Annotated in this window: 44 protein-coding genes (2 of these 44 only partly in view); 17 read left to right on the top strand and 27 right to left on the bottom strand. The window is 70.9% G+C overall.

Going from position 1 to position 57671, the window contains the following annotated elements; translation table 11 throughout:
- The 3 genes in view from OHB41_RS31265 to OHB41_RS31275 are tightly spaced (at most 1 nt apart) and all read right to left on the bottom strand, a layout consistent with a single transcriptional unit that may run on beyond the window.
- A protein-coding gene (locus OHB41_RS31265; RefSeq protein ID WP_266701427.1) for an AIM24 family protein crosses the window boundary here: on the bottom strand, positions 1 to 684 show its 5' portion. The gene continues 126 nt to the left of window position 1, outside the view; the window shows 684 of its 810 coding nt (coding positions 1-684); the start codon lies at positions 682 to 684; its stop codon lies off the left edge, out of view.
- On the bottom strand, positions 681 to 1331 hold the full coding sequence (locus OHB41_RS31270) for an AIM24 family protein (protein ID WP_168530290.1): 651 nt from the start codon (positions 1329 to 1331) through the stop codon (positions 681 to 683). Before OHB41_RS31270 ends, OHB41_RS31265 begins: the two co-directional genes overlap by 4 nt.
- 1 nt (position 1332) lies before the next feature.
- Positions 1333 to 1965 (bottom strand): AIM24 family protein, encoded by a 633-nt coding sequence (locus OHB41_RS31275; RefSeq protein WP_266701428.1) that lies wholly within the window; start codon positions 1963 to 1965, stop codon positions 1333 to 1335.
- A 307-nt stretch (positions 1966 to 2272) separates the two neighbouring features.
- On the opposite strand from OHB41_RS31275, the gene OHB41_RS31280 reads away from it, so the two are divergent.
- From OHB41_RS31280 to icmA, 5 genes are all read left to right on the top strand, one after another.
- Positions 2273 to 2620, top strand: a complete 348-nt coding sequence (locus OHB41_RS31280; protein WP_168530291.1) for a DUF3817 domain-containing protein — start codon at positions 2273 to 2275, stop codon at positions 2618 to 2620.
- Positions 2617 to 2910, top strand: coding sequence for an MTH1187 family thiamine-binding protein (locus tag OHB41_RS31285; protein ID WP_168530292.1), 294 nt, complete (start codon positions 2617 to 2619; stop codon positions 2908 to 2910). Before OHB41_RS31280 ends, OHB41_RS31285 begins: the two co-directional genes overlap by 4 nt.
- A 175-nt stretch (positions 2911 to 3085) precedes the next feature.
- Complete coding sequence (locus OHB41_RS31290; RefSeq protein ID WP_266701429.1) at positions 3086 to 3595, top strand: MarR family winged helix-turn-helix transcriptional regulator; 510 nt, start codon at positions 3086 to 3088, stop codon at positions 3593 to 3595.
- A 52-nt stretch (positions 3596 to 3647) separates the two neighbouring features.
- Positions 3648 to 3986 (top strand): DUF3817 domain-containing protein, encoded by a 339-nt coding sequence (locus OHB41_RS31295; protein WP_266701430.1) that lies wholly within the window; start codon positions 3648 to 3650, stop codon positions 3984 to 3986.
- Between the two features lie 129 nt (positions 3987 to 4115).
- Positions 4116 to 5816: a coenzyme B12-dependent isobutyryl-CoA mutase large subunit gene (icmA, locus tag OHB41_RS31300; protein WP_266701431.1), complete on the top strand. Its 1701-nt coding sequence runs from the start codon at positions 4116 to 4118 to the stop codon at positions 5814 to 5816.
- A 251-nt stretch (positions 5817 to 6067) separates the two neighbouring features.
- Here the strand turns inward: icmA and OHB41_RS31305 are convergent, their stop codons facing one another.
- On the bottom strand, positions 6068 to 6694 hold the full coding sequence (locus OHB41_RS31305; RefSeq protein WP_168530296.1) for a TetR/AcrR family transcriptional regulator: 627 nt from the start codon (positions 6692 to 6694) through the stop codon (positions 6068 to 6070).
- 300 nt (positions 6695 to 6994) lie between these two features.
- Here OHB41_RS31305 and OHB41_RS31310 point away from each other — a divergent pair, with 300 nt between their 5' ends.
- The 4 genes from OHB41_RS31310 to OHB41_RS31325 all read left to right on the top strand — a co-directional run bounded on the left by OHB41_RS31310 (position 6995) and on the right by OHB41_RS31325 (position 11290).
- On the top strand, positions 6995 to 7972 hold the full coding sequence (locus tag OHB41_RS31310; RefSeq protein ID WP_266701432.1) for a tetratricopeptide repeat protein: 978 nt from the start codon (positions 6995 to 6997) through the stop codon (positions 7970 to 7972).
- Between the two features lie 623 nt (positions 7973 to 8595).
- Complete coding sequence (locus OHB41_RS31315; RefSeq protein ID WP_266701433.1) at positions 8596 to 9249, top strand: DUF6230 family protein; 654 nt, start codon at positions 8596 to 8598, stop codon at positions 9247 to 9249.
- Between the two features lie 105 nt (positions 9250 to 9354).
- The gene (locus OHB41_RS31320; protein WP_266701434.1) at positions 9355 to 9978 is read left to right on the top strand and encodes a DUF6114 domain-containing protein; all 624 of its coding nucleotides are present in this window, start codon (positions 9355 to 9357) and stop codon (positions 9976 to 9978) included.
- Complete coding sequence (locus OHB41_RS31325; protein ID WP_266701435.1) at positions 9968 to 11290, top strand: hypothetical protein; 1323 nt, start codon at positions 9968 to 9970, stop codon at positions 11288 to 11290. Before OHB41_RS31320 ends, OHB41_RS31325 begins: the two co-directional genes overlap by 11 nt.
- A gap of 115 nt (positions 11291 to 11405) precedes the next feature.
- Here the strand turns inward: OHB41_RS31325 and pyk are convergent, their stop codons facing one another.
- The 3 genes from pyk to pta all read right to left on the bottom strand — a co-directional run bounded on the left by pyk (position 11406) and on the right by pta (position 16304).
- Positions 11406 to 12839 carry a pyruvate kinase gene (gene pyk / locus OHB41_RS31330; RefSeq protein WP_266701436.1) on the bottom strand — a complete coding sequence of 478 codons (1434 nt, stop codon included), beginning with the start codon at positions 12837 to 12839 and terminating at the stop codon, positions 11406 to 11408.
- 73 nt (positions 12840 to 12912) lie between these two features.
- Positions 12913 to 14130, bottom strand: coding sequence for an acetate kinase (locus tag OHB41_RS31335; RefSeq protein ID WP_266701437.1), 1218 nt, complete (start codon positions 14128 to 14130; stop codon positions 12913 to 12915).
- Positions 14131 to 14225: 95 nt separating this feature from the next.
- Positions 14226 to 16304 carry a phosphate acetyltransferase gene (gene pta, locus OHB41_RS31340; protein ID WP_266701438.1) on the bottom strand — a complete coding sequence of 693 codons (2079 nt, stop codon included), beginning with the start codon at positions 16302 to 16304 and terminating at the stop codon, positions 14226 to 14228.
- Positions 16305 to 16669: 365 nt separating this feature from the next.
- Between pta and OHB41_RS31345 the strand changes: the two genes are divergently transcribed.
- Positions 16670 to 17695, top strand: coding sequence for an ATP-dependent 6-phosphofructokinase (locus tag OHB41_RS31345; protein ID WP_168530304.1), 1026 nt, complete (start codon positions 16670 to 16672; stop codon positions 17693 to 17695).
- A gap of 384 nt (positions 17696 to 18079) precedes the next feature.
- Here OHB41_RS31345 and OHB41_RS31350 read toward each other — a convergent pair whose 3' ends face one another.
- The 6 genes from OHB41_RS31350 to OHB41_RS31375 form a co-directional block, all read right to left on the bottom strand.
- Positions 18080 to 18793 carry a helix-turn-helix domain-containing protein gene (locus tag OHB41_RS31350; protein ID WP_526024983.1) on the bottom strand — a complete coding sequence of 238 codons (714 nt, stop codon included), beginning with the start codon at positions 18791 to 18793 and terminating at the stop codon, positions 18080 to 18082.
- Positions 18794 to 18919: 126 nt separating this feature from the next.
- Entirely contained in the window at positions 18920 to 19771 is an 852-nt protein-coding gene (locus tag OHB41_RS31355; protein ID WP_153288532.1) for a carbohydrate ABC transporter permease, read from the bottom strand.
- 1 nt (position 19772) lies between these two features.
- Positions 19773 to 20651, bottom strand: a complete 879-nt coding sequence (locus OHB41_RS31360) for a carbohydrate ABC transporter permease (RefSeq protein WP_266706272.1) — start codon at positions 20649 to 20651, stop codon at positions 19773 to 19775.
- Between the two features lie 47 nt (positions 20652 to 20698).
- Positions 20699 to 22063: an extracellular solute-binding protein gene (locus OHB41_RS31365; RefSeq protein ID WP_451289721.1), complete on the bottom strand. Its 1365-nt coding sequence runs from the start codon at positions 22061 to 22063 to the stop codon at positions 20699 to 20701.
- A 150-nt stretch (positions 22064 to 22213) separates the two neighbouring features.
- Positions 22214 to 22897 carry a response regulator gene (locus OHB41_RS31370; protein ID WP_266701440.1) on the bottom strand — a complete coding sequence of 228 codons (684 nt, stop codon included), beginning with the start codon at positions 22895 to 22897 and terminating at the stop codon, positions 22214 to 22216.
- Complete coding sequence (locus tag OHB41_RS31375) at positions 22894 to 24591, bottom strand: ATP-binding protein (protein WP_266701441.1); 1698 nt, start codon at positions 24589 to 24591, stop codon at positions 22894 to 22896. Before OHB41_RS31375 ends, OHB41_RS31370 begins: the two co-directional genes overlap by 4 nt.
- A gap of 156 nt (positions 24592 to 24747) precedes the next feature.
- On the opposite strand from OHB41_RS31375, the gene OHB41_RS31380 reads away from it, so the two are divergent.
- Complete coding sequence (locus tag OHB41_RS31380) at positions 24748 to 26163, top strand: cation:dicarboxylate symporter family transporter (RefSeq protein WP_266701442.1); 1416 nt, start codon at positions 24748 to 24750, stop codon at positions 26161 to 26163.
- Positions 26164 to 26356: 193 nt separating this feature from the next.
- Here the strand turns inward: OHB41_RS31380 and OHB41_RS31385 are convergent, their stop codons facing one another.
- Positions 26357 to 26971 carry a TetR/AcrR family transcriptional regulator gene (locus OHB41_RS31385; protein WP_266701443.1) on the bottom strand — a complete coding sequence of 205 codons (615 nt, stop codon included), beginning with the start codon at positions 26969 to 26971 and terminating at the stop codon, positions 26357 to 26359.
- Positions 26972 to 27129: 158 nt separating this feature from the next.
- On the opposite strand from OHB41_RS31385, the gene OHB41_RS31390 reads away from it, so the two are divergent.
- The 5 genes from OHB41_RS31390 to OHB41_RS31410 all read left to right on the top strand — a co-directional run bounded on the left by OHB41_RS31390 (position 27130) and on the right by OHB41_RS31410 (position 33053).
- A complete protein-coding gene (locus OHB41_RS31390) occupies positions 27130 to 28920 on the top strand; it encodes an MFS transporter (RefSeq protein WP_266701444.1) in 1791 nt (596 codons plus the stop codon).
- 133 nt (positions 28921 to 29053) lie between these two features.
- Positions 29054 to 29824: a DUF2127 domain-containing protein gene (locus OHB41_RS31395; protein ID WP_266701445.1), complete on the top strand. Its 771-nt coding sequence runs from the start codon at positions 29054 to 29056 to the stop codon at positions 29822 to 29824.
- Positions 29825 to 29878: 54 nt separating this feature from the next.
- Complete coding sequence (locus OHB41_RS31400) at positions 29879 to 30307, top strand: MerR family transcriptional regulator (protein WP_266701446.1); 429 nt, start codon at positions 29879 to 29881, stop codon at positions 30305 to 30307.
- Positions 30304 to 30636 (top strand): thioredoxin family protein, encoded by a 333-nt coding sequence (locus OHB41_RS31405; protein WP_323138413.1) that lies wholly within the window; start codon positions 30304 to 30306, stop codon positions 30634 to 30636. The genes OHB41_RS31400 and OHB41_RS31405 overlap by 4 nt, the downstream gene beginning before the upstream one ends.
- 194 nt (positions 30637 to 30830) lie before the next feature.
- Complete coding sequence (locus OHB41_RS31410) at positions 30831 to 33053, top strand: HelD family protein (protein WP_266701447.1); 2223 nt, start codon at positions 30831 to 30833, stop codon at positions 33051 to 33053.
- Positions 33054 to 33227: 174 nt separating this feature from the next.
- On the opposite strand, the gene glgB is transcribed toward OHB41_RS31410, so the two are convergent.
- From glgB to OHB41_RS31435, 5 genes are all read right to left on the bottom strand, one after another.
- Positions 33228 to 35870 carry a 1,4-alpha-glucan branching enzyme gene (glgB, locus tag OHB41_RS31415; protein ID WP_526025069.1) on the bottom strand — a complete coding sequence of 881 codons (2643 nt, stop codon included), beginning with the start codon at positions 35868 to 35870 and terminating at the stop codon, positions 33228 to 33230.
- On the bottom strand, positions 35819 to 37267 hold the full coding sequence (locus tag OHB41_RS31420) for a maltokinase N-terminal cap-like domain-containing protein (RefSeq protein ID WP_266701449.1): 1449 nt from the start codon (positions 37265 to 37267) through the stop codon (positions 35819 to 35821). The genes glgB and OHB41_RS31420 overlap by 52 nt, the downstream gene beginning before the upstream one ends.
- A 131-nt stretch (positions 37268 to 37398) precedes the next feature.
- Positions 37399 to 39117, bottom strand: coding sequence for a maltose alpha-D-glucosyltransferase (gene treS / locus OHB41_RS31425; RefSeq protein ID WP_266701450.1), 1719 nt, complete (start codon positions 39115 to 39117; stop codon positions 37399 to 37401).
- Positions 39114 to 41228 carry an alpha-1,4-glucan--maltose-1-phosphate maltosyltransferase gene (locus OHB41_RS31430; RefSeq protein WP_266701451.1) on the bottom strand — a complete coding sequence of 705 codons (2115 nt, stop codon included), beginning with the start codon at positions 41226 to 41228 and terminating at the stop codon, positions 39114 to 39116. The genes treS and OHB41_RS31430 overlap by 4 nt, the downstream gene beginning before the upstream one ends.
- A 199-nt stretch (positions 41229 to 41427) precedes the next feature.
- Positions 41428 to 42630 carry a S8 family peptidase gene (locus OHB41_RS31435; protein WP_266701452.1) on the bottom strand — a complete coding sequence of 401 codons (1203 nt, stop codon included), beginning with the start codon at positions 42628 to 42630 and terminating at the stop codon, positions 41428 to 41430.
- 385 nt (positions 42631 to 43015) lie between these two features.
- On the opposite strand from OHB41_RS31435, the gene glgP reads away from it, so the two are divergent.
- Positions 43016 to 45634 carry an alpha-glucan family phosphorylase gene (glgP, locus tag OHB41_RS31440; protein ID WP_266706276.1) on the top strand — a complete coding sequence of 873 codons (2619 nt, stop codon included), beginning with the start codon at positions 43016 to 43018 and terminating at the stop codon, positions 45632 to 45634.
- A 37-nt stretch (positions 45635 to 45671) separates the two neighbouring features.
- Here glgP and OHB41_RS31445 read toward each other — a convergent pair whose 3' ends face one another.
- The 8 genes from OHB41_RS31445 to OHB41_RS31480 all read right to left on the bottom strand — a co-directional run.
- Positions 45672 to 46190, bottom strand: a complete 519-nt coding sequence (locus OHB41_RS31445; protein WP_266701453.1) for a DUF1990 domain-containing protein — start codon at positions 46188 to 46190, stop codon at positions 45672 to 45674.
- Positions 46191 to 46259: 69 nt separating this feature from the next.
- Positions 46260 to 47921: a M4 family metallopeptidase gene (locus tag OHB41_RS31450; RefSeq protein WP_266701454.1), complete on the bottom strand. Its 1662-nt coding sequence runs from the start codon at positions 47919 to 47921 to the stop codon at positions 46260 to 46262.
- A 298-nt stretch (positions 47922 to 48219) separates the two neighbouring features.
- Positions 48220 to 50253 (bottom strand): M4 family metallopeptidase, encoded by a 2034-nt coding sequence (locus OHB41_RS31455; RefSeq protein ID WP_266706278.1) that lies wholly within the window; start codon positions 50251 to 50253, stop codon positions 48220 to 48222.
- A 564-nt stretch (positions 50254 to 50817) separates the two neighbouring features.
- Positions 50818 to 51795: an NAD(P)-dependent alcohol dehydrogenase gene (locus tag OHB41_RS31460; RefSeq protein WP_266701455.1), complete on the bottom strand. Its 978-nt coding sequence runs from the start codon at positions 51793 to 51795 to the stop codon at positions 50818 to 50820.
- Positions 51796 to 51935: 140 nt separating this feature from the next.
- Entirely contained in the window at positions 51936 to 53198 is a 1263-nt protein-coding gene (locus OHB41_RS31465) for a hypothetical protein (RefSeq protein ID WP_266701456.1), read from the bottom strand.
- Between the two features lie 25 nt (positions 53199 to 53223).
- Positions 53224 to 55062 carry an ABC transporter ATP-binding protein gene (locus OHB41_RS31470; RefSeq protein WP_266701457.1) on the bottom strand — a complete coding sequence of 613 codons (1839 nt, stop codon included), beginning with the start codon at positions 55060 to 55062 and terminating at the stop codon, positions 53224 to 53226.
- Entirely contained in the window at positions 55059 to 56810 is a 1752-nt protein-coding gene (locus OHB41_RS31475) for an ABC transporter transmembrane domain-containing protein (protein ID WP_266701458.1), read from the bottom strand. The genes OHB41_RS31470 and OHB41_RS31475 overlap by 4 nt, the downstream gene beginning before the upstream one ends.
- Positions 56811 to 56867: 57 nt before the next feature.
- Positions 56868 to 57671, bottom strand: partial view of an ABC transporter ATP-binding protein gene (locus OHB41_RS31480; RefSeq protein WP_266701459.1) — the 3' portion only. 1110 nt of this gene lie beyond the right edge of the window; 804 of the gene's 1914 nt are visible here — the last part of the coding sequence; its start codon lies off the right edge, out of view — the gene reads right to left on this strand; it ends in the stop codon at positions 56868 to 56870.

Below are 57671 nucleotides of genomic sequence, written 5' to 3' on the forward strand. Positions count from 1 at the left end.
AACGGCCCCGGTGGCCTGCTCGGCCATCAGGATCTCCGTGGACTGGAGCAGCACGGTGCCGGCTCCGACGAACTCGAACTGATGCTCCTCTCCGGAGGCCCCGCCAAGGCCTGTCAGTGCACGTAGGCCGCCCATGACGCCCGTCATGTACCCGTGGTCGTAGTGATGACACGGGGACGGGCAGTCGGCCCAGCCCACCAGTGCCTGAGGGTCCACCCGGATCGGGGGTTCCATGAACACCACCGGACCGTTCGATGCCGCCACGAACTTGCCGGTTCCGATGAGTGTCAGAAAGCCCGGCACGATCGACTGCTTGAGCGCGAGACTTGGCTGAAAAGCGAGCAGGTTGCCCGAGCGAATGGTCAGGTTGCCGTCGTCCAGGTCGTACGAATTCACGTCGAAGGCCCGGTCGGCGAGGAGCATCTTGCCCGAACCGTCGGCCACCACCCAGTCGCTCGCGTGCAGAGGCGAATGGAACGACGAACGGACAAGTCGGTCGAGTCGGCCGTGTCCGACGCCGTTGAACTCCATCGACCCGTAGTAGGCGATCATCTTGCCCTTCTGCAGGAACCACTGGCTCCCCTTGAGCTCCACGCAGAAGGTGTACTTGTTGACGTTGTCGTCGGCGGGCAACGTCATGGGGTCGTGGACCGTGGGGCCACCGGGAGTCCCGTACGCGCTCACAGCTTCTCCTCCGAGGCCTGGACGTACACCGCACCACTGCCGCTCAGCTCCAGCTGGAACGCCTCGCCCGAGCCGCGGCCCACCATGTCGCGCCAGCCGAGCGCCGTGGACAGCTTGTTGCGTACGTCGCCGTGGTGCGCGACGTACGCCTGCGGGTCGACGTGGACCGGGCGCTGCGGGGTGATCGGCACCTCGATGACCCCGCCGTGCGCCATCACTGCGACCGCGCCGTGTCCCTTGAGGGTTGTGGTGAACAGGCCCTGGCCCGTCACCTGGCCGCGGACCATGCCCATGACCCCGCCCTGCGAGCCCAGGAACATCGTGCCCTGCTGGAGCGTGCCGTCGAAGGCCAGCAGCCGGTCCGCCTCGACGTAGAGCGTGTCGCCCGTGAGGCTGATCACCTGGATGTGATGGCCGCCGTGCCCGAACAGGACCGTGCCGCTGCCCTCGACGGTCATCAGCGGGGTGGCCTCGCCCGCGACCCGGCGGCCGAGCATCGACATGACCCCGCCCTGGCCGCCCTGGATGTTGGGCGTGAAGGACACCTCGCCCTTGTAGGCGAGCATCGCGCCGCGCTGACTGAACAGGCGCTGGCCCGGCAGGACCGTCGCCTCGATCATCTTGGAGTTCACTTCGCGGAACGGCATGTCACAGATCCCCCGCGATCGTGTTGCGCTCACTGGGCTGTACGTAGACCAGGCCGTCGCCCTCGAAGCGGATCTGGAAGGCCTCGCCGCCGCCCTCGCCCATGAATGTGCGGAACGTCACACCGGCCTGGAAGGACTGCCTGACGTTGCCCTGGTGCGCGATGTACGCGCCCGGGTCCACCGTCAGCGGGTACTGGGAGCTGACGCGCAGCACCACCGCCGGCCCGTCGGACATGATCGCCGCCTGGCCGTGGCCCTCGACGGTGGTCGTGAACAGACCGTTGCCCTGGGAGGCGCCGCGCAGCCCCGTGAAGGTCGTGCCCGTGCGCAGCCCGGCGTCGGTCGCGAGGAGATTGCTGGACTCGACGTACAGCTTGTCGCCCCGCAGGCTCACCAGGTTGATCTCGCTCGCCCGGTCCGCGAACCAGCAGGTCCCGTGCCCCTTCACCTCCATCACCGTCATCTGCTCGCCGGTCAGGCGCCGCGTCACCATCCCGCGGATCCCCTCACCGCCGCCGCTCAGCTTCTTGAAGGCCATCTGACCGTCGTACGCGACCATCGAGCCGTTCTTCGCCTTCACGGCGTCCCCGGTCATGTCGACGGCCAGCACCTTGCTGCCTTGAAGTCGGAACATCGCCACAGTTGTGACGGTAGCCGCCGGTTGCGGAGGGGGACAGGGGCCACGGGTGGATCTCATCCCTGAGCGGACCCCTAGGTCGTGTTGCGAAAGTCCCGCCTGCCTCGCGGCGCCTGGCACGCCCTCTCGCCGCACCGGGCGAAAACCCGAGTACGTCCGAGCCGCGCGGGGCGCGCCGTCCGCCACCCCCGGGCCGGGGTGCCGCGTCCCGGGTGCCACAATGGCCGGGGCCTTGTGCTTGCGTTCACAAAGCTCAGAGCCTGGACGACCACGACTCTCCCCCCGAACCCACCGAAGGTGACCCGTGGACATAAAGACCGCCACCGCCCTCCGCCGCCTCCGCCTGGTCTCGGCCCCCGAGGCCGTCTCCTTCCTGCTGCTGCTCGTCTGCTCGGTACTGAAGCGGACCACGGACTTCAACGCGGTGCCCGTCATGGGCGCGATCCACGGTGTGCTCTTCATCCTCTACGTGATCTTCTGGGCGGACGCCTGGAACCGCGCGCGGTGGAGCGCCGGGACCGGGATCCTCTACTTCGTCCTCTCCGTGCTGCCCACCGGCGGGTTCTTCGCCGAGCGCAAGCTGCGGCGCGAGACCGAGGACGCGGTCATCGCCTCCCGCGCCCGCCGCGAGGGAGTCGTGGGGTCGTCGTGATCGTCGCCTTCTCCGTGACGCCGCTCGGTGTCGGCGAGGACGTGGGGGAGTACGTCGCCGACGCCGTCCGGGTCGTCCGGGCGTCGGGGCTGCCGAACCGCACCGACGCCATGTTCACCTCCGTCGAGGGGGAGTGGGACGAGGTGATGGACGTGGTCAAGCGTGCCGTCGCCGCCGTCGAGGCCCGGGCGCCGCGCGTCTCCGTCGTCCTCAAGGCGGACATCCGCCCCGGCGTCACGGACGGTCTGACCTCGAAGGTGGAGACGGTCGAGCGGCATCTGTCCGCCTAGTCCCCGCCCGAACACCGCCGGCACCCGGAACCCCGGTCCACAGTGGGCCGGGGTTCCGCGCGCCCGGCGGCTCGAGCGGCCGCCGGCCGCCGTCCACGCGTTACGGGAACGTATGCGCGACCGATAGGCGAGACGGGGCAGACCACGATATGACCGGCGGGTAAGGTCTCATGCCGTGCCGAAGCCGCTCAGCCTTGCCTTCGATCCCATCGCCCGCGCCGACGAACTCTGGCAACAGCGCTGGGGATCCGTGCCGTCCATGGCCGCGATCACCTCGATCATGCGCGCACACCAGATCCTGCTCGCCGAGGTCGACGCGGTCGTCAAGCCGTACGGACTGACCTTCGCGCGCTACGAGGCCCTGGTGCTGCTCACCTTCTCCAAGGCCGGCGAACTGCCGATGTCCAAGATCGGCGAGCGGCTGATGGTGCACCCCACCTCCGTCACGAACACCGTGGACCGCCTGGTGCGGTCCGGGCTCGTCGACAAGCGGCCCAACCCCAACGACGGGCGGGGCACGCTCGCCTCCATCACCGAGAAGGGCCGCGAGGTCTGCGACGCGGCGACCCGCGACCTGATGGAGATGGACTTCGGGCTCGGGGTGTACGACTCCGAGGAGTGCGGGGAGATCTTCGCGATGCTGCGGCCGCTGCGGGTCTCGGCGCACGACTTCGACGACGAGTAGACGGGCAGGGGCGCGCGAAGATCGCGCAAAAGGGGCCGTTACGCTCGTACGCATGAAGAAGAGCGTGCTGACCCGCTACCGCGTGATGGCCTACGTCACCGGTGTGCTGCTGGTCCTGCTGACCCTCGGTGTGATCGCCAAGTACGTGCTCGACATGAACGGTGCCGTGGACTTCACCCGCGTCGTCGCCATCGCGCACGGCTGGCTCTACGTCGTCTACCTCGTGTTCGCCTTCGACCTGGGCGCCAAGGCGAAGTGGCCGGTCGGCAAGCAGCTGTGGGTGCTGCTGGCCGGGACGATCCCGACGGCGGCGTTCTTCGTGGAGCGCAAGGTCAGCCGCGAGCTGGAGTCGAAGATCACGGACGATTCCCCCGTGGTCGCCAAGGCCTAGTCCGGGCCGCCGTACCAGCCGCAACGCCCCGGGACGCCTGCCGCCACCGGACCCTCCGTACCGCCGTCGGTGTGGTCCGTGGCGGTTTCCCATCGACATTTACTAGGACGTCCTAGTAAATTTGAAGGCATGGACGCTGACGCCATCGAAGAGGGCCGCCGACGCTGGCAGGCCCGGTACGACGCATCGCGCAAGCGCGACGCGGACTTCACCACGCTCTCCGGCGACCCCGTGGAGCCGGTGTACGGGCCTCGGCCCGGGGACACGTACGACGGCTTCGAGCGGATCGGATGGCCCGGCGAGTACCCCTTCACCCGCGGGCTCCACCCGACCGGCTACCGAGGGCGCACGTGGACGATCCGGCAGTTCGCCGGATTCGGTAACGCCGAGCAGACCAACGAGCGGTACAAGATGATCCTCGCCGCGGGCGGCGGCGGTCTCTCGGTCGCCTTCGACATGCCGACCCTCATGGGGCGCGACTCCGACGACCCCCGCGCGCTCGGCGAGGTCGGGCACTGCGGGGTCGCGATCGACTCCGCCGCCGACATGGAGGTCCTGTTCAAGGACATCCCGCTCGGTGACGTCACCACGTCGATGACGATCAGCGGCCCGGCCGTGCCCGTCTTCTGCATGTACCTGGTCGCCGCGGAGCGCCAGGGCGTGGACCCCGCCGTCCTGAACGGCACGCTCCAGACCGACATCTTCAAGGAGTACATCGCCCAGAAGGAGTGGCTCTTCGAACCCGAGCCCCACCTGCGCCTCATCGGTGACCTGATGGAGCACTGCGCCTCGAAGATCCCCGCCTACAAGCCGCTGTCCGTCTCCGGGTACCACATCCGGGAGGCGGGCTCCACGGCCGCGCAGGAACTGGCGTACACGCTGGCGGACGGTTTCGGGTACGTGGAACTGGGCCTCTCCCGTGGCCTGGACGTGGACGTCTTCGCCTCCGGCCTCTCCTTCTTCTTCGACGCGCACCTCGACTTCTTCGAGGAGATCGCCAAGTTCCGGGCGGCCCGGCGGATCTGGGCACGGTGGATGCGGGACGTGTACGGCGCGAAGTCCGACAAGGCGCAGTGGCTGCGCTTCCACACCCAGACGGCCGGAGTCTCACTGACGGCCCAGCAGCCGTACAACAACGTCGTCCGTACGGCGGTGGAGGCACTCGCCGCGGTGCTGGGCGGCACGAACTCGCTCCACACCAACGCCCTGGACGAGACGCTCGCGCTGCCGTCCGAGCAGGCCGCCGAGATCGCCCTGCGGACGCAGCAGGTGCTGATGGAGGAGACCGGCGTCGCCAACGTCGCGGACCCGCTGGGCGGTTCCTGGTACGTCGAGCAGCTCACCGACCGGATCGAGGCCGACGCGGAGAAGATCTTCGAACAGATCAGGGAGCGGGGGCTGCGGGCCCACCCCGACGGGCAGCACCCGATCGGGCCGATCACCTCCGGCATCCTGCGGGGGATCGAGGACGGCTGGTTCACCGGGGAGATCGCCGAATCCGCGTTCCAGTACCAGCGGGCGCTGGAGAAGGGCGACAAGCGGGTGGTCGGGGTGAACGTCCACCACGGGTCGGTCACCGGCGACCTGGAGATCCTGAGGGTCAGCCACGAGGTCGAGCGGGAACAGGTACGGGAGTTGGGGACGCGCCGGGGCGCGCGGGACGACGCGCGGGTGCGTGCCGCGCTGGGCTCGATGCTCGACGCCGCGCGGGACGGGTCCAACATGATCGTGCCGATGCTGGAGGCGGTGCGGGCGGAGGCCACGCTGGGCGAGATCTGCGACGCCCTCCGGGAGGAGTGGGGGGTGTACACGGAGCCGGCGGGCTTCTGAACCCCCGGTTCCCTCGCCCCCGCCAGGGGGCTGCCGCCCCCTGGACCCCCGCCGTCGCCCGAAGGGCTCGTCCTCAAACGCCGGACGGACTGAAACGCGTTACCCGGGCGTCAGCCTTTGAGCGCGGGCTCGCATCTCCAGCCCGTCCGGGGTTTGAGGACGAGGCCGTTCAGGCCGAACGGGGGTCTGGGGGCGGAGTCCCCAGGTACGGAGGGGGCGGGCAGGGGCGGCGGGGGCGAGAGAACGTCCGATCAGGGGGCGTCGGTGGCGCCCGCCAGGCCGAGCAGGAGAACACGGGTGAACGCCCGCACCCACTCCTCGTCCGCAGCCTCCGCACTGACGAGCGTGCGATGCACCACCGCCCCCGCGACCACGTCGAAGATGAGATCCGCGGTACGCGCGGACGCCTCGGGATCGGACTCCGGCGGCAGCTCACCCCGGGCGGTGGCCCGCGCCCTCCCCTCCACCACGAGCCGCTTCTGCCGGTCGACGATGGACGTGCGGATCCGCTCCCGCAGGGGCTCGTCACGGGTGGACTCCGCCACCACCGCCATCAGGGCGGTCTTCGTCTCGGGCCGGTCCAGGATCGCCGCGAACTGCAGCACCACGCCCTCGATGTCCGCCGCCAGACTGCCGCGGTCGGGCAGCTCCAGTTCGTCGAAGAGCACGGCGACCGCGTCGACCACGAGCTCGTTCTTGCCGGCCCAGCGGCGGTAGAGGGTCGTCTTGGCGACCCCGGCCCGGGTCGCCACATCTCCCAATGTCAGCTTGGACCAGCCCAGTTCGACCAGCGCCGCCCGCGTCGCCTCCAGGATCGCGGCGTCCGCGGCAGCGCTGCGCGGGCGCCCCGTACGCGGGACGGAAGAGCGACTCTGCATGGCAGGACCATATCCGCCGTTGTGGGCGGGCAAATCCGGCGGTTCTGTGAAGCCGTGAGGGAGATCACCGGGGGAAGGCGGGCGAAGGCGCTCCCGGACAGTTACGCTACGACCCGTAGCGAAAGCTGCGGACGACGCTCGTACACCATGACCCGTGCGCGAGCGGCAACCACAGGCGCCAGGTGGGGACCCGGCGCGAGCAGCACACTTCAGGACGCCGGGCGCCACGGATCAGGACGTTGCGGGCCCGGCTTTCACAGCGTTTTTCACACGTGCGCGAGGAAGGGGGAGGATGTACTCATGCAGCCACGGAACATGTCCATGAGCGGAGTCGTCGACCTCGCCGCGGTGAAGGCGGCCCAGGAGGCCAAGGCGAAGGCGGAGCAGGCGCGCGCCGAAGCGGCCAGGCAGGGCGGCGGAGGCGGGGCCGTGTCTCCCGCCAGTCTCGTCATCGATGTCGACGAGGCCGGATTCGAGCGTGATGTCCTGCAGCGGTCCACCGAGGTCCCGGTCGTCATCGACTTCTGGGCCGAGTGGTGCGAGCCCTGCAAGCAGTTGAGCCCGGTGCTCGAGCGGCTGGCCGCCGAGTACGCCGGCCGGTTCGTCCTCGCCAAGATCGACGTCGACGCCAACCAGATGCTGATGCAGCAGTTCGGGATCCAGGGGATCCCGGCCGTCTTCGCCGTGGTCGCGGGACAGGCGCTGCCGCTGTTCCAGGGAGCCGCCGCCGAGACGCAGATCCGGGAGACCCTGGACCAGCTCGTGCAGGTCGCCGAGGAGCGTTTCGGTCTCACGGGTCTGGTCGTCGACCAGGACGCCGAGCCCGGCGCCGCCCCGGTGGAGCACGAGATGCCGGCCGGACCGTACGACGCGCTCCTCGAAGCGGCCGTACAGGCCCTGGACGCGGGTGACTTCGGCGGCGCGGTGCAGGCGTACCGGAACGTGCTGAGCGACGACCCGGGCAACACGGAGGCCAAGCTGGGCCTCGCGCAGGCCGAGCTGCTCCAGCGCGTGCAGGGCGCCGATCCGCTCAAGGTGCGCGAGGAGGCGGCGGAGAAGCCCAAGGACGCGCAGGCGCAGATCGCCGCCGCCGACCTGGACCTCGTGGGCGGCCACGTCGAGGACGCGTTCGGGCGGCTCATCGACACCGTGCAGCGCACGGCGGGCGACGACCGCGACGCCGTACGGGTGCGGTTGCTGGAGCTCTTCGAGGTGGTGGGCGCCGACGACCCGCGAGTGATCGCGGCGCGCCGGGCGCTGGCCAGGGCCCTGTTCTGACCTGTTCCTAAACGCCGGGCCTTGTGACGCCCAGGTGAAAGATTCGCTGAGAGAGCGGCAAGTGGCCGCGTTTTACCAAAACTTGGTAAACGCGGCCACTGTTACTGGGAGTAAGTCGGAGGCGTTGATCTGTCGGATTCCGTCCGGGGATCAACCTTTTTGTCATCCGCCTCAGCGCCACCCTGAGTCGCCGACCGATACCGCCGGGTCGTTGTTCGGTTATCCGGCCGTTACTAGCGAGTAACGAACCCCCTTGTGCGGGCGGCCAGAATGCACCACGATCGGCGACGCTCGGTCCATTACCCCTCCTCCGACACCCAATCGGGTCAAGGGGTTTTCTGGGTCCCCACCGGGTAGGGGCGGCGGCAGTGGCGCCGCCTCTTGGGCAGGGGGGTCTTCGCCGTTCGGCGGAGCCTGTCCAGCAGGTTGTGCGTGATGTGTGTCAGGCGCGACCAGTGGTTGTCGCTCGGGGGTGATCGCCGGTGTGTTCGGGCGTAGTTCGCGTCCGAGGAGTACGGGCGCTCTCCTTCCCGAGGACGTAGCACTTCTCCCATCCCTGCCCGGCTGAGCCGCCGACAAGTGGCAGTCAGGGCCAGGAGATGTACGTCCGAGAAGGAGGAAATATGCAGTCCCAGGTGCGTGGCGGGACCAGATGGAAGCGGTTCGCCGTCGTGATGGTGCCCAGCGTGGCCGCCACGGCAGCGATAGGTGTGGCCCTCGCGCAGGGCGCTCTCGCCGCGTCGTTCAGTGTCTCCGGCCAGTCGTTCAAGGTGACGGCCGACTCGCTCAACGGCAAGGGTTTCTCGCAGTACGGTGCCATCGACGCGGGTTACACCCTCGATGGCAAGAAGACGGCTCACCCCGTCGCGGTGTCGGCGTTCAAGTCCGCGTCGATCACGAACATGTGTCAGTCCGTGGTCACCCCGAACATCCCGTTGCTCGGGTCGGTCAGCCTGATCCTCAGGGCCGGCGGACCGGGTCACGACGCGGTGCAGGCCGAGAACCTGTACATCGACGTCGAGGACCTCCAGGCCGATGCCACGTTCCACGGCATCGACATCGGCGTGGCCGCCGGTGACACGGGTGCCGACAAGGGCGGCAAGGGCCCGGGCATGAAGGGCGGCGGCGAGCAGGCCAACCCCTACGGCTTCGCCCAGCAGGCGGAGTCCGCGGAGCTCACCGGCGTGAAGCAGACGGCGTGGGCGACCACCGCCGGCACGTTCAAGCTCAGTGGCCTGAAGATGTCGGTGTCTACGGGTACCAAGGAGTGCTACTAGGCACTCAGGGGGCGGGCGGGGGAGCCGGCAGCTGCCCCGCCCGCCCCACCTCTTTCCGCAGTATGTGAATTTCTCACAGCAAGCCGTTCCAGGGAGCCGTTTTCCATGAGCGCCGAGTCACCCGGGCAGAGCGAGCACTATCTCCAAGTCTTCCGGCGGAACTTCCGGTCCTGGAGGGGCGAACGCCCGTTCTGGGCCGGCCTGTTCGTCCTGCTCGGCGGTTTCCCCATCGCCTACTTCCCGTACGCGCATCTCCAAGTCGGTCATCTGACGCTGGCGATGTCCACCACGGCCGGCGCCGGATCCCTGATCATCGGCGTGCTGCTCGGCGTCCTGGGCATCAGTCTCTGGTTCCAGCGGCACGTACGGACCTTCGCCGGAGTCGCGGCGATCCTGCTGGCCCTGGTGTCCATCCCGGTGGCCAACCTCGGCGGCTTCCTCATCGGCTTCCTGTTCGCACTGGTCGGCGGGTCGATGGCGGTCTCCTGGGCTCCGGGCGACTCCGGCGAGGAGAAGCGCAGGTCGACGTACAAGAGCCAGGGTGGCGCCCCGAGCGCCTCCGACACCCCGAACACCCCGCACGCGCCGCAGGCCCCGGAATTCACCGGCACCCCGGACGGCGCGGACAGCGTGGGCCCCACGGACGCCGGCGAGACGCGCCGCGAGCCGGGGGACCTGTCAGGAATGAGCTCCGCCAACGGGGCGAACGGGAGGCACAGTGCCGGCTGACGAGGCGACCCGCGGGACGGAAGCCGACGAGTCCCGGGTGAGAACCGGACCGCGCCACGCGGCCCCCAGGAAGCCCCTGTTCACCAGATTCCATGTTCCCGCGGGCAAAGCCGTGGCCATAGCGGCGATGCCGACGGCCGTCCTCATGGGCATGGGCTTCACCCCCACGCTCGCGCAGGCGGACGACCACTCGTCGTCCAAGAGCCTGACGGCGGACGAATACAAGAAGTGCGTCGAGGCCATGACCGGCTCCACGGACGGCAAGGACGCCTCGGCCGAGCCGACGCCCTCCGCCTCCTCCTCGGCGAGCTCCACCGCGTCTCCCGGCACGACGAAGCCGACCCCCTCGGCCAGCGCGTCCCCGGACAAGACCTCTTCGTCGGATTCAGGTTCCGACGACAAGGCCGGGTCCGACCCGACGCCGTCCGCGAGCAAGCCGGCCCAGAGCAGCAGTGGCAGCGGAACCAGTGGTGACGGCAAGACCGCGACGACCCCGTCGGCCTCCGCGAACGGCGGCGGCCTGCTGGGCACCATCGGCGACGCGATCACGGGCGTCCTCACCGGCGGCAGTGACTCCACCGGGGATTCCACCCCCGCGCCGTCCGCCACCCCCTCCGCGTCCGCCTCGGCGAGCGCGACCGGGAGCACCACGGACAAGGGCGCGTCCGGCACGCTCAAGGACACCACCGACAAGGTCACCGGCACGGTCGAGAAGGCCGTGAAGGACACGACCGACACGGCGACCAAGGCGGCCGAGGACACCACGAAGGCGGTCAAGGACGCCGCCGACGCGGCCACCTCGTCCCCCAGCCCGTCCGCGAGTTCCACCACGGACCCGTCGGACTGCCCGGTCGCCACGGACGCGGAGGGCGGGGTCGACAACTCCGTGCTGCTGCCCGACGACCCGTGGTACCTCAACGCCAGCTCGCTGCTGCTCAAGGGCGCCGACTACCAGGGCGTGGTGAAGGTGAAGACCGCGGGCGGCAAGATCAAGAGGGTCCTGAAGTACGTGATCTCCGACGGCACGGACATCGGTGACCTGCACCAGACGGTCAACGACGAGCAGGCCGGCAAGACGTACCACGTACAGGCGGGCAAGGGGACGACGTCCACCATCCGCGACGGCAAGACGGTCATGTACACGGAGAGCATCTCCGGGAACCTGCTCGGCCTGATACCGATCACGTTCGACCCGGACAATCCGCCGCCGCTGAACATCCCGCTGATCTACTTCACCAAGGTGAAGGTGGTGCAGGCCGGGCAGTTCGGCGGGACGCTGACCGTACCCGGGCTGCACCAGTACACCAGCTGAACCGACCCCGGCCCGCGGGTCCTCGGACCCGCCCGCGAACCCTTCCGGGAGCCGCACACACCGAGGGCGCCCCCTGTCACAGGAGGCGCCCTCAGTGGTGTGCGGGGACCGCGGGTCAGGCGGTGCGGCCGCTCTCGCCGAGGTGGTGCACCCGGACCATGTTGGTGGTGCCGGGGACGCCGGGGGGCGAGCCGGCGGTCATGACGACGACGTCGCCGTCGTTGAACCGCTTGAGCTTCTGCAGCTCCTGGTCGACCAGGTCGACCATCTCGTCCGTGCTGTTGACGAACGGCACCACGTGGGACTCGACGCCCCAGCTCAGCGTCAGCTGGTTGCGGGTGCCCTCGTCCGTGGTGAAGGCCAGGATCGGCTGGGACGCGCGGTAGCGCGACAGCCGGCGCGCGGTGTCACCGGACTTGGTGAAGGCGACCAGGCCCTTGCCGCCGAGGAAGTCGGCGATCTCGCAGGCGGCGCGGGCGACCGACCCGCCCTGCGTGCGCGGCTTCTTGCCGGGGACCAGGGGCTGCAGTCCCTTGGAGAGCAGCTCCTCCTCCGCCGCCACGACGATCTTCGACATCGTCTTGACCGTCTCGATCGGGTACGCGCCCACGGACGACTCGGCGGACAGCATGACCGCGTCGGCGCCGTCGAGGATCGCGTTGGCCACGTCCGACGCCTCGGCGCGGGTCGGGCGCGAGTTGGTGATCATCGACTCCATCATCTGGGTCGCGACGATCACCGGCTTGGCGTTGCGGCGGCAGAGCTCCACGAGGCGCTTCTGCACCATCGGGACCTTCTCCAGCGGGTACTCGACGGCCAGGTCGCCACGGGCCACCATGACGGCGTCGAACGCCGCGACGACGGCGTCCATGTTGGCGACCGCCTGCGGCTTCTCCACCTTGGCGATGACGGGGACGCGGCGGCCCTCCTCGTCCATCACCTTGTGGACGTCGTTCACGTCGTCGGCGTCACGCACGAAGGAGAGCGCGACCATGTCGCAGCCCATCCGCAGGGCGAAGCGCAGGTCCTCGACGTCCTTCTCGGACAGCGCCGGTACGTTCACGGCGGTGCCGGGCAGGTTGATGCCCTTGTGGTCCGAGATCACGCCGCCCTCGATGACGACCGTCTTGACCTGGGGGCCCGCCACCTCGACGACCTTCAGCTCGACGTTGCCGTCGTTGATGAGGATCTGGTCGCCCTTGGAGACGTCGCCCGGCAGGCCCTTGTAGGTCGTGCCGCAGATCTGCTTGTCGCCGGGCACGTCCTCGGTGGTGATGGTGAACTCGTCACCGCGCACCAGCTCGACGGGTCCCTCGGCGAAGGTCTCCAGGCGGATCTTCGGGCCCTGCAGGTCGGCGAGGACACCGATCGCCCTGCCGGTCTCGGCCGAGGCGGCCCGGACGCGGTCGTAGCGGCCCTGGTGCTCGGCGTGCGAGCCGTGGCTGAAGTTGAAGCGGGCCACGTTCATGCCGGCTTCGATCAGCGCGACGAGCTGCTCGTGGGAGTCGACCGCGGGGCCGAGAGTACAGACGATTTTCGAACGGCGCATGGGGCGATCCTATCGGTTTGTTTCGCTACGGAATATTCCGTCTGGCGGAAGATACAAAGGGGCGCGATGCCGCTCAGGTGAGGTCGTGGGACGCGCCCACGAGTGCGTAGGTCTGCGTGGCGATCTCCAGTTCCTCGTCGGTCGGCACCACGGCGACCGCGACCCGTGCGCCCTCGGGGGAGACGATTCTGGCCCCGTCCCCTCGAGCCGCGTTCAGGCCGGCGTCGACCGCCAGGCCGAGCCCCTCCAGACCGGCGACCGCGGCCTCGCGCACCGCGGCGGCGTTCTCGCCGACCCCCGCGGTGAAGGCGATCGCGTCCACCCGGCCCAGTACCGCGTAATAGGCGCCGATGTACTTCTTCAGGCGGTGGATGTAGATGTCGAAGGCGAGCCGCGCCTGCTCGTCACCCTCGTCGACACGGCGTCGGATCTCCCGCATGTCGTTGTCGCCGCACAGACCGATCAGGCCGCTCTTCTTGTTGAGCAAAGTGTCGATCTCGTCCGTGGACATCCCGCCAACGCGCGCCAAATGGAAGATGACCGCGGGATCCACGTCACCGGACCGCGTCCCCATGACGAGCCCCTCCAGCGGCGTGAGCCCCATGGAGGTGTCCACGCAACGGCCCTCGCGCACGGCGGAGGCGGAGGCCCCGTTGCCGAGGTGCAGCACGATGACGTTCACGTCCCCCGGCGCCTTGCCGAGGAGCTTCGCGGTCTCCCGGGACACGTAGGCGTGCGAGGTGCCGTGGAAGCCGTAGCGCCGGATGCGGTACTCGTCGGCGGTGCTCACGTCGATCGCGTAGCGCGCGGCCGACTCCGGCATGGTGGTGTGGAAGGCGGTGTCGAACACGGCGACCTGGGGAAGGTCGGGGCGCAGCGACCGGGCCGTACGGATACCCGTCAGGTTCGCCGGGTTGTGCAGCGGGGCGACCGGGATCAGCCGCTCGATCTCCGCGATCACGGCGTCGTCGACGATCACCGGTTCGGTGAAGGAACTCCCGCCGTGCACGACCCGGTGGCCGATCGCGGCCAGATCGGGGGAGTCCAGGCCGAGCCCGTCCCGGCCGAGCTCCTCGGAGACGGCCTTGAGGGCGGCGGCGTGGTCGGCGACGGGGCCGGTCGTCTCCCGGGTCTCGCCCGTGGTGAGCGCCGTGTGCTTCAGCCGGGACGTCCGCTCGCCGATGCGTTCGACGAAGCCCGTGGCGAGGCGGCTGCTGTCGCGCATGTCGAGGAGCTGGTACTTCAGCGACGAGGAGCCGGAGTTGAGGACGAGGACACGGGTGGCGGTCACTGCGGGGATGCCTTCTGGGTCGGGTTCGCGGTCGTCGTGGGGGCCGGACGCCGGGCCGGTGCTCGCGGGCCGGCCCGACCCGCCCGGTGCGGCGGTCATCCGGCGGCCGGGGTCTGGGCCTGGATCGCCGTGATGGCGACCGTGTTGACGATGTCCTGCACGAGCGCGCCGCGGGAGAGGTCGTTGACGGGCTTGCGCAGGCCCTGCAGGACCGGGCCGACCGCGATCGCGCCCGCCGAGCGCTGCACGGCCTTGTAGGTGTTGTTGCCGGTGTTGAGGTCCGGGAAGATCAGCACGGACGCCTGTCCCGCGACGTCGGAGTCGGGCAGCTTGGTCGCCGCGACGGAGGGTTCGACGGCGGCGTCGTACTGGATCGGTCCCTCGATCTTCAGGTCGTCGCGCCGCAGCCGTACCAGATCCGTGGCCTCGCGCACCTTGTCGACGTCGGCGCCCGATCCGGACGTGCCCGTCGAGTACGACAGCATCGCGATCCTCGGCTCCACCCCGAACTGCTCGGCGGTGGCCGCCGACTGGATGGCGATGTCGCACAGCTGCTCGGCGTTCGGGTCGGGGTTCACGGCGCAGTCGCCGTAGACGAGGACCTTCTCGGCGAGGCACATGAAGAAGACCGACGACACGATCTTCGTGTCCGCCTTGGTCTTGATGATCTCGAAGGCGGGCCGGATCGTGGCGGCGGTGGAGTGCACGGAGCCGGACACCATGCCGTCGGCCAGCCCCTCCTCCACCATCAGCGTCCCGAAGTAGTTCACGTCCGCGACGACGTCGTACGCGAGCTCGACCGTGACGCCCCGGTGGGCGCGGAGGGCGGCGTACCTCTCGGCGAAGCGGCCGCGCAGCTCGGAGGTCACCGGGTCGACGAGCCGGCAGCCGGCCAGGTCGATGCCGAGATCGGCGGCCTTCTTCCGGATCTGGTCCACCGGCCCGAGCAGCGTCAGGTCGCACACGCGGCGGCGCAGCAGTACCTCGGCCGCGTGCAGGACGCGTGTCTCGGTCCCCTCGGGAAGCACCACCCGCCGCCGGTCGGAGCGGGCCTGTTCGAGGAGCTTGTGCTCGAACATCATGGGGGTCACGCGGTCGCTGCTCGGCGCGGAGACGCGCCTGAGCAGATCGGCGGTGTCCACGTACCGCTCGAAGAGACCGAGCGCGGTCTCCGCCTTGCGGGGCGTGGCGGCGTTCAGCTTCCCCTCCAGGGAGAAGAGTTCGGCCGCGGTGGGGAAGGAGGTCCCGGCGACCGAGATCACCGGGGTGCCGGGGGCGAGGCGGGCGGCGAGCGTGAGGACCTCGTCATTGGGCCGCTCGTTCAGGGTGAGCAGGATTCCGGCTATGGGCGGGGTGCCCGCGCTGTGCGCGGCGAGCGCGCCGACGACCAGGTCGGCGCGGTCCCCGGGGGTGACCACCAGGCAGCCCGGGGTGAGGGCGTTGAGGAAGTTCGGCAGCATGGCGCCGCCGAAGACGAAGTCGAGCGCGTCACGGGCGAGTCCCGCGTCGTCGCCGAGGAGCACCTTGCCGTCGAGGGCGTGGGTGATCTGGGCGACGGTGGGCGCGGAGAGCGCGGGCTCGTCCGGGAGGACGTAACACGGAACGGGGAGACGGGAGTCGAGCCGCTCGCCGAGCCCGGCGCGGTCGGCCGGGGCCACCCGGTTCACGACCATGGCGAGCACGTCGCAGCCGAGGCCGTCGTAGGCGCGGTACGCGTTGCGTGTCTCGGCGCGCACGGACTCGGCGGTCTGCCCGCGGCCGCCGACGACGGGGATCACGGAGGCGCCGAACTCGTTCGCCAGCCGCGCGTTCAGCGACAGCTCGTCCGGGAACTGGGTGTCGGCGTAGTCGGTGCCCAGGACCAGGACGACGTCGTAGTCGCGCGCGACCAGGTGGAAGCGGTCGACGAGGGTGGAGACCAGTTCGTCCGTGCCCTGCTCGGCCTGGAGCGCGGACGCCTCGTGGTAGTCCATGCCGTAGACGGTCGCCGGGTCCTGGGTGAGCCGGTAGCGGGCGCGCAGCAGTTCGAAGAGCCGGTCGGGGCCGTCGTGGACGAGTGGGCGGAAGACGCCCACCCGGTCGACCTGGCGGGTCAGGAGCTCCATGACGCCCAGCTCGACCACCTGGCGGCCGTCGCCGCGATCGATCCCGGTCACGTAGACACTGCGGGTCACGCGTGCTCTCCATCCATGGCGTGGGGTGTTCGGTGACGTGAGGTGTTCTGTCGGGTCTCGTGGCTCGTGTGCCGTTTTCGGGCTCGGGAAAGGGCCCACCGGGGTGGGCGGAACCCTCTTGACAATACCCCCGCGGGTGGATAAGGCGCCCGTCAGGTCGGACTTCCCGGCGAGGTCCGACGGAGGTCCGGAGAAGGTCTGACAGAGGCCTGACCGAGCCTGACCGGGCCCTGACCGGGAACGGGTCGAGAATGTCACCCGGGGTGCCGCGGCGGAGGGCTTCGGGCGAATCGGCGACGGTCCTGGGGTCATGAAACAATCGGATCGGCTCACACGAACCAGCAGCGAGCAGGAGACACAGCACGATGCGTATCGGAGTTCTCACCGCAGGCGGCGACTGTCCGGGCCTGAACGCAGTGATCCGGTCGGTCGTGCACCGAGCGGTCACCACCTTCGGAGACGAGGTCATCGGATTCGAGGACGGGTACGCGGGGCTGCTCGACGGCCGCTACCGCACCCTCGACCTGAACGACGTCGGCGGCATCCTCGCCCTCGGCGGCACCATCCTCGGCTCCTCGCGGCTGCAGCGCGACCGGCTCCGTGAGGCCTGCGAGAACGCGCAGGACATGGCGCGCGAGTTCGGTATCGACGTGCTGATCCCGATCGGCGGCGAGGGCACGCTGACGGCGGCGCGGATGCTGTCGGACGCGGGCCTGCCGGTGGTCGGCGTCCCGAAGACGATCGACAACGACATCTCCTCGACGGACCGCACCTTCGGCTTCGACACCGCGGTGGGCGTGGCCACGGAGGCCATGGACCGCCTGAAGACGACCGCGGAGTCGCACCAGCGTGTGATGGTCGTCGAGGTCATGGGCCGGCACGCGGGCTGGATCGCCCTGGAGTCCGGCATGGCCGCCGGTGCGCACGGCATCTGCCTGCCCGAGCGCCCCTTCGACCCGGCCGACGTCGTCGCGATGGTCGAGGAGCGTTTCGCGCGCGGCAAGAAGTTCGCGGTCATCTGTGTCGCCGAGGGCGCCCACCCCGTCGAGGGCAGCATGGACTACGGCCATGGCGCGATCGACCAGTTCGGCCACGAGCGCTTCCAGGGCATCGGCACGGCGCTGGCGTACGAGCTGGAGCGGCGCCTCGGCAAGGAGGCCAAGCCGGTGATCCTCGGTCATGTGCAGCGGGGCGGCACCCCGACCGCCTACGACCGGGTCCTGGCGACGCGGTTCGGATGGCACGCGGTGGAGGCCGCCCACCGTGGTGACTTCGGCCGGATGACGGCGCTGCGCGGCACCGATGTGCTCATGGTGCCGCTCGCGGAGGCCGTGACGGAGCTGAAGACGGTCCCGAAGGACCGGATGGACGAGGCGGAGTCGGTCTTCTAGGGGCGGCACCCGGCGGGGAAGCCGATGTCCTTCGGGCCCGGCGTCCTCGGGCCCGAATGTCCCGGCGCGTCCCGGTACGCCGGGGCCCTGGCCGGGCGGCGGACCGGCGGTCCCGCCTCGGGTAGGGGCCCCGGCCGTCGGTCTGTGGCCCGGCCGTGGAACCCGTGGAGCCGGCCGTGGGTCCGGGCTCGGCGGTCCCCGGCGGTCCGGGCTTGAAAGCGTGGAGCCGGCGGTCCTGCCGTGAGGCCGGGGGGCCTATGGTCCTGCCGTGGAGCCGGCGGTCCTGCCGTGAGGCCAGCCGGCAGACCGGCGGTCGAGCCGGAAGCGCGCCGAACGGTTGTCGACGCGACGATCCGGGCGGGGGTGCTTCCGGGTGGTCGGTCCTCAGTACGCGGCTCTCTGGACCGTCGACCAGAAGTGGTCGACGATCCGGTCGAGGAAGTCCTGGCCCGAGTCGTCGGCCCCGGCGGCGGCCGGCCCGGCCGCCCAGCTCAGCGTGGCGACCATCTGGCCCTGGTACTCCTGGTACAGCTCCTGGAGGACGTCCTCCAGGAGGCGCCGGTCCAGCGGGATCATCTTCCCCACCGGGCGGGAGTACGCCTGCCAGCGTGTCGTCACCGCGCTCCGCAGCAGCTCGGCGAGCCTGCCGTCGCGCCCGGTGACGGTGATGAAGTCCCGCAGGGACAGTTCGAGCACGTCGGCGAGGGCGGTGGACTGCCGCTCGCTGCCGCGCCACTCGCCTGTCTCCTCCATCCTCTGGTAGGCGGGAAGTTCGAGTCCGACGGTGCGGGCTATGTCCTCCTGCGCGAGTCCGCGCGCGACGCGGTGTTCGCGCAGGGTCCGCGGCGCGCCGATGATCTCTCCCGGCGAGCACCACAACACCCCCGCGAGCGCGGTGAGTTCGGGTCCGCTCGGGGAGGTGGTCCCGCGCTCCCAGGCGGTGACGAGATCGGGCGTGACGTACGGCATCCCGTACGAGGCCCTCATTCCGTAGGCGACGTGCTCGGGCCTCATACCGAGTGCCGTCCTCAGTCTGCGGGCGGCCTGAGCGTTGAAGGGTGGTGTGGGCTGTTGGGCCTGCGGTCGCTGCACGCGCACAAAATATGGGGTCGGGGCAGCGCTGACTACATTCCGTTCAGCCACAATTACAGATTGTAGGAACATACGGTTTCGTTTGGCATATCCCGCAGGGGCTTGACGCGGAACGTTCCCCGAGTGTCCCGCTCAGCCCTTGACCGCCCCGCCCAGCGCGAACCCTCCTCCCAGCCGCCGCGCCACCAGCACGTAGAGCAGGATCACCGGCGTCGAGTAGATGACCGAGAACGCCGCCAGCTGCCCGTAGACCACCGTCCCCCGGTTCCCGAAGAAGTCGTTGATGCTCACCGACGCGGGCATCTGGTCCGGCGTCAGCAGCAGCATGAACGGGACGAAGAAGTTCCCCCACATCATCACGAACGAGAAGACCGTCACCACCGCGACCCCGGGGCCCATCAGCGGCAGCACGATCCGCACCAGGGACTGCAGCGACGACGCGCCGTCCGTCCACGCCGCCTCCTCCAGCTCCCTCGGCACCCCGTCCATGAAGTTCTTCATCAGCCAGATGGCGAAGGGGAGTTGGGAGGCGGCGAAGAAGAAGATGGTGCCCTGCACGGTGTCGATGAGGTTCACCCGCACGAACAGCGCGTACACCGGAACCATGATCGCCGTGATCGGCAGGCAGGTCGCGAACAGGATGGTCAGCAGGAAGGGGCGGTTGAGACGCGAGCGGAACCGGGAGAGCGGATACGCCGCCAGAGCCGCGCACACCACCGTCAGCGCGGTCCCCCCGCCGCACAGGACCAGGCTGTTCAGCAGCGGTGTGAAGGTGATGTCCGGCTTCAGCACCGCGTCGAAGTTGTCCAGCGTGAGGCCGTCCGGTACCCGCACCCGCAGATCGGCGTGCGCGTCCAGCGACGACAGCACCACCCAGGCCAGCGGCAGCACGAACGCCGCGGCCACGAAGAGGAGTCCCGCGTCCGCCGCCAGACGCCTTCCCACCCGGCGGGACCTGAGCGTGGCCCCCGTCAGCAGAGCCATCTCAGACCTCCGTCCGCAGGAGCCGCATGTAGACCACGGAGAACAGCGCCCCGACCACCAGCAGCAACAACGCGACCGCCGTCCCGTATCCGATCATGCTCTTCTGGAACGCCTGCTCGTACATGAACAGGGGAAGCGTCTGGCTCCTGTTGCCCGGGCCGCCCCGCGTCATCACCCAGATCAGCCCGAACACCGAGAGCGTCTGCAGGGTGTTGAGCATCAGGTTCGTGGCGATCGACCGGCGGATCATCGGGAGCGTGATGTGCCACATCCGGCGCCAGCCGCCCGCCCCGTCCACCTCCGCCGCCTCGGTGATCTCCTTCGGGATCTCGTTCAGCGCCGCCGAGTAGACCAGCATCGAGAAGGCCGTGCCCCGCCACACGTTGGCGAACGACACCGCCAGGATCGGGAGGGTGAACAGCCAGTTCTGGGTGGGGAGATGGAGCCAGTCCAGGATCGCGTTCAGAGTGCCCTCCCGCCGGAAGAACGCGTACAGCAGGAAGCCCGCCACCACCTCCGGCAGCACCCACGCCGTGATCACGATCCCGCCGACCAGCGTCCGCACCGGCTTGGACGCCCGCTGCATCAGCGCGGCCAGCGCCAGCCCGAGCGTGTTCTGGCCGACGAGCGACGACAGCACCGTGAACACCAGCGTCAGCCACACCGCGTTCAGGAACGCCTCGTCCTTGAACGCCGCCCGGAAGTTGTCGAAACCGACGAAGGAGGAGTGCGCCTGTCCCGTCAACTGGAGGTCGGTGAAGGCGATGTACGCGCAGTAGGCGATCGGCCCCGCGAGGAAGAGGAGCAGCAGGATCACGGCCGGCGTGAGGGGCAGCGCACGGGCCAGGATCCGGGGGCGGCCCGGCCGGCGCGGCGACACGTTCTTCGCGGCGACCGGGGCGGCGGGCGCCGCCCTCGTGCCCACACTCACTTGCGCACCACCTGGCCGTCGGTGGCCGTCTTCAGCTCCTCGTCGTAGCCGCTCGCCGCCTTGTCCACCGAGCTGTCCCCGGTCGTCACGCCCTCCATGGCCTCCTGGACGGCCGTCGAGACCTTGGGGTAGGCGGGGTACGCGGGGCGGTAGTGCGTGCTCGCGACCAGGTCCGTGAAGAACTTGATGCCGGGCTGTGCCTGTACGTACGCCGGGTCGGACGCCACGTCCTTGCGCACCGCGATACCGGAGTTGGCGATGTACCACTTCTGCGCGTTCGCCTTCGTCTGCATCGTCTCGACGAACTTGAAGGCGAGGTCGGGGTTGCCGGCCTTGGACGGGATCGCCCAGGTCCAGCCGCCGGACATGCTCACCTTGCCGGGTGCCTGGCCGTGCTGGGTCGGCATGTACGCGAGGCCGAGCTTCTGGGACCACTCGGGCCACTCGTGCCCCGCGCCCTTCTGCCAGTCCTGCGGGAGCCAGCTGCCGTCCAGGTCGATGCCCAGCTTGCCCTTGGGCAGCAGCTCACCGCGGACGGTGGTGCCGAAGTTCGGGTCCAGGGCGTCCGAGACGTCGGGGCCCAGCTTCTCCTTGTAGACCGTCTCCACGAAGGTGAGCGCGTCCTTGAAGGCCTGGCTGCCCGCGACCCACTTCTTGGCGGCCGTGTCGTACAGGGGGTCGGTCTTCCCGTCGCCGGTGCCGTAGAGCAGCATCTCGAAGCCCTGCATGGTGGCGGCCTCACCGGCCGGCTTGCCCGTGTAGACGTTGAGCGGGGTGACGCCCGGGACCTTCTGTTTGATCGTGCGGGCGGCGCTCAGCACGTCGTCCCAGTTCTTCGGCTGCCAGTCGGCCGGCAGCCCCGCCTTCTGGAAGACGCCCTTGTCGAACCAGAGTCCGCGGGTGTCCGTGCCGTCCGGAACGCCGTACGTCTTCCCGTCCTGTGCCTTGGCCGCGGACTTCGCCGTGTCGATGAACTGGTTCCAGTCGGGCCACTTGTCGAGATAGGTGTCCAGAGGCTTCAAGTACCCGCTGGTGATGTCGGAGTTGATGAGGAAGGTGTCCTCGTAGACCAGGTCGGGGGCCGTCTTGGGCGATCTCAGCATCTGCTGGAGCTTGGTGTAGTACTCGGAGTCCGGTGCCTTGATCGGGACGAGTTCCACCTTCTTGCCGGGGTTCGCCTTCTCGAACTCCTTCTTCATCTGGCCCAGATAGGTGTCCATGACGCGGATCGAGTTGTCCGTGGACTGCTTGAAGGAGATCTTCACGGTGTCCGGACTGCTGCCGGAGCCCGATCCGCAGGCGCTGAGCGCGGTCGCGGTGAGCAGAGTCGCGAGGAGAAGCGGGGTGGCGGTAGGGCGCACGGGCACGACCTCCTACTGGCCGACATCGTCGGTGGCCGGGTTGTCTGCCCGGTGAACCTAAGAGCGTGGACTAGTCCAGGTCAATGACCTTGCACCGCCTTGCGACCGAACACCGCCCGGAGAAGTCCCTGTTGGGGACCCCATCCGGAACTAACCCTTCACCCAGCGGTACTGCAGCTCGGGCCGTCCGACCTGCCCGTACTGCGGAGCGCGAGCCGCGCGCCCCGCGTCCACCAGGTGCTCCAGATACCGCCGGGCCGTGATCCGAGAGATGCCCACCACCTCGGCGACCCCGGCCGCCGTGAGGCCGTCCGCGCAGTCCCGCAGGGCGCGGGTGACGCGCTCCAGGGTCGGGGCGCTCAGCCCCTTGGGCAGCGCCGCGGGGCCCGGGGCGCGCAGGGTGGCCAGGGCGCGGTCCACCTCGTCCTGGCCGCTCGCCTCGCCCGCCGCCGCGCGGAACTCGGCGTACCGGACGAGGCGGTCGCGCAGAGTGGCGAAGGTGAAGGGCTTCAGGACGTACTGGACGACCCCGAGCGAGACGCCTTCCCTGACGACCGTGAGGTCCCGCGCGGAGGTCACCGCGATCACGTCCGCGTGGTGGCCGGCGGCGCGCAGCGAGCGGGCGAGCTGCAGACCGTGCACGTCGGGCAGGTGCAGATCGAGGAGCAGCAGGTCCACCGGGGTGCGGTCCAGGGCGCGGCGCGCCTGGGCGCCGGTGTGGGCCTTGCCCACGGCCGTGAAGCCGGGGACCCGCCCGACGTACATGACGTGCGCGTCGGCGGCCACCGGGTCGTCCTCGACGACGAGGACACGGATGGGCTGGGGGTCGGTCATACGTCGCCTCCGGGCAGGGCGTGCTGGACGGGGTCGGGGACGATGTCCGCCGGGGCGGCGGCCCCGGACCCGGCCGCCCCGTCACCGGCGGCCGCGGCCGTCGTGGGCAACGGCAGCCGCACCTCGAACTCGGCCCCGCCCCCCGCCGCTTCGGCCACCGTCAGGGTGCCGTCGTGACGGTTCACCGCCTGGCGTACGAGGGCCAGGCCCAGCCCGCGGCCGGCGGGCCCCGCCGGTTTCGTCGACCAGCCGCGCCGGAAGACCGCCTCCGCGTGGGCCGGATCCACCCCGGCACCCGTGTCGGCGACCCGCAGCACCAGGCCGGAACCGTCCGTGAAGGCCGTGACGGTCACCCGCGCCCGTACCGTGCCCTGTGCCGCGTCCATCGCGTTGTCGATCAGGTTGCCGAGGACCGTCACCAGGTCCCGGGCCGGCAGGCCGGCGGGCAGCAGACCGTCGTCGATGCCGCTCTGCTCCGAGATCACCAGCTCCACGCCCCGCTCGTTGGCCTGGGCCGCCTTGCCCAGCAGCAGGGCGGCGAGGACCGGTTCGCTGACCGCCGAGATCACCTCGTCGGTGAGCGTCTGGGCCAGCTCCAGTTCGGCCGTGGCGAAGTCGACGGCCTCCTCGGCGCGGCCCAGCTCGATCAGCGAGACCACGGTGTGGAGACGGTTCGCGGCCTCGTGGGCCTGCGAACGCAGGGCCTGGGTGAAGCCGCGCTCGGAGTCGAGTTCGCCCGTCAGCGCCTGGAGCTCGGTGACATCGCGCAGGGTGACGACCGTGCCGCGGCGCTCACCGCCGGTGACCGGGGAGGTGTTGACGACCAGCACCCGGGACGCCGTGAGGTGCACCTCGTCCACCCGGGGCTCCGCCGACAGCAGCGCGCCGGTCAGGGGTGCGGGCAGGCCGAGTTCGGCCACGGAACGGCCGACCGCCTCGTCGCCCACGCCCAGCAGCTCGCGCCCGCCGTCGTTCATCAGCGCCACCCGGAACTGCCCGTCCAGCATCAGCAGCCCCTCGCGCACGGCGTGCAGCGCGGCCTGGTGGTAGTCGTGCATGCGGCTCAGCTCGGCCGCGTTCAGGCCGTGCGTGGAACGGCGCAGTCGGGCGTTGATGACGTAGGTGCCGATGCCGCCGAGGACGAGGGCGCCGCCGGCGACGCCGATCAGGGCGGTCACCTGGTCCTGGACGCGTTTGGTGATCGCCTCCACCTTGATGCCGGCGCTGACCAGGCCGACGATGCGGCCGTCGTCCAGGACCGGGGTGACGGCGCGCACGGACGGGCCGAGGGTGCCCGTGTAGGTCTCGGTGAACGACTTGCCGCGCAGGGCGGGGCCGATGTGCCCGAGGAAGTGCTGCCCTATCAGCGTCTCGTCGGGGTGGGTCCAGCGGATGCCCCGCGGGTTCATGATCGTCACGAAGTCCACGCCGGTGTCCCGCTGCACCTGGAGGGCGTACGGCTGCAGGGGCTTCGTCGGGTCCGTGGAGCGGATCGCGTCGCGGACGGAGGGGGCGTCGGCGACCGAGCGGGCCACGGCCATCGCCTGGCGGCCCGCAGCCTCCTCGGCCTGGCTGCGGTCACTGACGTACGTGAACAGCGCGTATCCCGCGACGAGCACCGCGATGAGCACGGCCTGCATGGCGAAGAGCTGGCCGGCCAGGCTGCGGGGTCTCGGGACGCGGGGGAGGCGCATGGCGCCAGTCTGCCTCGCCCTGTAAGCGTGAACTAAATGAACGGAAGGGTGACCGCCCTCACACGCCAGGAGATAGTCACCGCATCCCCGGGCGCACGCCCCCCGGTTCTCCCGGCAGGCGTGTCTCCCGAATCCCGGACGTGAGCCGCACGCCGGATGATGCCGACGACGTCGTCAAGGAGGGCAGCCGTGACCACCCCAACGGCACCTGCCGCACCCGCCGCCAAGCGGGACCGCACCCACTATCTCTACATCGCGGTGATCATCGCGGTCGCCCTCGGTATCGGTGTCGGGTTCGCCGCGCCGGACTTCGCCAAGGAGCTCAAGCCGATCGGTACGGGCTTCGTCGCCCTGATCAAGATGATGATCTCGCCGATCATCTTCTGCACGATCGTGCTCGGGGTCGGCTCGGTGCGGAAGGCGGCCAAGGTCGGCAAGGTCGGCGGTCTCGCGCTCGGCTACTTCATCTGCATGTCGTTCGTGGCCCTGGCCATCGGCCTGGTGGTCGGCAACATCATCCACCCGGGCAGCGGAATGCACCTGACCGAGGCCGTGAAGGGCGTCGGGCACACGCAGGCCGAGGCCGCCGCCGAGGGGCCGGTCGACTTCATCCTCGGGATCATCCCGACCACCTTCGTCTCGGCCTTCACCGAGGGCCAGGTCCTCCAGACCCTGCTGATCGCGCTGCTCACGGGCTTCGCGCTGCAGGCCATGGGTCGGGCCGGCCAGCCCGTGCTGCGCGGCGTCGAGCACATCCAGAAACTGGTCTTCCGCGTCCTCGGCATGATCATGTGGGCCGCGCCCGTCGGGGCCTTCGGCGCCATGGCGGCCGTCGTCGGCGAGACCGGCATGGACGCGCTGAAGGCGCTGGGCACGATCATGCTCGGCTTCTACATCACCTGCGCCCTGTTCGTCGTGATCGTGCTCGGCACGCTGACCAAGCTGGTGGCGAAGATCAACGTCTTCCAGCTGCTCAAGTACCTGGGCCGGGAGTTCCTGCTGATCGTCTCCACCTCGTCCTCCGAGTCCGCGCTGCCGCGGCTGATCGCGAAGATGGAGCATCTGGGCGTCAGCCGTCCGGTCGTCGGCATCACCGTGCCGACCGGCTACTCCTTCAACCTCGACGGCACGATGATCTACCTGACCATGGCCTCGCTGTTCATCGCCGACGCGATGGACCAGCCGATGAGCATCGGTCAGCAGATCGGGCTGCTGCTCTTCATGATGGTCGCCTCGAAGGGCGCGGCGGGTGTCTCCGGCTCCGGCATCGCCGTACTGGCCAGCGGTCTGCAGTCGCACAAGCCGGCGCTGGTGGACGGCGTCGGTCTGATCATCGGCATCGACCGCTTCATGAGCGAGGCGCGCGCCGTCACCAACTTCGCCGGCAACGCGGTGGCCACCCTGCTCATCGGCACCTGGACCGGCGAGGTCGACAAGGAGCGGGTGAACCGGGTACTCGCCGGTGAGCTGCCGTTCGACGAGCGGACGCTGCTGGACGACGCCGGAGAGGACGCGGACGTCTCCGCCGAACTGCCCGAGCAGGGCGGCGACAAGGAGCTGGCCAAGGCCTGACACCACCCCCGCTTCACCACGCGCCGGCGCCCGCTTCCCCCGGACGGGGCGCCCCCCGACGGGACGCTCCTCCTGACAGGGCGTCCCTGAACGGGGCCGTCGCCCTCCGGCCGCCGAGCGGCCGGGTCCACCCCCCGTGGACCCGGCCGCTCGGCGCGTCAGCGAGGCAGCCCGCCGGCTGCCTCGTCCTCGTTCACTCTCCCTCGCTCAGCTTCGCCACCAGAGCGGCGGCGCGGGAGGCGGATACGCCCGCCGTGGTCAGCATGGTGACCGCGGCGGACGGGCCCGCCTCCTCCGCCGCGAGCAGGCCGTCGTTCACCGCCTCCATCAGCGCGAACAGCATCTGCTCGTGCACGTACGCCAGGGCCGGGGCCGGCAGCGGGGACTCGAACACGCCCTGTTCCAGGCCGCGTCGGAGCACCTCCGCGCAGGCCTCGCGCACCGGGGTGAGCCGCTCGCGGATGCCCTGCACCGTGACGCTGCGCTGGGCCAGCGCGACCAGCAGCCGGTAGCGGTCGGCGATCTCCCAGACCGCGAGCGTCGAGCGGATCAGCGATTCCGCCGGGTCCTCGACGCCCTCCCGGCCCGCCGCGTGCGCGGCGGCCACCGCCTCCACGGCGCCGTCGGTCAGGGTGCCGACCAGCACCTCGCGGCTCGGGAAGTGTCCGTAGACGGTGCGCCGTACGACGCCCGCGGCCCGTGCGATCTGGTCCATGGAGGCGTCGGGGTCGCGCAGCAGCTCGGCGAGCGCGACGTCGAGGATGCGGCGGCGGTTCGCGTCCGCGCGGCTGGCACTACCCGTGGTCATGGCTGTCATTCTGCACGCCCCGCGCGGTGCTCGGCCGCTCCTGCGCAGCGGGCTCCGTCCGATCGATTTGCACAGTGCTGTGCATCGCCGTACATTGCACACTGTCGTGCAATTACACGGCAGTGTGCAAATCGAGTGAGGAGAGGGCGGCCGTACCCATGCGTCTCGTCGTCAACGAACCGGTCGAGCGGACGGACCGGCCCTACGCCCGGCGCTGGTGGGCGCTGCTGGTGCTCTGCCTGAGCCTGCTGATCATCGTGATGGCGAACACCGCCCTCACCGTCGCGGCCCCCGACATGACCCGGGACCTCGGCCTGTCCAGCGCCGACCTGCAGTGGGTCATCGACGGTTACACCGTCCCGTACGCCGCGCTGATGCTGCTGCTCGGCGCGATCGGCGACAAGTACAGCCGGCGCGGCGCGCTCGTGCTGGGGCTGGTGGTCTTCGGCGGCGGCGCGGTGGCGGGTTCGCTCGTGGACAGTTCCGCCGGGGTCATCGCGGCCCGTGCCGTGATGGGGGTCGGCGCCGCGCTGATCATGCCCGCGACGCTCTCCCTGCTCGCCGCGACCTTCCCGCGCGCGGAACGCGCGAAGGCGATCACCCTGTGGACCGCCACGGCCGGACTCGCGATCGCGGCGGGACCCCTGGTCGCGGGCGCGCTGCTGCAGCACCACGGCTGGTCCGCCACCTTCCTGATCAACGTGCCGATCGCCGCCGTCGCGATCATCGGCGCCCTCGTCCTCGTACCGCCCTCCAGGGCCGCGCACCAGCACCGCGTCGACCACGTCGGCGGTCTGCTGTCGGTCGTCTGGATCGGCTCGCTGGTCTACATGATCATCGAGGGGCCGCACTTCGGATGGGGCGTCCGGGCCGTCACGGCAGCGGTCGTCGCGGGGCTCGGACTGGTGGCCTTCGTGGTGTGGGAGCTGCGCCACCCGCGCCCGGTCGTCGACGTACGCCGGTTCGCCCAGCGCCGGTTCGCCGGTTCGAACCTCGCCGTCGCGCTCTTCTTCCTGGCCGTCTTCGGCGCCTTCTACTACCTCACCCAGCACCTGCAGTTCGTGCTCGGATACGACGCGCTGGACACCGGCGTGCGGATGCTGCCGCTCGCCGGGGCCGTCTTCGCCGGCTCGGCGCTCACCGGTTACCTCACCCCGCGCGTCGGCATGAGGATCACGGTGACCGCGGGCATGGTCGGCGGTACGGCGGCGCTCGCGCTGCTCACCCGGGTGGACGCGGCATCGTCGTACGGCGACTTCGTCCTCCCTCTCGTCATGCTCGGTCTCGCCATCGGACTCGCGCTCTCGCCGTGCACGGACGCCATCATGGGCGCGTTCCCCGAGTCCGAACTCGGTGTCGGCGGCGCGGTCAACGACACGTCGCTGGAGCTCGGCGGCTCGCTCGGCATCGCCCTCCTCGGCTCGGTGCTGGCGAGTTCGTACTCCTCGCACCTCTCGGACGCGACCAGGGGCGGCAAGCTCCCGGCGGACGCGCTGGCCACGGCCCAGGACTCGGTCGGCGCGGGCTACGCGGTCGCCCAGGGCATCGGTGACAAGGCCCGGCAGCTCGGCGAGCAGGCCGCACGGGCCGGACACGCGGGGGACACCGGGAAGGCCGGGCAACTGAAGGCGCAGTCCGACCAACTCGCCCACGGGGCCCGGCAGATGGCGGACGCGGTCGGCTCATCCTTCTCGGACGCGGTGGCGCACACCAGCCTGATCGGCGCGGTGATCCTGGGCGTGGGGACGGTGCTGGTGGCGGTGCTGCTGCCGTGGAAGGAGCGCACGGCGCGGACGCGGGCGGACGAGGTGGACGCCCGGGACACGGAGGTCGTCGGGGACGCGGGGGACGCCGAGACGGAGTCCGTGTCCGAGGCCAAGTCCGTGTCGGAGACGAAGGGCGAGTCCGAGGCGACGTCCGCGTCCGAGGAGAGTGCCGCGGCGCGCTGACCGTGACCCACGACGGTGTTCCCGGAACCGTGACCCCCCGGGCCCCCGTCTCGTAGAACATGCACTACCGTGCCGTGCCGGACCTACCGGCACGGCACGTGATGTTCTGCATGTTCTGCGGAGGGCACGGAGTATGAAGATCGACTGGGACCGGCGGACGTGCGCGCGTCGCGGCCATGCGACGTACGCGCCGGACGAACCGGGGCTGCGGGACCGCCTGCGCGCCGGGACCAGCCTCGGCGAGGCCTGGCGCTGTCTGCGCTGCGGCGACTTCGTGCTCGGCGAACCGCACGGCTCGGGGCCCGCGGAGGACGCGCCGCTCGTGCCGCGCGGCAAGGTGCTGCGGGATCTGTTCATCCTGCGCTTCCTGGCGATCGAACGGGCCGTGCGCGGGGTGTTCATCGTGCTGGTCGCAGCCGCGGTGTGGAGGTTCAGCAACAGCCAGGACTCCGTACGCCGCCTCTTCGACGAGTACCTGAACGTCTTCCGGCCGGTCTTCAGGCACTTCCACTACGACCTCGACCACTCGCCGGTCGTCGGCACCATCCAGAAGTCCTTCGGCTACAAGCACTCCACGCTGCTCCTGGTGGCCGCGCTGCTCCTGGCGTACGCGCTGATCGAACTCGTCGAGGCGGGCGGCCTCTGGTACGCGAAGCGCTGGGCGGAGTACCTGACGGTGGTCGCCACCGCCGCCTTCCTGCCCCTGGAGGTCTACGAGCTCACCGAGCACGTCAGCTGGCTGAAGATCGCCACCCTGGTCCTGAACATCCTCGCCGTCCTCTACATCGCCCTCGCCAAACGGCTCTTCGGGCTGCGCGGCGGACGCGCGGCGTTCGAGGAGGAGCGGCAGAGCGCGTCGCTGCTGGAGGTCGAGGAGTCGGCGGGCGTGGCGGCCCACGCCTGACCACGCCGGCACCGGCCTTGCCCTGACGCCGACGTCAAGGACTACGTTCGGGACATGCGAATCGGCGAGCTGGCGACGAGGGCCGGGACCACCACGCGCACGCTGCGGTACTACGAGTCGCGGGGGCTGCTGCCCGCGCGGCGCGCCGGCAACGGCTACCGCACCTACGACGAGGACGACCTGAAGCTGCTGCGGCAGATCAGGACGCTGCAGGACTTCGGGTTCGACCTGGAGGAGACGCGGCCGTTCGTGGAGTGCCTGCGCGCCGGGCATCCGGAGGGGGACTCCTGTCCCGCCTCGCTCGCGGTCTACCGCCGCAAGCTGGGTGAACTCGATGCGCTGATCGGTGAGTTGCGGGCGGTGCGGAGCGAGGTCGGCACGCAGCTGGCGCGGGCCGAGCGGGCCCGCGACGAGCTGGCCGCCGACGCGGCGGTTCCGGGGGGTCCGGAGCCGGTGTGCGAACTGGGAGGGCGGACACGGTGATCGATCTGACGGGCGTGGCCTCGGTGACGGACGCGGACTTCGAGGCGGAGGTGATCGGCGCGGAGCTTCCCGTGCTGGTGGAGTTCACCGCCGACTGGTGTCCGCCGTGCCGGCAGATGGGGCCGGTGCTGAGCGCTCTCGCGGCCGAGGAGGAGGGGCGGCTCAAGGTCGTCCAGCTGGACGTCGACACGAATCCGGAGACGACCAACGCCTACCGGGTGCTGTCGATGCCCACGTTCATGGTGTTCCGCGGCGGTGAGCCGGTGAAGTCGATGGTGGGCGCCCGGCCCAGGAGGCGGCTGCGGGAGGAGCTGTCCGACGTGCTCTGAGCGGGGCGCGTCGGGCGCGGCCGGTACAAAGGAAAACCCCCGGGGAAATTGCACCCGGGGGTTTTCCTTGCGTATATTGGATGGTTCGCGACTTGAATGCATCAAGTCGTGGAGAAGTTCACTGGCCACAGTATATCCGGGCGGGAGCGGAATTGTCAAACAGGGGCTCAAACGCAGAATTTCCCGATGCTGAATTGCAGCAGGAGCAGGAATTCATCGACGGGCTGTACGCGCGCGTCGACGTGCTGCGGGGCGACACCGAGGCCTCCGTCGGCGACGCGCTCGCGCAGGGCAACACGCCCATGCAGGCCAGGCTCGAACGCGATGTGCTCGTCGCCGAGCGCTCGGGGCTGCTGGCCGCGCTGAACGCCGTGGACGGCTCGCTCTGCTTCGGCCGGATCGACCTCACCACCGGCGTCAGCCACCACATCGGCCGTATCGGTGTCCGCGCCGACGACGCCGAGCACACCCCCATCCTCATCGACTGGCGGGCCCCGGTCGCCCGCCCCTTCTACCTCGCCACCGGGCACACCCCGATGGACCTGCGCCGCCGCCGGCACATCAGTACCGAGGGCCGGCGGGTGACCGACGTGCACGACGAGATCCTCGACCTCGGCGACCACCGGCGCACCGGCCACGAGGACCCGACCGGCGACGCCGTCCTGCTCGCCGCGCTCAACTCGGCGCGCACCGGCCGCATGAGCGACATCGTGCAGACCATCCAGGCCGAGCAGGACCGCATCATCCGCGCCCCGCACCGGGGCGTACTGGTGGTGGAGGGCGGCCCCGGCACCGGCAAGACGGCCGTCGCGCTGCACCGGGCCGCGTTCCTGCTGTACGAGTACCGGGAGCTGCTGGCCAAGCGCGCCGTCCTGATCGTCGGCCCGAACCCGGCGTTCCTCGGCTACATCGGCGAGGTGCTGCCCTCGCTCGGCGAGACGGGCGTGCTGCTCGCGACCGTCGGCGAACTGTTCCCCGGCGTGAAGGCCACGGCCGCCGACACCCCGCGGGCCGCGGCGGTCAAGGGCCGCGCCGACATGGCCGAGGTGCTGGTCTCGGTGGTCCGCGACCGTCAGGCGCTGCCCGACCCGGTGATCGCGATCGAGCACGACCGCGACATCCTGATGCTCGACGCCGGGCTCGTGCGGGTCGCCCGCGACCGCACCCGCGAGGCCGGTCTGCCGCACAACGTGGCCCGCGAGTACTTCGAGGGCCACATCCTCAACACGCTCACCGACATGCTCGCCGAACGCATCGGCACCGACCCCTTCGACGGGTCGAACCTGCTGGACCCGAGCGACATCACCCAGATCCGTGACGACCTCGCCGAGAACCCCGAGGTCTGGTCGGCCATCGACCAGCTGTGGCCGCGGCTGACCCCGCAGCGGCTGGTCGCCGACTTCCTCGCCGAGCCCGAGGGCTACGTCGGCGAGGAGGACGCGGAGGCGATCCGCCGTCCGCTCACCGGTGCGTGGACCGTCGCCGACGTCCCCCTTCTCGACGAGGCCGCCGAACTGCTGGGCGAGGACGACCGGGTCGCGCGGGCCCTGGCCGACCAGGAGCGCCGCGCCCAGGTCGCCTACGCGCAGGGCGTGCTCGACGTGTCCTACGCCTCCCGTACGTACGAGTTCGAGGACAAGGACGAGGAGGACTCCGAGGTCCTGTCCGCCCACAACATCATCGACGCCGAGCGGATGGCCGAGCGGCACGAGGAGGAGGACCACCGCAGCGCCGCCGAGCGGGCGGCGGCCGACCGGACCTGGGCGTTCGGCCACATCATCGTCGACGAGGCACAGGAGCTCTCGCCGATGGCCTGGCGGCTGCTGATGCGCCGCAGTCCCACCCGGTCGATGACGCTGGTCGGCGACCCGGCGCAGACCGCCGAGGCGGCCGGGGTCGGGTCGTGGGAGCGGATCCTCGCCCCCTATGTCGAGGACCGCTGGGAGCACACCCGGCTCGCCGTCAACTACCGCACCCCGTCGGAGATCATGGAGGTGGCGGCGGCGGTGGTCCGTGCGGAGCACCCCGGCTTCGAACCGCCGAGCTCGGTGCGGACGACGGGCGTGCGCCCGTGGGCCCGCGCGACCGACGACCTGCCCGGCGCGGTGGCGAAGGCGGTGGCGGAACTGACCCCGGCGGAGGGCCGCCTCGCGGTCATCGCCCCGCGCGACCTGCACCCGGACCTGGCCGCTCGGCTGGACGGCGTGACGGCGGGCGGAGAGCCCGACCTGACCCGGACGGTCGTCCTGCTCGACCCCCGCCAGTCAAAGGGCCTGGAGTTCGACTCCGTGCTGGTGGTGGAGCCGGGACGGTACGGCACGAGCGACCTGTACGTGGCACTGACCCGGGCCACGCAGCGGCTGGGCGTCCTGCACACCGGGGAACTGCCCGAGGCGCTGGCCGAGGCGTTCGGGTAGGCACGGCGGGCACGCGGCTACTTCGTACCGCGGTCGCGCCCCGGGCGGCAGCCGCGCACGACGGAGCCCTCCGGTCTCCGGTCCCGCCCCCCAGCGGGAGCGGAGACCGGAGGGCCGGGCCGGGCGGGCGGCTCCGGGTGTGCTCCGGAGCGCCGCACCGGATGCCGGGCGGCCTCAGGCCGGTCGGAGCCAGACCGTCGCCAGCGGTGGCAGCGTCAGACGGATGCTGGCCGGGCGGCCGTGCCAGGCCTGGAGTTCCGGCTTGACGACGTCCGGGTTGGTGACGTCGCTTCCGCCGTACCGTGCGCTGTCGGTGTTGAGGGTCTCCTGCCAGGCGGGGACGGAGTCGGGGACGCCGAGACGGTAGGCGTGCCGGACGACGGGGGAGAGGTTGGAGACCGCGAGCAGCGGGGTGCCCTCGGCGTCGAGACGCAGGAAGGCGAAGACGTTGTCCTCCGCGGCGTCGCCGACCACCCACTGGAAGCCGGACGGGTCGGTGTCCTGCTCCCAGAGCGCCGGCGTCCGGCGGTAGACGGTGTTGAGATCGCGGACCAGGTCACGGACGCCCCGGTGGTCGGCCTCCGCGGGATAGGCGGGGTCGAGGAGCCACCAGTCGGGTCCGTGGGTCTCGGACCATTCGGCTCCCTGGGCGAACTCCTGTCCCATGAAGAGGAGTTGCTTGCCGGGGTGGGCCCACATGAAGCCGAGGTAGGCGCGGGTGGTGGCGCGTTGCTGCCACCAGTCGCCCGGCATCTTGGAGACGAGCGACTTCTTGCCGTGGACGACCTCGTCGTGGGAGATGGGCAGGACGTAGTTCTCGCTGTAGGCGTAGACCATGGAGAACGTCATCTCGTGGTGGTGGTACTTGCGGTGCACCGGCTCGTGCTGGACGTAGTCCAGCGAGTCGTGCATCCATCCCATGTTCCACTTCAGTCCGAACCCGAGTCCGCCGAAGCCGCCGGGGCCGGAGTGGTGGGTGGCCCGGGTGACGCCGTCCCAGGCGGTGGATTCCTCGGCGATGGTGACGACGCCGGGGTTGCGGCGGTAGACGGTGGCGTTCATCTCCTGGAGGAAGGCGACGGCGTCGAGGTTCTCGCGGCCGCCGTGTTCGTTGGGTGTCCACTGGCCGGGTTGGCGGGAGTAGTCGAGGTAGAGCATGGAGGCGACGGCGTCGACGCGGAGTCCGTCGATGTGGAATTCCTGGCACCAGTAGACGGCGTTGGCGACGAGGAAGTTGCGGACTTCGCGGCGTCCGAAGTCGAATTCGAGGGTGCCCCAGTCGGGGTGGGCGGCGCGTCGGGGGTCGGCGTGTTCGTAGAGGGGGCGTCCGTCGAATTCGGCGAGGGCCCATTCGTCGCGGGGGAAGTGGGCGGGGACCCAGTCCATGAGGACGCCGATGCCGGCCTGGTGGAGGGCGTCGACGAGGTGTTTGAAGTCGTCGGGGGTGCCGAGGCGGGCGGTGGGGGCGTAGAAGCCGGTGACCTGGTATCCCCAGGAGCCGCCGAAGGGGTGTTCGGCGACGGGCATGAGTTCGACGTGGGTGAAGCCGAGGTCGGAGACGTAGGCGGGGAGTTGCTGTGCGAGCTGACGATAGGTCAGGCCTGGTCGCCAGGACGGGAGATGCACTTCGTAGACGGAGAACGGCGCCTCATGAGCGGGACGCTTCCCGCGTCCCTCCATCCACTCCTCGTCGTGCCAGGTGTGGTGCGAGGTGTGGACGATCGACGACGTGCGCGGCGGGACCTCGGTGCGGCGGGCCATCGGGTCGGCGCGCAGAGTACGGGAGCCGTCGGGGCGGGTGATCTCGAACTTGTAGAGCTCGCCCTCGCCGATGCCGGGCACGAACAGCTCCCAGACGCCCGTGGAGCCGAGCGAGCGCATCGGATACCCCGAGCCGTCCCAGAAGTTGAAGGTGCCCGCGAGCCGGACCCCGCGCGCGTTCGGCGCCCACACCGTGAAGCGGGTGCCGGCCACGCCCTGGTGCACCATCGGCTCGGCGCCCAGGGCCTGCCAGAGCTGTTCGTGGCGGCCCTCGCCCAGCAGATGGAGGTCGAGGTCGCCGAGCGAGGGCAGGAAACGGTACGCGTCCTCGGTGTCCTGGACCGTCCCCTCGTACGCCACGAGCAGCCGGTACGCGTCCGGGACCGCGCGCAACGGCAGCACGGCGGAGAAGAAGCCGTCCCCGTCGTCGTGCAGTTCGGCCCGCAGGTCGTCCGTCACGACGGTCACGCCCAGGGCGTACGGCCGGAAGGCCAGGAACGCCACTCCGCCCGGCACCGGATGGGCGCCCAGGACCCCGTGCGGATCGTGGTGGGTACCGGAGAGCAACCGCTCCCGGTCGCCGGGGCCGAGACCGGCGAAGACGGGAACGGCGTCGGTGCGGGGAGGCGAACCGACGTAAGGCGTCGGAGGGTCGGCCAGGTGGTCGGCGGCGGTGCCGGTGGCGGCGGGAGGGTTGTCGACGGGTGCCGGAGTGGCCCCGGCGGGTGCCGGGGGCCCGCCGGCGGCGGTCGGCCCGGGAGCCTTCTTGGCGGACTTCGTGCCTTTGCTCCCGGCGGGCTTCTTGCCGGCGGACCTCTCGGGGGCCTTGGCCGCAGGTTTTCCCTCGGCCGCCTTCCCGGCCTCCGTCTGCTGGGCCGCAGTCTTCTGGACCGCCGCCTTCTTGCCGGTGGCCGGCTTCTTGGCACCGTTCTTCTTCGGACTGTCGTCGGACGGGGGGCGGGGCGTCACGGGCAGGGCCTCCTCGGCGGGGTGAGCGGGAAACGTCAGGGGGATGCGGCGAGCCGGCCCACCGCCGCCAGGGGCACCGGCAGCCAGTCGGGCCGGTGCCGGGCCTCGTAGAGGACTTCGTAGACCGCTTTGTCCGTCTCGTAGGCGCGCAGCAGGACGGGATCGGTGCGCGGGTCGTACCCGGCGACCTCCGCGTAACCGGCGCAGTAGGCGGCCCGGCAGGTGTCGGCCCACTCGGACACGGTCGGGGCGGGGGCCGGGGCGGCGCCGGGAGTCCGGGGATTCGAGCGGGCCGCGTAGTCGAAGGAGCGGAGCATCCCGGCCACGTCCCGCAGCGGCGGCTGCGGCATACGGCGCTCGGCCAGCGGCTTCGACGGCTCGCCCTCGAAGTCTATGAGCGACCACTCTCCGGTGGGCGAACGCAGGCACTGGCCGAGGTGCAGATCCCCGTGGACGCGCTGTGCGGTCCAGGTCCGTCCCTCGGCGGCCAGGTCCGCCAGCGCCTCGAAGGCGGTCCGCAGACCGGGAGCGTACGGGCGCAGCGCGGGCACCGCCTGGGCCGCCGCGGCCAGTCGTTCGGTCATGCCCTCGACCAGCAGCTCCATCTGTACGTGCCCGAGTGTGCTCGTGGGCAGCGCGCGGGCGAGCGCCGTGTGCACCTCTGCGGTGGCCCGGCCCAGCGCCCGCGCCTCGCCGCCGAAGTCCTCGCCCTTGGCCAGCCCGTGCAGCGCCAGCTCCCAGCCGTCCGTCGCGCCCCGGACGAAGGGCTGCAGCACACCGAGGACGTATGTCTCGCCGCCCGCCGGATTCTGGACGTCACTGATGTCCGCCGTCATCCACGCCGCGGGTGCCGGAACCCGCGGGCAGCCCTCCCGCGCGAGCACGCGCGGCAGCTCCAGGTCCGGGTTGACGCCCGGCACGACGCGGCGCAACAGCTTGAGAATGAACGTATCTCCATAGACGAGCGAGGAGTTGGACTGCTCGGACGTCACCAGCCGGGGCGCCAGACCGCTCCGGATCCGCCGGCGGTGGTCGCGCTCGAAACGCAGCTCGCCGACCCGGGCTTGGGTGCGCAGCGCTTCGAGGAGCACGTCGGCGGGGCGAGGGTCGTGCAGTGCCTCGTAGACGGTGTGCCCGGCCAGTGGCCCCTCCTCCACATGCCCGATCAGTGCGGGCGCGAGCCGAGGCGGCAGGGCCTCGCGTATGCCGATCAGCAACTGGTAGCAGTCGCCCTGCTGGGCGGTGGCCCCCTGAGCCGGGGTGGCCGGCTGGTGGGCCCGTATCAGGAGGTGGAGCAGACCCAGCTGACCGGACGTCGGCAGTAACTCGTTGGCCGTCACCAGGGAGAAACCGGTGACCGGACGTCCCTTGCCCGCGAACCAGCGCTGGCGTGGCAGCCACTCCCGCAGCAGCGGGTCGAGCGAAGCGAGCAGCTCGGGGCGTGCGACGGGTTCCGTGGCAGGGTGCGTGGCGGCTTCCGACATGGCGTCGCGTCCTTTCCCCAGGGACCGGGGGACCGGAGACCCAAGGACCCAGGGACCCGGAGTCCGGGCGAGTCGGGGGTGTTACTGATGGGTGCCCCGGGCGGGACGGGGGAAACCGCCCCGCCCCGGTTCTACACGGCGTCCTTGCGAAGCCGGAACCAGTAGAAGCCGTGGCCTGCGAGGGTGAGCAGGTAGGGGAGTTCACCGATGGCGGGGAAGCGGACTCCGCCGATGAGCTCGACGGGGTGGCGGTCGTTGAAGGCCCGCAGGTCGAGTTCGGTGGGCTGGGCGAAGCGGGAGAAGTTGTGCACGCACAGGACCAGATCGTCGCCCTCGTCCTCGGTCGAGGGGGCTTCCCGCAGGAAGGCGAGGACGGCGGGGTTGGAGGAGGGGAGTTCGGTGTAGCTGCCGAGGCCGAAGGCCTTGTTCTGTTTGCGGATCTCGATCATGCGGCGGGTCCAGTGCAGCAGTGACGAGGGTGAGGACATGGAGGCTTCGACGTTGGTGACCTGGTAGCCGTAGACGGGGTCCATGATCGTGGGGAGGAAGAGGCGGCCGGGGTCGCTGGAGGAGAAGCCGGCGTTGCGGTCGGGGGTCCATTGCATGGGGGTGCGGACGGCGTCGCGGTCGCCGAGCCAGATGTTGTCGCCCATGCCGATCTCGTCCCCGTAGTAGAGGATCGGGCTGCCGGGCAGGGACAGCAGCAGGGCGGTGAACAGCTCGATCTGGTTGCGGTCGTTGTCGAGCAGGGGGGCGAGCCTGCGGCGGATGCCGATGTTGGCGCGCATGCGCGGGTCCTTGGCGTATTCCGCGTACATGTAGTCGCGTTCCTCGTCGGTGACCATTTCGAGGGTGAGCTCGTCGTGGTTGCGCAGGAAGATGCCCCACTGGCAGTTGTTCGGGATCGCGGGGGTCTTCGCGAGGATTTCGGAGACGGGGTAGCGGGACTCGCGGCGGACGGCCATGAAGATGCGGGGCATGACGGGGAAGTGGAAGGCCATGTGGCACTCGTCGCCGCCGGAGGGGAAGTCGCCGAAGTAGTCGACGACGTCCTCGGGCCACTGGTTCGCCTCGGCCAGCAGCACCGTGTCCGGGTAGTGCGTGTCGATCTCCTTGCGCACCCGCTTCAGGAACTCGTGGGTCGCCGGGAGGTTCTCGCAGTTGGTCCCCTCGACCTGGTACAGGTACGGGACCGCGTCCAGCCGGAAGCCGTCGATCCCCAGGTCGAGCCAGAACCGCAGCGCGGAGACGATCTCCTCCTGGACGGCCGGGTTCTCGTAGTTGAGGTCGGGCTGGTGGGAGAAGAAGCGGTGCCAGTAGTACTGCTTGCGGACCGGGTCGAAGGTCCAGTTGGAGGCCTCGGTGTCGACGAAGATGATCCGGGCGTCCTGGTACTGCTTGTCGTCGTCGGCCCAGACGTAGTAGTCGCCGTAGGGGCCGTCGGGGTTCGAGCGGGACTCCTGGAACCACGGGTGCTGGTCGCTGGTGTGGTTCATGACGAAGTCGATGATGACCCGCATGCCGCGCTGGTGGGCGGCGTCGACGAACTCGACGAAGTCGGCGAGGTCGCCGAACTCGGGCAGCACGGCGGTGTAGTCGGAGACGTCGTAGCCGCCGTCCCGCAGGGGGGACTTGAAGAACGGGGGCAGCCAGAGGCAGTCGACGCCGAGCCATTGGAGGTAGTCGAGTTTCGCGGTGAGGCCCTTGAGGTCACCGACGCCGTCGCCGTTGCTGTCCTGGAAGGAGCGGACCAGGACCTCGTAGAAGACGGCGCGTTTGAACCATTCGGGGTCGCGGTCCTTGGCCGGAGTGTCCTCGAAGGTGTCCGGTACGGGCTCGTTGATGATCATATGGTGGGTGACCCTCCGATCTGCGGTGAGGACGGTCGCAGGACGGTGAGAATGTGCGCGGGCCTGTGCCCTGGCTCGAGACGCACATAGTTGGCCCTGCCCCAGTGGTAGGTCTCGCCGGTGAGCTCGTCGCGCACCGGCACGGACTCGTGCCAGTCCAGGCCGAGTTGCGGCATGTCCAACGAGACCGTGGCCTCCTGGGTGTGGTGGGGGTCGAGGTTGACCACGACCACAACCGTGTTCGATCCGCGGGCGTCCGTGACGGACTTCGAGTAGGCGATCACCGCCTCCTTGTCCGTGTGGTGGAAGTGCAGGTCGCGCAACTGCCGCAATGCCGGGCTACGCCGCCTGATCGCGTTGAGCGCGCCCAGCAACGGCGCGATGCTACGTCCGTCACGCTCCGCGGACTCCCAGTCACGCGGACGCAGTTGGTACTTCTCGGAGTTCAGGTATTCTTCGCTCCCCTTCCGCAGCGGTGTGCCCTCGCACAGCTCGAAACCGCTGTAGACGCCCCAGGTCGGTGACAGCGTCGCGGCGAGCACCGCCCGCAGCTCGAAGGCCGGGCGCCCGCCGAGCTGGAGGAACTCGTGCAGGATGTCCGGGGTGTTGACGAAGAAGTTGGGCCGCATGGACGCGGCGGCCTCGCCCGACAGCTCGGTGAGGTAGTCGGTCAGCTCCTCCTTGGTGTTGCGCCAGGTGAAGTACGTGTACGACTGCTGGAAGCCGATCGCCCCGAGCGTGCGCATCATCGCGGGCCGGGTGAACGCCTCGGCCAGGAAGATCACGTCCGGGTCGGTGCGGTTGATCTCGGCGATGACCTGCTCCCAGAAGACCACCGGCTTGGTGTGCGGGTTGTCCACGCGGAAGATCCGGACCCCGTGGTCCATCCAGTGCCGCAGCACCCGCAGCGTCTCCCGGACCAGCCCCGGCATGTCCTCGTCGAAGGCGATCGGGTAGATGTCCTGGTACTTCTTCGGCGGGTTCTCCGCGTACGCGATCGTGCCGTCGGCGCGGTGGTGGAACCACTCCGGGTGCTTCTCCACCCACGGGTGGTCGGGGGAGCACTGGAGCGCGAAGTCGAGGGCGATCTCCAGGCCCTCGCGCTCCGCCCGGCGTACGAACGCGTCGAAGTCGTCGATGGTGCCGAGATCCGGGTGGACCGCGTCGTGCCCGCCCTCCGGTGAGCCGATCGCCCACGGCACGCCCACGTCGTACGGACCCGCGGAGAGGGTGTTGTCGGGGCCCTTGCGGTGCGTGGTGCCGATGGGATGGATCGGCGGCAGGTAGACGACGTCGAAGCCCATCCGCGCGATGGCGGGCAGGCGTTCGGCGGCGGTACGGAACGTGCCGTGCACCGGCGGGTCCAGCCGGCCGCTCTCCGACCGCGGGAAGAACTCGTACCAGGAGCCGAACAGGGCCCGCTCGCGCTCCACGAGCAGGGGCAACGGCTCCGAGGACGTGACGAGTTCGCGCAGCGGGTGACGGGCGAGGAGCCGGTCCACCTCCGGGGTGCGGGCGGCGGCGAGACGGGCCGCGGCCGGCCGGTCCGCGTCGCGCAGCGCGTCCGCGGCGGCGAGCACGGCGTCCCTTCCCCGGCTCACGGGCACACCGGCGGCCGCCTGTTCGTACAGCCGTGCGCCCTCCTCCAGGACCAGTTCCGTGTCGATGCCGGCCGGGACCTTGATCCCCGCGTGGTGGCGCCAGGTGGAGACCGGATCGCTCCACGCCTCCACGGTGTACGTCCAGCGGCCCGTCCTGCCCGCCGAGACCGTGGCGCCCCAGCGGTCGGTGCCGGGGGCGAGTTCACGCATCGGGGCCCAGGGGCCGGGGCGGCCCTGCGGATCCTTCAGGACGACGTTCGCGGCGACCGCGTCGTGGCCCTCGCGGAACACGGTCGCGGAGATCTCGAAGGCCTCGCCGACCACCGCCTTGGCCGGGCGGCGGCCCTGGAGGACGAGGGGACGTACGTCGAGGACGGGGATGCGTCCGACGCCGCCGCGGGGGTCCGCGGAGGGTTTCTCCGGTGTGCCGGGAGCGGCGTCGGCCGCGCGTGGGGGGGATGTGTCGGAGGTGGTCGTCGGGGGTGGCGACGTGTGGTGCGTGGCGGGCATGACCGCTCCTGTCCGCGTCAACGTGGGTGGGCGGATGAGGGTGTGGGGAGGTGGGGCCTGCGGGCTGTACCGCAGGAGCCTTCCCACCCTATTCGGGTGGGCAATCCGGCGCTTTGTTAACTCCTTACGCGTATGTCTGCGTACAGGACCGGCCTCGTCCCGCGCGGACGGGGCCGGTTCCCGTCCCCCCGGCGGGTCTTCAGGGACCGCCGGCCCGCAGCAGCCTGTTCGGCGAACCCGCCCCCGCGCCGGCGACCCTCCCGGACGCCGCGCGCCGTACGAGTGCCCTGCCCACCTGGTCCGGTGTCGCCCGGCGGTGGTCGGCCAGATAGAGCGCCGCCGCGCCCGCGACGTGCGGACTCGCCATCGACGTACCGGAGAGGGTCGCCTTCCCGATGTCGCTCCGGTACGACGCGGAGGTGATCGCCACGCCGGGTGCGAAGAGGTCCAGCGAGGCGCCGTAGTCGGAGAACCGCGCCCGGGTGTCGGTCCGGTCGACGGCGCCGACGGTGAGGGCCTGCGCGACGCGGGCGGGGGAGTACAGATTGGCCGGTTGTCCGCCATTGCCCGCGGCGACCGCGTAGGTCACGCCGGAGGCGATGGAATTGCGTACGACGGCGTCCAGTTGGGCGTTGGCCTTCCCGCCCAGGCTCAGATTGGCGACCGCGGGCCTGTGCGCGTGCCGGGTCACCCAGTCGATCCCCGCGATGACCTGCGCGGTGGTGCCGGAGCCGTCGTCGCCGAGCACCCGGACGGCGACGACCCGGGCCTTCTTGGCGACGCCGTACGCCGTCCCGGCCACGGTGGCCGCGACATGGGTGCCGTGTCCGTTGCCGTCGCCCGCCGACCGGTCGTTCCCGACGAAGTCCCAGCCGTAGCGGGCCCGGCCGCCGAAGTCCCGGTGCGTGATCCGGATGCCGGTGTCGATGACGTACACCGTCACGCCCGCGCCGGCCGACGCCGGCGCGGCGTAACTCCGGTCGAGCGGCAGACCGGGCTGGTCGATCCGGTCCAGGCCCCAGGACGGCGGGTTCTTCTCGGTCCGGTCGAGCCGTACCCGGGTGTCCTGGACGACCGAGGCCACCCGCCGGTCGGCCGCGAGCCGGCGGGCCTGCCGTTCACCGGCCCGTACGGCATAGCCGTTGAGCGCGGTGCCATACGTATGGCTGATTTCCGCCCCGTACTTCGCGGCGACGCCCTTTCCCTCGGGCGACGGAGCCCGGGTGCTCTCCTTGAGCGTCACGATGTAGCTTCCGCCGACGGAACCGGAGGCGCCGACGCCGTCCGGCCGGCCCTCCGACGCGGCGTGCGCGGGCAGCGTGACGGCCGAGAGCACCGCGGCCGTCACGGACGCGACCAGGCCCCCTGCCCCGTGCGGACGCCGCTGTCTCGTCCGTGCCATGACGTGAGTTCCCCTCCTCGACTCGGGGTGCGCGGAACCGGACCGACCGGTGTGGGCCGCGGCCCGCCGCACGCCACCTGGCAGCCTCTCGTGCGGTGTGAAGTGCCACAAGGCCGCCCATGAGTGCGGAATCGGCCATATCAGTCGTGGGACACAGGTGAAGATCGCGGAGAGTTCACGCCGAACCCACCGTGACGCCCGGGGCCTTGTCAAGGGGACGTCCGGGACCGGACGCCCCCGGCCCGCCACGCCGGAGTTCCCCCGTGCGCCGTAGTTGCGGAGGCACTCTCGCCGCTAACGTCGTGGATGACGAAGGGCGCACAAGGACGTGCGTCCCTCAGCCGCGTACGTCCTGCCGCTTACGTCCTTCGTGAAGGTGGAACTCGTGAAGGCAATCCGCAGATTCACCGTCCGGCCCGTACTGCCCGAAGCCCTCCACCCGCTCAGCGACCTGGCGCGCAACCTGCGCTGGTCCTGGCATGCCGAGACCCGCGACCTCTTCCAGTCCGTCGACCCCGAGCACTGGTCCGCGTCGGACGGCGACCCCGTACGGCTGCTGGGCGGCGTGCCGCCCCGGCGGCTGGCGGAACTCGCCGAGGACCGCCGCTTCCTGCGCCGGCTCGCGGCGGTCGCCGACGACCTGCGCGACTACATGACCGGCGAACGCTGGTACCAGACCCAGTCGTCCGAACTCCCCGCCGCGATCGCCTACTTCTCGCCCGAGTTCGGCATCACGGCCGCGCTCCCGCAGTACTCCGGCGGCCTCGGCATCCTCGCCGGCGACCATCTGAAGGCCGCCAGCGACCTCGGCGTCCCCCTGATCGGGGTCGGCCTCCTGTACCGGCACGGCTACTTCCGGCAGACACTGTCGAGGGACGGCTGGCAGCAGGAGCACTATCCGCTCCTGGACCCGAACGAACTCCCGCTGGTACCGCTGCGGGAGATCGACGGCACCCCCGCCCAGGTGGCGCTGGCCCTCCCCGGCGGACGAGCACTGCGGGCACGGATCTGGCTGGCCCAGGTCGGCCGGGTGCCCCTGCTGATGCTGGACTCCGACGTGGAGGAGAACGACCTCGGCGAGCGCGGCGTCACCGACCGGCTGTACGGCGGCGGCAGCGAACACCGGCTGCTCCAGGAGATGCTGCTCGGCATAGGCGGGGTGCGCGCGGTACGGACGTACTGTCGCCTCACCGGGCACGCGCAGCCCGAGGTGTTCCACACCAACGAAGGGCACGCGGGTTTTCTCGGACTGGAACGGATCGCCGAACTCGCCGAGACCGGACTCGACTTCGACGCCTCGCTGGAGGCGGTGCGAGCCGGAACGGTCTTCACCACGCACACCCCCGTCCCGGCCGGGATCGACCGCTTCGACCGCGAACTGGTGGCCCACCACTTCGGTCCCGACGCCGAACTCCCGGGCATCGACGTCGAACGCATCCTCGGCCTCGGCATGGAGACCTATCCGGGGGGCGAGCCGAACCTCTTCAACATGGCGGTGATGGGTCTCAGGCTGGGACAGCGCGCGAACGGCGTCTCCCTGCTGCACGGACACGTCAGCCGGGAGATGTTCTCCGGTCTGTGGCCGGGATTCGACCCGGACGAGGTCCCGATCACCTCGGTGACCAACGGCGTGCACGCCCCGACCTGGGTCGCGCCGGAGGTCTTCAGGCTCGGCGCCCGCCAGATCGGCGCGCAGCGCACCGAGGACGCGCTCACGGTCGGCGGCTCGGACCGCTGGGACGCGGTGGCGGACATCGCCGACCAGGAGATCTGGGATCTGCGCCGGGTCCTGCGGGAGCAACTGGTGGTGGAGGTGCGCGAGCGGCTGTACGCCTCCTGGCGCCAGCGCGGTGCCGGGACGGCCGAACTGGGCTGGATCGACGGGGTGCTGGACCCCGACGTCCTGACCATCGGCTTCGCGCGCCGTGTCCCCTCGTACAAACGGCTGACACTGATGCTGCGGGACCGGGACCGGCTGATGGACCTGCTGCTGCACGGCGAGCGGCCGGTCCAGATCGTGGTGGCGGGCAAGGCGCACCCCGCGGACGACGGCGGCAAGCGCCTGGTGCAGGAACTGGTCCGCTTCGCGGACGACCCGCGGGTACGCCACCGGATCGTGTTCCTGCCCGACTACGGCATGGCGATGGCGCAGAAGCTCTACCCCGGCTGCGACATCTGGCTCAACAACCCGCTGCGCCCGCTGGAGGCGTGCGGGACGAGCGGGATGAAGGCGGCGCTCAACGGCTGCCTCAACCTCTCGGTGCTGGACGGCTGGTGGGACGAGTGGTTCCGGCCGGACTTCGGCTGGGCGATCCCGACCGCGGACGGCACGGCGACCGACGACGACCGGCGCGACGACCTGGAGGCGGCGGCGCTGTACGACCTGCTGGAGCGTCGCGTCGCCCCCCGCTTCTACGAGCGGGGCCAGGGCGGTCTGCCGGACCGCTGGATCGAGATGGTCCGCCAGACGCTGACCCATCTCGGCCCGAAGGTCCTGGCCGGACGGATGGTGCGCGAGTACGTGGAGCGCCTGTACACCCCCGCGGCCCGCTCGCACCGCGCGCTCACCCCGGACACGGCCCGCGAGCTGGCCTCCTGGAAGTCCCGTGTCCGGGCCGCCTGGCCGCGGGTCACGGTCGACCACGTGGAGGCCACCGCCGCCACGACCACGGCGGAACTCGGAACCACCCTCGCCCTGCGCGTGCGGGTCGCGCTGGCGGACCTCGCCCCCGACGACGTCGAGGTGCAGGCGGTCTCCGGGCGCGTCGACTCGCAGGACGGCATCACGGACGCGACCTGTGTCCCGCTGAAGCCGGCGGGCGGCCCCGACCCGGAGGGACGGTGGGTGTACGAGGGTCCGCTCTCGCTCGACCGCACGGGACCCTTCGGCTACACGGTCCGCATCCTTCCCACGCACCGGCTGCTCGCGTCGAGCGCCGAGGTGGGGGTCGTGGCGGTGCCCGCGGAGGGAGTGGGGGAGGCGGCCGGGGTCCTGATGCGCTGAGTCCGGGCGTACCGGGGCCCGGTGGCCCGCGCCGCCGTCAGACCGGGTCGAGGCCCGCGCACAGGCGGCGCAGGGCCTGACCGCAGCGGCGGGCGTACGCGTGCTGGAGGCCGCGGCCGGCCGGGCCGGCCGCGCGGGTGTACCACCTGGCCGCGCGGCTGAAGGCGGTCACGGTCAGCCAGACCGTGCCGTCGCCGGTGCGGTCGACCATGAAGGCCTCCTCGCCGCACTCGGGGTGGCCCGGCAGCGTGCCGTACGCCCAGCCGGCGCGGCGGTACTCCTCGACCGTCCAGACCACTCGGCAGGGCGCCTTGATCGGGCCGATGCCGATGGTGACGTCGGTGCCGGGGGCGGCTCGGTCGGTGCCGGCGGCCACGGCCACGCCCATCGCCCGGTGCATCGCCCAGGTCATGACGGCTTCGGAGGCGGCGCGGAAGACCTCCTCGCCCTCGCCGATACGGGTGCGGAGGTGGAGGGGTCGGAACCCCGGCGGGCAGCGGCCGTCGCGCGTCGCGCCCACGTCCTCGTAGGTGAAGGGAGTGTCCGGGGAGACCATGGGGGACAGCGTAGGGCGGTACCCGGAGCCGATCACTCCCCGGGTACCGCCCTCGCGTCTAGTGGATCACTAGCTCACGTTGACCGCGGACCAGGCCGCGGCCACCGTCGCGTACTCCGTGCTGCCGGAGCCGTACAGCGCGGACGCCGCGGAGAGCGTCGCCGTGCGGGCGGCCTTGTAGTTCGTCGTCGACGTCATGTACGTCGTCAGCGCCTTGTACCAGATCTGCAGCGCCTTGGCGCGGCCGATGCCGGTGACCGTGGAGCCGTTGGACGTCGGCGAGTTGTACGAGACGCCGTTGATGGTCTTCGCGCCGCTGCCCTCCGCGAGGAGGTAGAAGAAGTGGTTCGCGACGCCGGACGAGTAGTGCACGTCCTTGGTGCCGACGCTGGAGGACCAGCTGTCCGCCGAGCCGCCGTCCTTGCTCGGCTTGTCCATGTAGCGCAGCGGGGTGCCGTCGCCGTTGATGTCGATCTCCTCGCCGATGAGGTAGTCACCGGGGTCGGAGGCGTTCGCCGCGTAGAACTCGACGCCGGTGCCGAAGATGTCGGAGGTCGCCTCGTTCAGACCGCCGGACTCACCGGTGTAGTTGAGGCCCGCGGTGTTGGAGGTGACACCGTGGCTCATCTCGTGGCCGGCCACGTCCAGCGAGGTCAGCGGGTGGGTGTTCCCGGAACCGTCGCCGTACGTCATGCAGAAGCAGCTGTCGTCCCAGAACGCGTTGACGTACGAGCTGCCGTAGTGGACCCGGGAGTAGGCGCCCACGCCGTTGTTCTTGATGCCGCTGCGGCCGAAGGTGTTCTTGTAGAAGTCCCAGGTCTCCTGGGCCCCGTAGGCGGCGTCCGCGGCGGCCGTCTGGTCCGTGGTGGAGCTGGAGGCGGTGCCGGTGCCCCACACGTCGTCGGCGTCGGTGAACAGCGTGCCGGTGCCGGACGTCCCGTGCTTGAGGTTGTACGTCTTGTGGCCGCCGCGCGTGCCGTCCGTCAGGTTGTACGTCGAACCCGACTTGGTGGTGCTGAGCGTGACCGTGCCCGAGTAGAGGCTCTTGCCGGTGCCGGTCTCGATGCCCTGGTACTCGTAGAGCTTCTTGCCGGTGGCCGCGTCGGTGATGACGTGCAGCTCGTTCGGGGTGCCGTCGTCCTGGAGGCCGCCGACGACCGTCTCGTAGGCGAGGGTGGGCTTGCCGCTGGCGGCCCAGATCACCTTGCGGGGGGCACGGTCGGCCGTGGTCTGCGCGGAGCCGGCCGACTTCGCGGCGGTCAGCGCCTGCTTCTCGGCCTTCGCGGTGGTGACCTGCGGCTTCAGCGAAGCGACCTTGATGGCCGCCTTCACGGCCTTGGTGACGCCCTCGGTGCGGCCGGCCTTGGACTCGTGGACGACGAGGTCGCCGCCGAGGACCGGGAGGCCGTTGTACGTGCGCTCGTAGCGGGTGTGCACCGTGCCGTCCGCGTCCTTGACGACGTCTCTGACGACCAGCTTCTCCTTGGCGCCGAGACCTATCTGCCGGGCGGTCTCGGGCGCCGCCGCGTCGGCCTGCTTGATCAGGCCGGTACGCGCGGCGGCGGACAGCTGGACCGTGGCGCCGGGGAGCTTCGCCTGGCCGGCCGGGGCGAGCGGCTCGGACTGGGCGGAGGCACCGGTGGTCAGACCGGTGGTGAGCAGGGCTCCGGCGGCGACAGCGGTGGCGATGGCCAGAGTGGTGCGCTTGTGACGCGCGTAGAGGGGAGTCACGCAAGCTCCTTCTGTGGGGGCGTCCGGACGCCGTGGGGTGGCCGTTCGGACAGGTGAAGTTGCGGTGCGGGTGAGCCGTGCGGTGGAAGAGTGACATCCGGGGCGCGTACATGTCAGGAGTGCAAGCGCATGTTGGCCGAAAAGCGTCCGTTGGATGAAGATCGCTGTACGTAATGCGGACCCGATCACGGGTAAAAGGCAGGGCAACGCAAACTCGGGGCGACGCAAAGAGGGCGCCGCGCCGGGGAGTTGAACCACCGGGGCGGCGCCCTGTCCGAGGAGTGCGTTCACCCGCGGTCTACGGGAATGTCAGCTTCCAGCTGTTGATGTAGCCGGTGTCCTGTGCCGCCTGGTCCTGGACCTTCAACTTCCAGGTGCCGTTGGCGACTTCGGAGGAGGCGTTGACCGTGTAGGTCTCCTGGACGTTGTCCGCCGAGTCCGACGAACTGAAGTTCTTCAGGCGGTACGTCGAGCCGTCCGGGGCCACCAGATCGATGACCAGGTCGCCGCGCCAGGTGTGCACGATGTTCACGTCGACCAGAAGGTTGGACGGGGCGTTGCCGGTGCGGCCGGTGACGGAGACCGAGGAGGTGACCGCCGCTCCGTTGTCCGGAATCGATACGTCGGCCGTGTTCTCGAACGACGTGCCCGTGCCGCCGCCACCGCCCGGACGCGAGCCGACCTTCACGGCCGCCCAGGCGTTCTGGACCGCCGTGTACTCGGCGCTGGTGGTGCCGTACAGCTCACCCGCCGCCGCGAGCGTGCCGGTGCGGGCCGCCGCGTAGTTGGTGGTCGAGGTGAACTTGGTGGTGAGCGCCCGGTACCAGATCTGCAGGGCCTTGTCGCGGCCGATGCCGGTGACGGGGAGGCCGTCGCCGGTCGGCGAGTTGTAGCTGACGCCGTTGATGACCTTGGCGCCGCTGCCCTCGGAGAGCAGGTAGAAGAAGTGGTTGGCGACGCCCGAGGAGTAGTGGACGTCCAGGCCGCCGACGCTGGAGGACCAGTTGTCCGCGGAGCCGCCGTCCTTGCTGGGCTTGTCCATGTAGCGCAGCGGGGTGCCGTCGCCGTTGATGTCGATCTTCTCGCCGATGAGGTAGTCACCGGGGTCGGAGGTGTTGTTGGCGTAGAACTCGACGCCGGTGCCGAAGATGTCGGAGGTCGCCTCGTTCAGACCGCCGGATTCGCCGGTGTAGTTGAGGCCCGCGGTGTTGGAGGTGACGCCGTGGCTCATCTCGTGGCCGGCCACGTCCAGCGCGGTCAGCGGGTCCGCGTTGCCGGATCCGTCGCCGTAGGTCATGCAGAAGCAGCTGTCGTCCCAGAACGCGTTGACGTACGCGTTGCCGTAGTGGACGCGGGAGTAGGCGCCGACCCCGTTGTTCTTGATGCCGCTGCGGTTGAACGTGTTCTTGTAGAAGTCCCAGGTCTCCGCGGCGCCGTAGTGCGCGTCGGCGCCGGCCGTCGCGGCGTTGGAGGTGGTGCCGTTGCCCCAGGTGTCGCTGGTCTGCGAGAAGAGGGTGCCGGTGCCCGACGTCCCGCGGTTGAGGTTGTACGTCTTGTGGCCGCCGCGGGCGCCGTCGGTCAGCGTGTAGTTGGAGCCCGACTGCGTCGTCGTCAGGGTCACCTGGCCGCTGTACTGCGTGTTGCCGACACCGGTCTCGATGCCCTGGTACTCGTAGAGCTTCTTGCCGGTGGTGGCGTCGGTGATGACGTGCAGCTGGTTCGGGGTGCCGTCGTCCTGGAAGCCGCCGACGACCGTCTCGTAGGCCAGGGTGGGCCTGCCGTCCGCCGCCCAGATGACCTTGCGGGGCGCGCGGTCGGCGTCGGTCTTCTTCGACCCGTCGGCCTTGGCGGCGGAGAGGGCCTGCCGCTCCGCGGTGCCGGCCGCGACAGCGGGCGTGAGGGAGGCGACCTTGATCGCGGCCCCCGTCGCCTTGATGACCCGCTCCGTCCGGCCGGACTTGGCGGTGTCGACGACCAGGTCGCCGCCGAGGACCGGGAGTCCCTCGTAGGTGCGCTCGTAGCGGGTGTGGACCGTGCCGTCCGCGTCCTTGATGACGTCACGGGCGACCAGCGACTCCTTGGCGCCGAGGCCGAGGTCCTTGGCGGTGGTCGCCTTGGCGGCGTCGGCGTCGCGTATCAGCTCGGCGCGCTGCGAGGGGGTGAGCTTCAGGGTGACGGCGCCGGGGTCGACCCTGCCCGGGACCGGCTTCTGGGGGGCGGCGCTCGCGGCGCCCGACTGGACCGCGGCGGCCAGCAGGGCGGAGACGCCGACGAGGGCGACGGCGGCGACACGGCGACGGGCGGTGTGGGAGGTGCGTCTGTGCGAGGACATGCTGCTCAACACTGACTCCTTCTGCGTGGCCACGGCTCGCGCGGCCAGTGGGGATCCGGGCGGTGGGTAGCCGTCCGGGCAGAACAGGTCGGAACGCGGAACCAGTTGCACGAAGGTCTTCGGTCGCGGCACGGCGGAGATACTGTGAGGTTGCTGTGGAGCGACCGTGGGAAGAGTGGCAGGAGATCTCGTCTCCTGTCAGGAGCGCATCAAGAACTTGGCCGGATTTGGTTCGTTCTCCGGTTGGTCATGTTCGGTATACGGACCCGTGTCTCCCCGTGCACCTGGACCGGATCCGACCGCACCGTCCGCGGTGGTCGGCAAGATCGTGCACGACGCTGCGACGACGTGACGAACGGTCCCGTCCTGAGAGGGATTGGCTCGTTCGTGCAGCCGTGTCCGGCAGCCGTGCCCGTGGAGCCGTGCCCGTGGAGCCGGCCCCGTGGAGCCGGCCCGTGATGCCGAGCCCCTGGAGCCAGGTACGTGAAGCCCCGTCCGTGGAAGGGCGATCGGACGGACCCGGAGTGCCGGACCGCGTCATGCGTGCCGTGGTGGCGTGGCCCGTCACACCGTGATGACGACCTTCGCGCGGGCGTGTTCCCCCTCCACGTACCGGATGGCCTCGGGCACCTCGCCGAGCGACCCGTATGTCCGGTCGACGACCGGGGTGACCTTCCCGGACTCGACGAACTCCCGCAGCACGGCCAGGTTGGCCCCGCTCGGTGCCGCGAAGAACGTGAGCAGCCGCTGACCGACGAAGCGTGACAGCGCCTGCCCCTTGAGGGTGAGACGCATCGGCCCGAGGAGACTGCCGCCCTCGGACACGCCCCCGCCGGACAGCAGGAGCGTTCCCGTGGGCGTGAGCGCGCGCCGCAGGTCCGTCAGCGAGCGGTTCGCCACCAGGTCGAACACGACGTCGTGGCGCGTCCCCGCCCGGGTGAAGTCGTCCCGGGTGTAGTCGACGACGTGGTCCGCGCCGAGCGAGCGGACCAGGTCCACGTTCCGCGGGCTGCACACGGCGGTCACGTCCGCGCCGTACGCCTTGGCGATCTGCACGGCGAAGGTCCCGACCCCGCCCGACGCGCCGTTGACGAGGACCCGCTGCCCCGCCGTCACACGGCCCAGGTCGCGCAGGCCGATGAGCGCGGTGTTCCCCGCGAGCGGCAGTGCGGCGGCCTGTTCGAAGCTCAGCCCGGCCGGTTTCACGGCCACCACGCCCTGCGGGGCCGCCACGTACTGTGCGAACGCGCCGTCGGTCTCACCGAACACCTCGTCCCCGGGGCGCAGCCGCTTCACGTCCGCGCCGACCGCCTCCACCCGTCCGGCGAAGTCCCGGCCGCGGACCGGCGTCCTCGGCCGGCGGACACCGAAGGACAGCCGCGCCAGATACGGATCGCCCCGCATCAGGTGCCAGTCGTACGCGTTGACGGACACCGCGCGCACCCGCACGAGAACCTCACCGGCCTCGGGCACCGGTCTGTCGAACTCCTTCAGCTCCAGCACGTCGGGAGAGCCGTACCGGTCCTGGGCGATCGCCTTCATCGGGCCTCCGTGACACACGGGAACGCGAGGGGTCGGTGCGAGGGGTCGATCGGGCGGCCGGGCGCCACTGCCCACGACGGTAGCCGAGCGGGAGGAGTACGGGAATCGGGGCGAGCCCCGAGGCGAGGGATCTCGGGGCCTCAGACCAGGCCCAGTTCGTGGCGCCACCGCCACGCCAGTGTCAGACACGCCCTGCCCGCGGGCAGGGTCGTGGGATGTCCGGCGTAGCCGAGCACGTTCTCGGCGGTGAAGGGGACGCCGCGATATCCGTCGCCCGCCCTGGCGCCGACCACCAGGACGCCCTCCTCGTTGTGCTCGCCCATCCCGGCGAAGATCTCGTCGAAGGCCGCGGCGTCCCACACGCACACCAGGCAGATCTCCGGCTTCCAGCTCAGCGGATCGAGGCCGAGGCCGAGGAAGCGCACCCGGGCCCGGCCGTCCCGTACCGCACGCGCGAAGTCGGCGTAGGGCGCGTCACGGGTGTAGTCCAGGGTCACCCCACCACTGCCGGCGGCGTCGGGGGCGCCCAGGAACTCCTCGGCGTACTCGCGCATCGTGTTGTGCCACAGGTCGAGGTCCGAGCGCCAGACGGGCAGGACGTCGGCGTGCGGCTGGAACTCGCCGGCCGGGGCGACATGGGTGGTGTCCATGGCCACGGCGACCTTGCCCGCGTCGCGCCGGTGCATGAAGAAGTACGCCCCGCCGTCCCCGTCGGCCCCGCCGTTCTCGACCCGGACCGTCAGTGTGCTCACACCGGGCAGCGCGGCCCGTCTGTGCAGGGCGAAGGGACTGCCGAGCCCTCGCCGGAACGGACCCCGCAACGGCTTGGCGCCGCGCTTCAGATGGCGCAAGGCCTCCTCGTACGCGAGCGGTTCGGTGGTGTCGAGGCCGTCGAAGTAGCGGCCGAGCGCGAAGGTGAGGGCGAGTCCGCTGCCGGGGTGTTCGGCCGGCGGGGAGGCGACGTCGAGCAGCCGGTAGGACGGGCCGTTGAACCAGACGCCGGGCCGGTCGTACGCCTCGATCGCGGCCGAGTAGCTCTCCGCACGGCCCGCACCCGGGCCGTGCGGCCAGTAGCGGGCCACGTTCGCGCGGCAGGAGTCCAGCTGTTCGTCCGGCCGGGACTCGCGCAGCGTCATGCGCACGGCGTCCAGGGGCAGCGGGCGGGCCGGAACCCACCCGGGCCGGGTCAGCAGTACCAGTTCCCCATCGGCGCGGTGCTCGCTCTGGCCCTCCGCGCACGCCGTGCTCAACTCGGCCCGGTGCCCCTTGAGATGGCCGCGCACCCGGACGAACCGGGCGACGCCCTGCTCGCGACTGGCCTGGCGCTGCGGCGCCCAGGCGAACCCCGCCGCGACGATCCCCACCAGCAGCCCCACCACGGCGACGGTTGTCTCCAGCCCCATGTCTTCCCCTCCTGGCACGGGCCGATCATTCAACCAGGCTTGTGGGAGGTGACGTTGGAGTACGTCGCGGTGGCAGTGCCCCGGTGACGTCCTGTGGCCGTGGCTCGCCGTGCCACGAACGCCACAGCGCCGCGTACGCGCCGTCGGCCGCCACCAGGTCGTCGTGCGTGCCGAGTTCGGTCAGCAGGCCGTCCTCCATCACGGCGACCCGGTCCGCGTCGTGCGCGGTGTGCAGCCGGTGCGCGATGGCGATGACCGTGCGCCCTTCGAGCACGGCGGCGAGCGCGCGCTCGGTGTGCCGGGCGGTCGCCGGGTCGAGCAGCGCCGTGGCCTCGTCGAGGATCAGCGTATGGGGGTCGGCCAGCACCACGCGGGCCAGGGCCAGTTGCTGGGCCCGCGAACCGTCCGCGACGCGTCCTCCGGGGCCCAGCCCGGTGTCCAGCCCCTCCGGCAGCTCCCGGGCCCACTCGTCGGCACCGACGGCGGCCAGCGCCGCCCACAGCTCGGCGTCCCCGGCGGCCGGCGCGGCGATCAGCAGGTTCTCGCGGACGGTCCCGAGGAAGACATGGTGCTCCTGGGTGACCAGGACGACCTGGCGCCGCAGCCGCTCCGGATCGAGTCCGGCGATCGGTACCCGTCCGACCGTCACACTGCCCGAGCTCGGCGCGTCGATGCCCGCGAGCAACCTGCTCAGGGTGGTCTTCCCGGCACCGGAGGGGCCGACGACCGCCAGCCGCTCCCCGGGCCGTACGGTCAGGTCGACCCCGCGCAGCACCTCGCCCCCGCGGCCGTAGGAGTAGCGGACGCCGGTGACGTCGATCCGGTCGTCCACGGGTGCGGGGGAGCCGGCCGGGACGGCCCTGGGCGCCCGGCCGAGGCCCTCCACCCGGGCGAAGGACGCGCCACTGCTCTGCAACTGCTCGACCTGGAGCAGGATCTGGTCGAGCGGTTCGCCGAGCTGGCGCAGATACAGCGCGGCGGCCACCACCGCGCCCAGGCTCATCGCACCGTGCGCGTGCAGGACACCGCCCAGCAGCAGCACACCGGCCACGGGGACGACGTACGACACCTCGACGACGGGGAAGAACACCGTGCGCAGCCAGAGGGTGTGCAGCCGGGTGCGGCGGGACGTCTCCAGCGCCTCGCGGCTCGCGGCGATCCGCCTGCGCCGTAGCCCGAGGGCCTCGACGGTGCGGGCTCCGTCCGCGGTGGCCGTGAGGACCTCGGCGACCTCCGAGGTGGCCGCGCCCTCGGCGAGATAGGCGGCGCGTGCCCGGCGCAGATACCAGCGCGTGGCGAACCAGATGCCGGTCAGGCCGAGCACCCCGCAGCCGCCGAGCAAGGGACTGAGGACGAAGACCGAGCCGAGCATGAACAGCACCTGCGCCGAGGAGATGAGCAGTGCGGGTCCCGCGTCGCGCAGGGTGGTGCCCACCAGGGCGACGTCGGCGGTCCCCCGGGCGGTCAGATCACCGGTGCCGGCCCGCTCCACGACCGAGGCGGGCAGTGCCAGGGCCCGCTCCACGAACTCCTCGCGCACCCGCGCGAGGATCCGCTCCCCGAAGCGGTGCCCCATCCGGCGGGCGGCACGCGTCAGCAGCAACTGGGCGAGCGCGCACACCAGGATGACCAGCGCCAGGCGGTCCACCGCACCCACACCCACCCCCGCACCGCCGCCGGCCCGGACGCCGGCATCGACGTCGTCGATGATCCGGCCGAGCAGCCACGGCCCGACCAGGCCGGCCGCCGCGGCCAGCACATTCAGCGCGAGGACCCCGGCGAAGGCCCGTCCGTCCGCCCGCACCAGCCGGAGCGCGGCCCGCCTCACCTCGGCCCGCTCGGCGACGGGCAGCTGCGCACTCATCGCACGGCCTCCCGGGTGTCCTGGGCGTCCTGGACCCCCTGGGTTTCGGTCTCCGTGTCGCGGGCCACCAGCGCGCGGTATCCCGGCTCCCCGTCGAGGAGTTCGCGATGGGTGCCGCTCGCCGCGACGCGGCCGTCGACCAGGTAGTGCACGGTGTCCACGTGGTCGAGCAGCAGCGGCGAGGTGCTGGTGACGACGGTCGTACGGCCCGAGCGCGCAGCGCGCAGCCGCCTCGCGACGGCGGCCTCGGTGTGGGCGTCGAGCGCCGAGGTGGGCTCGACCGCGAGCAGCACCTCGGGATCGGCGAGCAGTGCCCGCGCCAGCCGGACGCGCTGGCGCTGTCCGCCGGAGAGACTGCGGCCCTGTGCGTCGACGGCCGAGCCGAGCCCGTCCGGCAGCCCGAGGACGATGTCGTCCGCCACCGCCTCGTGCAGACAACGCAGGACGGCCGCGTCGTCCGGGTCCCCGCGGCCCGACACCAGCTCGCGCAGGGTGCCCGCGAACAGGTCGGCCTCGTTGTCGGCGACCAGGATCCGCGCTCTGACCTGCGCGAGGTCGAAGGCGTCGAGGCGTACGCCGTCCCAGGTGGCCGCCGACCGGGTGTACCGGCCGAGCCGGTCGACGACGGCCGCAGAGTCCGCCGGGCGGCCGCCGGCCAGTGCGGTGAGTCTCCCCGGCGTCACCTCGACACCGGACTCCGGGTCGTGCAGCACGGACGGGGACGCGGGGCCGTCCAGGGCGTCGGGGTCGGGGGACGCCAGGGGCTCCAGGGCCAGGAACCGGACGACCCGGCGGGCGGCCACCAGGCCCCGGCTGAGCTGGTAGCCGCATTCGACGAAGAACGCCACCGGCATCACCAGGACCGCGACATAGCCGTACACGGACACCAGTTCGCCCACCGAGATCTCCCCCTGGACCGCCAGCCGGGCGGCCAGCCAGGTCACGACGGCCAGGAACACGGTCGGCAGCCCGGCGCCGAGCGCCTGCACCCAGCTGGTCACCGCTCCGACCCGGTAGCCCTGCGCGCGCAGCTCCTGCGAGTCGCGGCGGAAGGCGTCCGCGTACAGCCCCTTGCCGCCCAGGCCGTTGAGGACACGCAGGCCCCCGGCGAGGTCCCCGATCCGGGCGGTCAGCACCGCCTGCCGCTCCCGGTACCCGGCCTCGACCCCCTGCAGCCGTCCCAGCAGCGGCCCGACCAGCAGGGCGATCACCGGCACCCCGAGCAGCACCACCGCGGCCAGCGACGCCGAGACCGACAACAACAGTCCGGCCACCACGGCGTACGCGACGACCGCGCCGACGCCGGGCCCGACGACGGTCAGGGACTGGCTGATCGTCTGGACGTCACCGACGCCGATCGTGACCACCTCACCGGCGCCGGCCTGCCGGGAGAGGGCGGCACCCAGCCGGGTCGCCTGCTCGACCACGATCTTGACCGTGCGGAAGTTGGCGTCCATCCGCAGCCGGGTCATCATGCGGTGCCGCATGATGCTCACCCACGCGTTGAACGCCCCGAGACCCAGCAGGGCGCCGGCCCAGCCGGCCAGGGCGGCCTGGTCGCCGGGCTCCAGCCCGTCGTCGATCGCGCGGGAGAGCAGATACGGCGCGAGCGCCATCAGGACCATCCAGACGGTGCCCAGCACCGCCCCGGCGACGGCCCGCCCCGGCTGCCGGGCGATCAGCCACCACAGATACCGGCCGCCCCCTCGGGCGTCGGGCGTCCCCGGGTCCTCGTACGCGTCGATCATCCGGTCTCCAGCGCTCCTCCCGTGCCGTGTCCGTCTCCCGCCCGGCCGCCGTGTCCGCTACACGAGACTGTCCCGCCATGCCCGGTGCAGGTCCGCGAACCGGCCGGTGGACGCGACGAGTTCGGCCGGACTGCCGTCCTCGACGATCCGTCCGTGCTCCATCACCAGCACCCGGTCGGCGATCTCCACCGTCGACAGGCGGTGCGCGATGACCACCGCCGTCCGGCCGCGCAGGACCGTCAGCATGGCGCGCTGCACGGCCCGCTCGCCGGGGACGTCCAGCGAACTGGTCGCCTCGTCGAGGATGAGGACGGCCGGATCCGCGAGCAACGCCCTGGCGAAGGCGACGAGTTGGCGCTGACCGGCGGAGATACGGCCGCCGCGCTTGCGGACGTCCGTGTCGTAGCCCTCGGGCAGCGCGCTGATGAAGTCGTGGGCGCCGATCGCCTTCGCGGCCCGCTCGATCTCCTCCCGGCTCGCGTCGGAACGTCCGATGGCGATGTTCTCGGCGACCGTGCCGGAGAACAGGAAGGCCTCCTGGGTCACCATCACCACCCCGCGCCGCAACTCCGGCACGGACAGCTCGCGCAGGTCCACGCCGTCGAGCAGCACGCGGCCGTCCGAGGGGTCGTAGAAGCGGGCCAGCAGCTTGGCGAGCGTCGACTTGCCCGCGCCCGTCGAGCCGACGACGGCCACCGTCTGCCCCGCGGGGAGCGTGAGCGAGAAGGCGGGCAGCACCTCACCACCGGTGCGGTACGCGAAGCGGACGTCGTCGAAGACGACCGCGCGGCCCGGTTGTCCGGAGGCGAGGGCGGGCAGTGGCCGCGCGGTGGCGGGCTCCGGCACAGACGGCGTCTGGGC

It is taken from the genome of Streptomyces sp. NBC_01571 (assembly GCF_026339875.1).
Lineage (GTDB): Bacteria > Actinomycetota > Actinomycetes > Streptomycetales > Streptomycetaceae > Streptomyces.

Bases quoted from the DNA above. Each gene is read 5' to 3' on its own strand.
- OHB41_RS31270 (WP_168530290.1), bottom strand. From the start codon at position 1,331: ATGCCGTTCCGCGAAGTGAACTCCAAGATGATCGAGGCGACGGTCCTG.
- OHB41_RS31275 (WP_266701428.1), bottom strand. From the start codon at position 1,965: ATGTTCCGACTTCAAGGCAGCAAGGTGCTGGCCGTCGACATGACCGGG.
- OHB41_RS31295 (WP_266701430.1), top strand. From the start codon at position 3,648: ATGAAGAAGAGCGTGCTGACCCGCTACCGCGTGATGGCCTACGTCACC.
- icmA (WP_266701431.1), top strand. From the start codon at position 4,116: ATGGACGCTGACGCCATCGAAGAGGGCCGCCGACGCTGGCAGGCCCGG.
- OHB41_RS31305 (WP_168530296.1), bottom strand. From the start codon at position 6,694: ATGCAGAGTCGCTCTTCCGTCCCGCGTACGGGGCGCCCGCGCAGCGCT.
- OHB41_RS31310 (WP_266701432.1), top strand. From the start codon at position 6,995: ATGCAGCCACGGAACATGTCCATGAGCGGAGTCGTCGACCTCGCCGCG.
- OHB41_RS31315 (WP_266701433.1), top strand. From the start codon at position 8,596: ATGCAGTCCCAGGTGCGTGGCGGGACCAGATGGAAGCGGTTCGCCGTC.
- OHB41_RS31320 (WP_266701434.1), top strand. From the start codon at position 9,355: ATGAGCGCCGAGTCACCCGGGCAGAGCGAGCACTATCTCCAAGTCTTC.
- pyk (WP_266701436.1), bottom strand. From the start codon at position 12,839: ATGCGCCGTTCGAAAATCGTCTGTACTCTCGGCCCCGCGGTCGACTCC.
- OHB41_RS31345 (WP_168530304.1), top strand. From the start codon at position 16,670: ATGCGTATCGGAGTTCTCACCGCAGGCGGCGACTGTCCGGGCCTGAAC.
- OHB41_RS31355 (WP_153288532.1), bottom strand. From the start codon at position 19,771: ATGGCTCTGCTGACGGGGGCCACGCTCAGGTCCCGCCGGGTGGGAAGG.
- OHB41_RS31370 (WP_266701440.1), bottom strand. From the start codon at position 22,897: ATGACCGACCCCCAGCCCATCCGTGTCCTCGTCGTCGAGGACGACCCG.
- OHB41_RS31375 (WP_266701441.1), bottom strand. From the start codon at position 24,591: ATGCGCCTCCCCCGCGTCCCGAGACCCCGCAGCCTGGCCGGCCAGCTC.
- OHB41_RS31380 (WP_266701442.1), top strand. From the start codon at position 24,748: ATGATGCCGACGACGTCGTCAAGGAGGGCAGCCGTGACCACCCCAACG.
- OHB41_RS31385 (WP_266701443.1), bottom strand. From the start codon at position 26,971: ATGACCACGGGTAGTGCCAGCCGCGCGGACGCGAACCGCCGCCGCATC.
- OHB41_RS31390 (WP_266701444.1), top strand. From the start codon at position 27,130: ATGCGTCTCGTCGTCAACGAACCGGTCGAGCGGACGGACCGGCCCTAC.
- OHB41_RS31395 (WP_266701445.1), top strand. From the start codon at position 29,054: ATGAAGATCGACTGGGACCGGCGGACGTGCGCGCGTCGCGGCCATGCG.
- OHB41_RS31400 (WP_266701446.1), top strand. From the start codon at position 29,879: ATGCGAATCGGCGAGCTGGCGACGAGGGCCGGGACCACCACGCGCACG.
- OHB41_RS31420 (WP_266701449.1), bottom strand. From the start codon at position 37,267: ATGTCGGAAGCCGCCACGCACCCTGCCACGGAACCCGTCGCACGCCCC.
- treS (WP_266701450.1), bottom strand. From the start codon at position 39,117: ATGATCATCAACGAGCCCGTACCGGACACCTTCGAGGACACTCCGGCC.
- OHB41_RS31430 (WP_266701451.1), bottom strand. From the start codon at position 41,228: ATGCCCGCCACGCACCACACGTCGCCACCCCCGACGACCACCTCCGAC.
- OHB41_RS31435 (WP_266701452.1), bottom strand. From the start codon at position 42,630: ATGGCACGGACGAGACAGCGGCGTCCGCACGGGGCAGGGGGCCTGGTC.
- OHB41_RS31445 (WP_266701453.1), bottom strand. From the start codon at position 46,190: ATGGTCTCCCCGGACACTCCCTTCACCTACGAGGACGTGGGCGCGACG.
- OHB41_RS31455 (WP_266706278.1), bottom strand. From the start codon at position 50,253: ATGTCCTCGCACAGACGCACCTCCCACACCGCCCGTCGCCGTGTCGCC.
- OHB41_RS31460 (WP_266701455.1), bottom strand. From the start codon at position 51,795: ATGAAGGCGATCGCCCAGGACCGGTACGGCTCTCCCGACGTGCTGGAG.
- OHB41_RS31465 (WP_266701456.1), bottom strand. From the start codon at position 53,198: ATGGGGCTGGAGACAACCGTCGCCGTGGTGGGGCTGCTGGTGGGGATC.
- OHB41_RS31470 (WP_266701457.1), bottom strand. From the start codon at position 55,062: ATGAGTGCGCAGCTGCCCGTCGCCGAGCGGGCCGAGGTGAGGCGGGCC.
- OHB41_RS31475 (WP_266701458.1), bottom strand. From the start codon at position 56,810: ATGATCGACGCGTACGAGGACCCGGGGACGCCCGACGCCCGAGGGGGC.